Here is a 55,999-nt window from a genome sequence, read left to right as displayed (position 1 = left end):
CTACATCCTGATCCAGACCGAAGTCGGCAAGGCCGCCAGCGTGGCGGAGCAGATTGCGGGGATCTCCGGGGTGACCCTCGCCGAGGACGTCACCGGCCCCTACGACGTCATCGCGCGCGTCGAGGCCTCCAACGTCGACGACCTCGGCCGCCTGGTCATCGCCAAGCTGCAGGACGTCCCCGGCATCACGCGCACCCTGACCTGCACGGTCGTCCACGTCTGAGGTCGACCTGAACCCACGCTCGTTCCCCACGACGGCGGCGCTCCTCTGCGCCGCCGTCGTGCTGTCCGCCTGCAACCGCGCGCCCGAGGTCGCGCTGGCCCCCGAGTCGACCGCGACTGTGTGCCGGTCGGTGGCGTGGCCCGCGACGGTGAGCGGTCACGCGCGGGTCACCACCCAACCGGAGGACGCCTCGGTGGCCGCCTGGGGCGACCCGGCGATGTTCGCCCGGTGCGGGCTCGAGGCCCTCGGGCCCACGACCGACAGCTGCGTCACGGTGGACGGCGTGGACTGGGTCGTGCGCCCGCTCAGCGACGGCTCGAAGGCGACGACGTTCGGGCGCAACCCGGCCATCGAGGTCCTGGCGCCCGGCGCCTACGGCCCGGTCCCGCTGCTGCTGCCGGCCTTCACCGCCGCGGCGAAGGCGCTGCCGACGAACGGTCGGCACTGCTCCTGACGTCTGCGGCGCCGGGTGCCCGGGCTCAGCGCAGCCCGGTGCGTCGCTCGAGCGCCAGGGAGATCAGGTCGTCGATGAGGTCGGCGTAGCCGAGCCCGGAGGCCGCCCACATCCGCGGGTACATCGAGTGCGGGGTGAAACCGGGCATCGTGTTGATCTCGTTGATGACGACGTCGCCCGAGGGCGTGTAGAAGAAGTCGACGCGTGCCAGGCCCTCGCACCCCGCCGCCTCGAAGGCGAGCACCGACATCTCGCGGATCCGGTCCGCCACCGCCGTCGGCACGTCGGCCGGGCAGTCGAGGCGGACGTCGTTCTCCGCGAGGTACTTGGCCTCGAAGTCGTAGAACGTGTGGTTGGCCACCACGACGGCCTCACCGAGCTCGCTCGTGCGCGGCGCGTCCGTGCCGTGCCCGTCGAGGACGCCGCACTCGATCTCCCGGCCGACCACCGCGGCCTCGACGACCACCTTGGGGTCGTGCTCGCGGGCCGCCTCGACGGCGGCGCGCAGCCCGGACGCGTCCTCGACCCTGGAGATCCCCATGCTCGAGCCTGCACGGGCGGGCTTGACGAACACCGGCCAACCGAGCGGCTCGACCCGGGCCAGGGCGGCCGCCGGGTCGCGGTTCCAGTCGCGGTCGGTGATGACGACGTAGGGACCGACCTTGAGGCCGGCGGACTCGAAGACGACCTTCATCATCGCCTTGTCCATCATGACGGCCGAGGCGGTGACGCCGGAGCCGACGTAGCGCACGTCCGCCAGGTCGAGCAGGCCCTGGATCGTGCCGTCCTCGCCGAACGGGCCGTGCAGGAGCGGGAAGACGACGTCGACGTCACCGAGCGCACGGGGCGGCTGCCCCGGCTCGAGGACCGTCAGCGACCGGTCCCCGGTGCTGAGCGGGACGACGACGGACGCACCGCCACCGTCGACCTCGGGGGTCTGTCCGGGCAGGAGCCGCAGCGGCTCGGGGTCGTCGGCGACGAGCACCCAGTGACCGTCGCGGGCGATGCCCACGGGCACGACGTCGTACTTGTCGCGGTCGATGGAGCGCAGGACGCTCGCGGCCGTCGAGCAGGAGACGGCGTGCTCCGAGGAGCGTCCTCCGAAGACGATGGCGACGCGCGGGCGGCGGCTCGGCTGGTCGGGCTGGGGCTGGTCCGTGGTCATCAGACGAGACTCTATCGAAGGCCGTCAGCAGCCCCTCGTACGCTGACGGCGTGGTCAGGGACAAGGATTCGCAGCAGCTGCACGTCGAGACGTTCCTCGTGGCGTCCGGGCGGCCGGAGCGTTCGCCCGGTGCGTCGGTGAACGTCCCGGTCGAGCTCACGTCGACGTACGCCGCCGACGGCGCCGTCAACTACGCCCGGTCGGGCAACCCGACGTGGAACGCGTTCGAGGAGGCCCTCGGCGGGCTGGAGGGCGGCGTCGCCCTCGTGCACGCGTCGGGCATGGGCGCCATCTCGGCGGCCCTGTCGCTCCTCCCGGCCGGCGGGACGGTCGTCGCCCCCGACACCACCTACAACGGCACCGCCGACCTGCTGGCGGCGCACGAGGAGGCCGGCGGCGCCGTCGTACGCGTGCACGCCACCGACACGGCCGGCTTCCTCGCCGCCCTGGACTCGGCCGACCTGCTCTGGCTCGAGTCGCCCACCAACCCGCTGATGGATGTCACGGAGCTCGACGTCGTCCTGACCCGCTCGCGCGAGCTCGGCGTGACGAGCGTCGTCGACAACACCCTCTCGACGCCGCTGCTGTGCCGCCCGCTCTCGCTGGGTGCCGATGTCGTCGTGCACTCGGTCACCAAGTACCTCTCCGGCCACAGCGACGTCGTGCTCGGCGCGACGGTCGTCGCCGACACCGACCGCGGCCGGGGCCTGGGCGAGCGGCTGCGTCGCCACCGCACCCTGCACGGGGCCATCGCGGGGCCGCTCGAGGTCTACCTGGCCCTGCGCGGGCTTCGGACGCTCTCGGTGCGGTTCGAGCGGGCGAGCGCGAGCGCCGCCGAGCTCGCCCGCCGTCTCGCGGAGCACCCGTCGGTCGAGCGCGTCCGCTACGCCGGCGCCGGCGCCATCCTGTCCGTCGACGTCGCGGGTGACGAGGCTGCGGCGGAGCGCGTCTGCGCGGCGACCCGGGTGTGGCTGCACTCGACGAGCCTGGGCGGGGTGGAGTCCCAGGTCGAGCGCCGCCGCCGCCACCCGTCCGAGTCGCGGGAGGTGCCGGTCAACCTGCTGCGGCTCTCGGTCGGCATCGAGCACGTCGAGGACCTCTGGGCCGACCTCGACCAGGCACTGCGCGCGGCCTGAGCCCGCTCTCTGAGATTTCCCTCAGATCCGTCCGGGATGCTGGCCCGACCGCAGGCGAGCTGCGGTCGTCGCCGTCTGCTGCCTAAGGACTCCGCCCGTGAGCAACCTGCTCGACCTCAGCACCACGCTGTTCCTGCGCGTCAACGACTTCGCGCGCGCGACCCCCTGGCTGCACGCCCCCGCCGTCGCGTACGCCAAGTACGGCCTCGTGGTGTTCGCGGCGCTCCTGCTCGTGGGCGTGTGGCAGCGCCGCAGCTCCGGCGACCGCGAGCTCGCTGCCGCCGTCTGGGCCGGGCTCGGGACCCTGCTGGCCGTCGCAGTGAACCAGCCGGTCGCCTCCCTCGTGGCCGAACGTCGACCGTATGCCGCCCATCCCGGGATCCTCGTGCTCGTCGACCGGTCGACCGACTGGTCCTTCCCCTCCGACCACTCCGTGATGGCCGGGGCCGCCGCCGTGGGACTCCTCCTCGTGTCACGACGGCTCGGCGCCGTCGCGGCGGTGGCGGCCCTGCTCATGGCGGCCGTACGCGTGTACGTCGGCGCCCACTACCCCGACGACGTCGTCGCCGGGCTCGCGCTCGGTGCGTTCGTCGCAGGCGTGGGCTGGCTGCTCGTGGCACGACCCCTCACCTGGCTGGTGCACCGAGGCCGGGCGCTCCCCGTCGTCGACCGGGTGCTCGCCCCCGCGGCGTAGCAGGCCGCCCTCGGCGCCGGCCCCGGGGCGGTCACCGGACCGACACCGGGATGGCTTAGCATCTGCGCATGCACGCAGACATGCAGGGAGGAGATCTCGCCCTCCCGCACGAGCAGGTCGAGCTGGCCGTCGAGACCTTCCGCATGCTGGCCGACGGCACCCGTGTCCGGCTGCTGTGGGCCCTGCACGACGGCGAGCTGTCCGTCAACGAGCTCGCCGACGCGGTGGGCAAACCGGCCCCCTCCGTCTCCCAGCACCTGGCCAAGCTGCGGATGGCCCGCATCGTGCGCACCCGCCGCGAGGGGACGCACGTCTACTACCGCATCGAGAACGACCACATCGCGAGCCTCGTGCGCGATGCGGTCCACAACGCCGAGCACGCATACGACGGCATGCCTGCCCACCACCGGCCCACCAGCCCGGCACACGCCGTCGTGACTCCCGTCCGGCCGAGCCACAGGGGCGCGGCGCGATGAGCGCGCGCCTCCACGGCCACGAGCAGGGCCACGACCACCCCAAAGACCACGACCACGCGCACGACCACGCGCACGACCACGCGCATGACCACGCGAACGGACTCTGGGGCAGGCTCCGTCACGCCGTGACCCCGCACTCGCACGACACCGCCGACTCCATCGACTCGGCGCTCGAGACGAGCGCCCGCGGCATCCGCGCGGTCAAGATCAGCCTCCTCGTGCTGGGCATCACCGCGATCGCCCAGCTCGCGGTTGTCTCCGTCTCCGGCTCGGTGGCCCTGCTCGCCGACACCATCCACAACTTCTCGGACGCCCTGACGGCCGTCCCGCTGTGGATCGCCTTCGCGCTGGGCCGGCGCGCAGCAACCCGCCGCTACACCTACGGCTACGGGCGGGCCGAGGACCTGGCCGGGCTCTTCGTCATCGCCATGATCGCCCTGTCCGCGGTGCTGGCCGGGTGGGAGGCCGTCGACCGGCTCCTGCACCCGGCTCCCGTGGCCGACCTCGGGTGGGTGGCGCTGGCCGGGCTGGTGGGGTTCATCGGCAACGAGACCGTGGCGGTGTTCCGCATCCGCGAGGGCCGGGCCATCGGGTCCGCCGCCCTCGTGGCCGACGGGCACCACGCGCGCACCGACGGCTTCACGTCGCTCGCGGTCCTGGTGGGCGCCGGCGGTGTCGCGCTCGGCTGGGGCTGGGCCGACCCGGTGGTGGGCCTCGCCATCACCGTCGCGATCGCCCTGGTCCTGCGCACCGCGGCCCGCGACGTGCTGCGCCGTCTCATGGACGGCGTCGACCCCGGCCTCGTCGAGGCGGCCGAGTCCACGCTCGCCGAGGTCCCCGGCGTCACGGGGGTGCGCAGCGTGCGGATGCGCTGGATCGGTCACGAGATCCACGCCGAGGCGGAGCTCGACGTCCACGCCGCCACGTCGCTGGTCGACGCCCACGCCGTGGCGCACCGGGCCGAGGCCGACCTCGTGCGCACGACGCCCCGGCTCACGAGGGCCGTCGTGCACGCCTACCCGTCACACCCCTAGGGGAGCGGACGGCATACGCCCTCAGCGCTTCTCCGCCTTGAGGTCACGGGACATCAGGCGCGGACCGACCTCGCGGGCCGGGTGCCCGTCGCGGATGACGGCCACGACCTGCTCGCAGATCGGCATGTCGACGTCGTGCTGCTGGGCGAGGGTGAAGATCGACTCGCACGACTTGACCCCCTCCGTCGTCGTGCGCAGCTCGGCAGTCGCCTCCGCGACCGTGAGGCCGCGGCCGAGGCGCACGCCGAAGCTGTGGTTGCGCGACAGCGGCGACATGCACGTGGCGATGAGGTCGCCGACGCCGGCGAGCCCCATGAAGGTCTGCGGGTCGGCGCCGAGGGCCAGGCCCAGGCGGGTCGTCTCGGCCAGCCCACGCGTGATGATCGTGGCCTTGGTGTTGTCGCCGAAACCCAGGCCCTCGGCCATGCCCGAGGCGAGGGCGACGACGTTCTTCGTCGCGCCGCACACCTCGGCGCCGATGACGTCGGTGTCGGTGTAGGGGCGGAACCACGGCGTCGCGCAGGCGGCCGCCACGAGCTCCGCGGTGGCCATGTCACGGCATGCAACCACTCCACCGGCCGGCTGCCGCAGTGCGATCTCGTGGGCCAGGTTGGGGCCCGACACCACGACGATGCGCTCGGCCTCGACGCCGGCCGCCTGCGCGATGACCTGGCTCATCCGCATCGTCGTGCCGAGCTCGACGCCCTTGAGCAGCGAGACGACCGGCGCCCCGCCGGGGATCGAGCCGCCCCACCGGACCAGGTTGTCGCGCAGCGTCTGGGACGGCACGGCCAGCACGACGATGTCGGCGCCCTGCAGCGCCTCCGCCGCGTCGACGGTCGCCCGCACGGCCGGCGGGAGACGCAGCTCGGGGAGGTACGCCTCGTTGCAGCCCGCGTTGACCGCGTCGGCCACCTCCGGGCGCCGGGCCCACATCGTCACCGTGCAGCCGGCGTCGGCGAGGATCATCGAGAAGGCGGTCCCCCAGTTGCCGCTGCCCATGACGGCCACACGCGTCGTCACGAGGCGTCCTGGTCGCCGGGCTCGACGGGGCGCCGGGCGCGGCCGATGTCGTCGTGGCGCACGGGGTTCCCGATCTCGGGGACCCCGTGGCGGCGCGGGTCGAACCGTTCGGCGGGGTGCTTCTCCTCGCGGAGGACCTCGAGCAGCTCGGTGATGCGGTCCATCAGCCGGTCGGTGGCCTCGCGCAGCACCTTGGTGTCGATGGGGCGGTCGTAGAGGTCGGACAGGTCGACCGGCGGACCGGCGTACATCCTCATCGTCTTGCGCGGGAAGAGCGAGGGCCGGTGGCCGTACGGCGAGAGGATCTCCTGGGCACCCCACTGCGCCACCGGGATGAGCGGGCAGCGGGTCTCGAGGGCGACGCGGGCGGCGCCGGTCTTGCCGCGCATCGGCCACAGGTCCGGGTCGCGGGTGATGGTGCCCTCCGGGAAGATTCCGACGGCCTTGCCCTGCCGGACACCCTCGACGGCAGCACGGTACGCGTCGGCCGCGGCGAGCGAGTTGCGGTAGACCGGGATCTGGCCGCACTTGCGCAGCACCCAGCCGACACCCGGGATCGTGAAGAGGCTCTCCTTGCCCAGGAAGTAGGCCTCCCGCCCGGTGTCGAACATGAAGTGCGCGAAGACGAGCGGATCGACGTAGGAGATGTGGTTGGGCGAGACGACGAAACCGCCCTCGGCGGGGATGTTCTCGAGCCCGCGCCAGTCGCGCCTGGTGATCCGCATCAGCACGGGACGCAGGACCAGCGCCACCAACCGGTAGGCCAGGGGCAGCTGCCTCTTGCGTGCGCCGACAGTCACGTGTTGCGTCCTCCTCGTCGTGCGCACACCGGTCGGCGTGGCTGGCCTTCATCTTGTCCACCCCATGGCGCGGTGTCGAGCAGCGGGGCGGCGAGTGCGACGATATCGCCAGCATGTCGACCTCCTCCCCCGCCCGACCGGACCCCGCCTGGCACGTCGTCGTCCCCGTCAAGGACACGGCCCACGGCAAGTCCCGGCTCACGCGCGCGGTCGGCTCGGACCGGGCCCGGCTCAGCGCCGCCATCGCCACCGACACGCTGACGGCGGCGGCCGAGGCCGTCGGGCCGGAGCGGCTGGTGCTCGTCACCGCGGACGTGGGACTCGGGTCCACCTGGCGCGCGCGCGGCGTGCACGTCGTCCCGGACCCGGGCAGCGGGCTCAACGACGCCGTCTGCGCGGGTATGCGGCATGCCGGCGCAGGTGCCCAGGTGGCGGCCCTGCTCGGCGACCTGCCGGCACTCGACGCCTCCTCGCTGCGCACCGCGCTGGAGGCGGCGGCCGTGCTCCGTCAGTCCTTCGTGCCCGACGCGGACGGCACCGGGACCGTGCTGCGTTGCGGGCGGGACTTCCACCCGCGCTTCGGGCCCGACAGTGCAGCACGTCACGCGGCGGACGGGGCGGTGCGTCTCGACCTGCCGCTCCCCCGGCTGCGCACCGACGTCGATGACGCCCGAAGCCTCTCGCAGGCGCGGCGCGTGGGCCTGGGCCCCGCCACGCGAGCCGTGCTCGAGCACCGGGCGTCTGGTTGGATCAGGAGCATGCAGGCGACGGTCCACCGCTTCGATCCCGAGACGCGCACGGGCAGCGTGCTGCGCGACGACGGCGTGGAGCTGCGCTTCGAGGCGCCGGCTCTCGACGGCAGCGGCCTGCGCCTGCTGCGGGTCGGGCAGCGGCTCACGGTCGACGTCGTGGACGACCTCGTCATTGCCCTGCGCATCGTCGGGATCGGTCCCGGGCAGACGATCGGCTGACCGCGCAGCGAGACGGGCCCGGCCGCTTCGGCCGGGCCCGTCTGGCAGCTGGTTCGTCGCCCCAGGCGGAGGGCGTGCGGGTCAGCGAGCGGCGCTCTTCCTCGCCGTCTTCCTGGCGGTGGTCTTCTTGGCGGCCGTCGTGCCCGCGGACGCCGTCTTGGCGGCGGACTTGCTCGCCGGCGCCGCCTTGGCGGTGGTCGCGCGCTTGGTCGGGGCGGTCTTGCTCGTCGCCTTGCTGGTTGCCTTGCTCGCTGCCTTGGTCGTGGCCGCCTTCGCGGTGGTGGCCTTCGTGGTGGTGGCCTTGGTGGCTGCCGACCTCGTGGTGGCCTTAGTCGTGGCCGCCTTGGTCGTGCTCGCGCGCTTGGCCGGGGTGGCCTTGGTCGCCGTCGTCCTGGCGGCGGCGGTCCTGCCGGTCGCCCGCGACGCCGGGGCGGCCTTGGTGGCAGCCGGCTTCGCGGTCGTCTTCCTGGCCGCCGACTTGGTGGCAGTCGTGCCGGCGCCCCGTGCGGCCGTCTTGGCCGCGCTGCTCCTGGCGGCGGTCTTGGAGGTCGCCGTCTTCGCCGTGCCCCTCGATGCCGTCTTCGTGGCGCCCGACCTGGTCCCGGCGGCTGCCGAGGACCCTGCGGAGGCGCGGGAGGCGGCCGACTCCGTCTTCGAGAGCTTCTTGGCGCCGGAGACGATCTCCTTGAAGTTGGTGCCCGAGCGGAACTTGGGGACCCTGGTCTTCTTGATCCTGACGGTGTCGCCCGTCTTCGGGTTGCGGCCGGTGCGCGCCGCACGGTCGGCCCGCTCGAAGGTGCCGAAGCCCGTGATGCCCACCTTGCCGCCCTTGGCGACCTCGCGGATGACGACGTCGAGGAATGCCTCCAGGGCATCGGAGGCGACCTTCTTGCTGCCGAGCCTGGTCTCGAGCGCGTCGATCAGTTCTGCCTTGTTCACGTCTTCCCCTCCAGAGGACTGTCGGCGTCAGGCGACCCGACGGTGGGTCCGGATCAGGTCCGGCTACCTCCTGACGGTAGGCCGACTCTCGAGGCGCGTCCATCACCGGTTTCGGGGTCTTTCGTTGTGTCGCAAGGTGTTTGACGGCTCCGAGCCGGGCCCGGAGAGGCTGGTCGGGCATCAGTCAGAACCCCGTCATCGGACACGTATACGAGCGGATCCCGTTGCAGTGCAACGGGATCCGCTCGTATGAATCCTGCTCGCGCCGAGGAGCAGCCGCCGGGTCAGGCCAGCGTGGTCACCGGCTTGTGGGCCGGCCGACGCCCCTCGAAATCGGCGACGAGGTCCTCGTGTCGGAGGGTCAGTCCGATGTCGTCGAGACCCTCGAGGAGCCGCCAGCGCGTGTAGTCGTCGATCTCGAAGGGCGCGACGATCTCCCCGGCACGGACCGTCCGGCCGACGAGGTCGACCGTGATCTCGGCCCCGGGGTTGTTCTCGAGGTGCTTCCAGATCAGCTCGACGTCGTCCTGGGCGACGATCGCGGTGAGCAGGCCCTGCTTGCCGCTGTTGCCGCGGAAGATGTCGGCGAAGCGCGAGCTGATGACGACCCGGAAGCCGTAGTTCATCAGGGCCCAGACGGCGTGCTCGCGGCTCGAGCCGGTCCCGAAGTCCGGCCCTGCGACGAGGACCGAGCCATGGGCGTACACCGGGTTGTTGAGGACGAACGACTCGTCCTTGCGCCAGGCGGCGAAGAGCCCGTCCTCGAAGCCGGTACGCGTGACGCGCTTGAGGTACTCGGCCGGGATGATCTGGTCGGTGTCGACGTTGCTGCGGCGCAGCGGCACGCCCACGCCGGTGTGCGTCTCGAACTTCTCCATGGCTCAGGCCTCTCCGGTGGTGGCGGACGCGAGCTCGCCCGGCTGGTCGGCGGTGTCGAGGTCGGCAGGGCTCGACAGCGTGCCGCGCACGGCGGTCGCCGCCGCCACGAGCGGGCTGACGAGGTGGGTGCGCCCGCCCTTGCCCTGGCGGCCCTCGAAGTTGCGGTTGGAGGTCGACGCGCTGCGCTCGCCGGGGGCGAGGGTGTCGGGGTTCATCCCCAGGCACATGGAGCAGCCGGGCAGGCGCCACTCGGCGCCGGCCTCGGTGAACACCTTGTCGAGGCCCTCGGACTCGGCCTGCAGGCGGACCTTGGCCGAGCCGGGCACGACGAGCATGCGCACGCCGTCCGCGACGCGGTGGCCCTGCACCACGGCCGCGGCCGCGCGGAGGTCCTCGATGCGGCCGTTGGTGCACGAGCCGACGAAGACCGTGTCGACCCTGATGTCGCGCAGCCGCGTTCCGGGCTCGAGGCCCATGTAGGCCAGGGCGTTGGCGGCGGCGAGGCGCTCGCTCTCGTCGGCGAACTCCTCGGGGTCCGGCACGGAGGCGGAGAGCGGCAGGCCCTGCCCGGGGTTGGTGCCCCACGTGACGAACGGCGTCAGCGACGAGGCGTCGATGTCGACCTCCGCGTCGAAGACTGCGTCGTCGTCGGTGCGCAGCGCGGTCCACTCGGCGACGGCCGCGTCCCAGTCGGCGCCGGTCGGGGCGTGCGGGCGGCCCTGAAGGTAGTCGAAGGTCGTCTGGTCCGGGGCGATCATGCCGGCGCGGGCGCCGGCCTCGATCGACATGTTGCACACCGTCATCCGGGCCTCCATCGACAGGGCCTCGATGGCCTCGCCGCGGTACTCGATGACGTAGCCCTGGCCGCCGCCGGTGCCGATCTTGGCGATGACGGCCAGGACGACGTCCTTGGCCGTGACACCGTCGGGCAGCGCCCCGCGGACGTTGACCGCGAGGGTGCGGAAGGGCTTGAGCGGCAGGGTCTGCGTGGCCAGCACGTGCTCGACCTCGGAGGTGCCGATGCCGAAGGCCAGAGCCCCGAAGGCCCCGTGCGTCGAGGTGTGGCTGTCGCCGCAGACCACCGTCATGCCCGGCTGCGTGAGGCCGAGCTGGGGACCGACGACGTGCACGATGCCCTGGTCCGCGTCGCCCATGGGATAGAGCCGCACGCCGAACTCCTCGCAGTTGCGGCGCAGCGTCTCGACCTGGACCCTGGAGACCGGGTCGGTGATGGGCCCCGGCGTGGTGGGGACGTTGTGGTCCTCCGTGGCGAGCGTGAGGTCGGGTCGGCGCACGCCGCGGCCGGCGAGCCGAAGGCCGTCGAAGGCCTGCGGGCTCGTCACCTCGTGCAGGAGGTGGAGGTCGATGTAGAGCAGGTCCGGCTCTCCCTCGGCGCGACGGACGACGTGTGCGTCCCAGACCTTCTCGGCCAGTGTCCCTGCCATGACTTCCTCTGACTTCCCTCCGCGGCGGCGATCCCTGAGTCGAGCGCGTGCGCCATCGAGGACCCGGTGGCGACAGCGCTCTTCGGCCAGCGTGGACCTTTCGGCAGCGCGGTGGCTTGACGTCTCAGACCCTGAGACGTCAATATCAGTGCATGGACAACTCTTCTGGGGTCGGGGTTCTCGACAAGGCCGCCACGGTGCTCGGCGCCCTCGAGGCCGGTCCGGCCACCCTCGCGCAGCTCGTTGGGGCGACCGGCCTCGCGCGTCCGACGGCCCACCGCCTGGCGGTGGCTCTCGAGCACCACCGCCTCGTCTCCCGCGACATGCAGGGACGCTTCGTGCTGGGTCCGCGCCTCGGTGAGCTCGCATCGGCTGCGGGCGAGGACCGACTGCTCGCGGCAGCCGGTCCCGTGCTCGGAGCCCTGCGCGACCACACCAACGAGAGCGCGCAGCTCTTCCGCCGCCAGGGCGACCAGCGCATCTGCGTCGCGGCCGCCGAGCGGCCCGTCGGCCTTCGCGACTCGATCCCGGTCGGCGCCACCCTCTCGATGCTCGCCGGATCGGCGGCCCAGGTCCTGCTCGCCTGGGAGGAGCCCGACCGCCTCCACCGCGGGCTGCAGGGTGCGGCCTTCACCGCCACGGCCCTGTCGGGCGTCCGCCGTCGCGGCTGGGCCCAGAGCGTGGCCGAGCGCGAGCCCGGCGTCGCCTCGGTGTCGGCCCCCGTACGCGGACCGTCCGGTCGCGTCGTCGCCGCCGTGTCCATCTCCGGACCCATCGAGCGCCTCTCGCGCCAGCCGGGCCGCCTGCACGCGGCGACGGTCGTCGCCGGCGCCAACAAGCTCACCGAGGTGCTCCGCCGGCACCACGCGATGCAGCAGCAGCAACAGCAGCAGCAGAACGCCTGACCCCTCTCCCCTGGTCCGCCGCCTTCCGACAACGGCGTCGGGAGGTGGTGTCAGACGGGCGAAGCACAACGGATCGGTCACGATCGGCCGGTCCTGGCTCGCTCTGACAACCACCGGGGCCCTCGCCGCGTCACCCTCTGTGCAGTGCACCGACGCACGGCACGTCTCGTCTCAGACAAGGGGTCACGATGCAGGCAGCCACCTCACCGCTCCGGACGGCAGGGGGACGGCGCCGCGCGCTGCTCCTCGGGACCCTCCTCACCACCTCGGTCGCCCTCGTGGCCACGACCACGGCCTGCGGCCCCGACCAGGGCCTGGGAGCAGCGGCGACCCGGGTGGGCGCGACGCCCAGCGCCTCGAGCGCCAGCCCGAGCGCGACCTCGACTGCCACGGACCCCGCGACCACGCCTGCGACCGACACGACGCCCGAGGCGAGCCCGACCGCCCCTCCCAGCACCACGCATACGTCATCCGCAGCGCCCACGGCCACGGCCACGGCGACGCCCCCGAAGCCCGCGCCGGTCGTCCTCCTGCGGGCCGGCGACACCGGCCCCCGAGTGCGTGCCCTGCAGGCGCGGCTGCGCCAGATCGGCTGGTTCTCCGGTGATGTCGACGACCGCTACCGCTCGCCGACGACCACAGCGGTCCGGGGCTTCCAGGCCAAGCGCGGCTTCGAGGCCACCGGCACCCTCGACGAGGTCACCTGGGACCGGCTCGTCTCGATGACGCACCTGCCCACCGCCGACGAGCTGGCCAACGTCAAGCCGAAGCCGGTGGAGGCCAAGCCGCAGAACGCCGCCTGGGACGTCGACCCGCGGTGTCTCACCGGGCGGGTGATGTGCGTCAGCAAGACGACCCGGATGCTCACCTGGGTGGTCGACGGGGTGCCGCAGTACGGCTTCGACGTGCGCTTCGGCAGCGACGAGCTGCCCACGCGTGAGGGGGTCTTCCCGGTCTACAAGAAGCAGGTCGACGTCATCTCGAACCTCTACCACACGCCCATGCCGTACTCCATGTTCTTCTCCGGCGGCCAGGCGGTGCACTACTCGTCGAACTTCGCCCGCCTCGGCTACGCCGGCGCGTCCCACGGCTGCATCAACGTGCGCGACAAGTCGCTGCTGGTCCGGCTCTACGACGAGGTGCGGATCGGCGACAAGGTGGTCGTCCACTGGTGACGCACCGCTGACGCTCGGCCGACGCACGGCTGATCGGGCTCCCGGCGCCCGGACGTAGGCTGGCGGGGTTCACTCCCCACGGCCCGAAGGAGTCGGTGTGCTCAAGGTTGGTTGGAAGGCGTCCGCAGAGCAGTTCGGTCCGCGCGACCTCGTCACGTATGCCGCACAGGCCGAGGAGGTCGGGCTCGACTCCGCCTTCATCTCCGACCACTTCCAGCCGTGGCGCCACCAGCAGGGGCACGCCCCGTTCGCGATGAGCTGGCTTGCCGCGGTCGGCGAGCGCACCGAGCGCATCCAGCTCGGCACGTCGGTCATGACGCCGACCTTCCGCTACAACCCCGCGGTCGTGGCGCAGGCCTTCGGCACCCTCGGGGCCCTCAACCCCGGACGCATCGTCCTCGGCATCGGCACGGGCGAGGCGCTCAACGAGGTCGCCGTCGGTGCCGCGGGGTCGCCGTGGCCCGAGTTCAAGGAGCGGTTCGCGCGGCTGCGCGAGGCGGTGACGCTGATGCGCAGGCTGTGGACCGAGGAGCGGGTCGACTTCGAGGGTGACTACTACCGCACCCACGCCGCGACCGTCTACGACCGCCCCGACCAGCCCATCCCCGTCTACGTCGCTGCGGGTGGCCCGCTCGTGGCGCGGTATGCCGGCAGGTCGGGTGACGGGTTCATCTGCACCTCGGGGAAGGGCCGGGAGCTCTACGAGGACAAGCTGCTCCCGGCGGTCGACGAGGGGCTCGAGAAGTCCGGCCGCCCCCGCGACGACATCGACCGGATGGTCGAGATCAAGCTCTCCTACGACCGTGACCCGGAGCAGGCGCTGCACAACGTGCGGTTCTGGGCTCCCCTGTCCCTCACGGCGGAGCAGAAGCACGGAGTCGACGACCCGGTCGAGATGGAGCGCCTCGCCGACGAGCTGTCCGACGAGGAGATCGCCAAGCGCTGGATCGTCACGAGCGACCCGGCCGAGGCCGTGGACGCGGTGCGCCAGTACGTCGACTGGGGTTTCGACCACGTGGTGTTCCACGCGCCGGGCCACGACCAGGCGCGGTTCCTCGACCAGTTCTCGGCCGACGTGCTACCGGGGCTGCGCGAGCTGGGCTGACCTCCGGACGGGACGCGCCGGCGCCCGTTAGCATCCCTCCAGAGGAGGCAGGGGTCCACCGAGAGGTAGGGGCGGGCGCATGTCGACGTCGGTGCGCGTTCCTCCGGGCCCGGGCGCGGTGCTGCCACCGCCGCTGGCCCGGGCGGGCCGCCTGCTCGGACGCATCCCGTTCACGCTGGCCGTGGTCGGGGCCATGGTCGTCGTCGGTGCCGCCACGCAGTCGCTCTGGTCCCCGCTGCGCGACCGTGAGCTGCTCGACAGCGTGGCCTACGGCCTGCCGGCGCTGCAGGAGGGCCGCTGGTGGACCTTGTTCACCGGTGCCTTCTTCGCGCTGGTCCCCGCCCAGTACGTCCCCGTGGCCGGCGGCGCGTTGCTCCTCATCGGCTGGTCGGAGCTGCGCCTCGGCACCGGGCGGGTCGCCGTGGCGTCCGTGGGCGGCCACCTCGTCGGTGTGCTGGCCGCGGCGCTGGTGCTGCTCGGCCTCACCAGCACCTCGTGGGACTGGGCCGGCCGCACCGCAGCCGTGCTCGACGTCGGGTTCAGCGCCGGCGCGCTGTGCGCCTGCGCCGCGGCCACCGCGACGCTCCGACCGCCGTGGCGTGGGCGTCTGCGCCTGGTCCTGGTGCTCTACGCCGTTCTGGCCCTGCTCTACGTCGGGCTCCTCTGGGACCTCGAGCACCTCTTCGCCGTCGTGACCGGCCTCGTGATCGGGCCTCTGCTCGTGGGGCGCCGGCCCCGTCCCGCCCTGCCGACCTTCACCCGACACGAGTGGCGCATCGTCGCCTCGACGCTCTTCGTGGTGCTCGCCGCGGTCCGGGTGCTGCTCTACGTCACGCCCTCCGACGGCCCCCTCGGGGCCACCACCAGGGACGCCGACGCGTTCGGCGTGCTCGTCGGCGCGGCGATCTCGTTGGCCCTGGCGTGGGGCCTCAGCAAGGGCTCGCACCGGACCTGGGGCATCGCCGTCGCGCTGTCGGTGGCGGCGGTCGCCTCCGCCGCCGTGCTGCTCACCCTGCAGCTCCTGGCGCCCGACGAGCTGGGCGCCGACGGCCAGGTGGTCTCGTCCGTGCCGCAGCTCGCCGTGGACCTGCTCCTGTGGCTGCTGCAGCTGTCGGTGCTGGTGGTCGGCCGGTCCGCGTTCCGGGCGGGGTCGCGGGCGCAGGCCCGCGCCCACGCGACCGACTCGGACCGGGACACCGCCGTGACCCTGCTCGAGACGCACGGCGGCACCACCATGTCGTGGATGGGCACGTGGCCCGGCAACCGCTGGTTCATCCACCGGGGGCCAGGCAGTGAGCCGCTCGGCTACGTCGCCTACCAGGTTCACCGCGGGGCGGCCATCGCCCTGGGCGACCCCGTGGGGGCCGACGCGACCGCTCGTGCGGCGGTGCTGCAGGCCTTCGCCGACGAGCAGGACGCACGCGGGCTGCAGGTCTGCTTCTTCTCCGTGACGCAGGAGGTCGCCGACTGGGGCACCCGGCACCACCGGCGGGCGCTTCTCGTGGCCCAGGAGGCGGTGATCGACCTGGCGCAGCTCGACTTCAAGGGCAAGTCGTGGCAGAGCGTGCGCACCGCCCTCAACCGGGCGGCCAAGGAGGGCGTCACGTACCGCGAGGGTCGTCTCGCACAGATGCCGAGGCACCTCGTCTCCCAGGTGCGGGCCCTGTCCGAGCTGTGGGTGTCCGACAAGGGGCTGCCGGAGATGGGCTTCACCCTCGGTGGCGTCGACGAGGCGCTCGACCCCGAGACGGTGGTCGGGCTCGCCGTCGACGAGGCCGGGAAGGTCCACGGGGTCACGTCCTGGCTCCCGGTCCACTCCCCCGGCGGCGAGGTCCGGGGGTGGACGCTCGACCTGATGCGCCGGCTTCCCGACGGGTTCCGCCCGGTGACCGAGTTCCTCATTGCGAGCGCCTGCCTGTCGTTCCGCGACCAGGGCGCGTCGCTGGCCTCCCTCTCCGGCGCCCCGCTCGCGCACGCGGGCGACTCGACCGCGGAGGGCGCCACCCTCGAGCGCCTGCTGGACCAGCTCGGGCAGGCGATGGAGCCCCTGTACGGCTTCCGCTCGCTCGAGATCTTCAAGCAGAAGTTCCGTCCCCGCCACGAGCCGGTCTACCTCGTCTTCACGGACGAGGCGGCCCTGCCGCGCATCGGCCTGGCCCTGACGTCCGCCTACCTTCCCGACGCGTCGTTGCGCGACGTGGCCCGGGCCGGCCTGCGCACCCGTCGGGATGCCGCTCAGTCGTCCCGGTAGGGCCGCTTCTCGAGCACGGTCGCCAGGTGCGCCGTCCTGGCCGCCGTCCACCCGGGCGGGTTCGTGACGCCCACCCACGACTCGAGGTTGGCGCTGACGGTGTAGAGGTGCCCGTATCCCCACGGGATGCTGCCGGCGCCGGGCAGGTCGAGGAGGACCTGCCACATGGTCACGAGCGGGAACCAGCCCATCCGCGGCGACACGTCGGGCCCCCGCTCCCCGTTGGCGAGCCACTCCGGGGAGGTGAAGGCGAGGGTGGGCGAGAAGAAGACGATGGGGTCGCTGGCGTGCTGGAGGTAGACGAGGCGGGTCGGGCCCCAGGGCGCCGCGCCGCGGTAGAGCCCGTTCTCCTCGGCGGTGAAGCGCACCGTGCGCCCCTCCTCGTAGATCGGCAGGTATGCCGGACTGCCCGGTTCGCGCTGCGCCGTGATCCGGGAGTGCAGCTCGTTGACGAACGGCGGCCCCACCATCAGGGCCCCGTCGATCGGCTCGTTGATGACGTTCACCGAGCTGAGGATGCTCTCGACGCCCAAGGACCCCAAGGACAGGCCGTAGAGGTAGAGCCGGGGCCGGCTCGCCGCCGGGAGCGTGGACCAGTACTGGTGCACGGTGTCGAAGACGACGCGCGAGGTCTCGCGCACGGCGTCCTGGTCGGCGAGCAGCGAGATCCACGAGGGGAGGTAGGAGTACTGCACGCCCGCGATGGCGGTGTCGCCGTTCCAGAGGAACTCGAGGGGGTCGGTGCCGTTCTGGTCGAGGAAGCCGGTGCCCGTCGTCGTGGCGACGACGAGGACCTTGCGCTGGAAGGCCCCGGTGCGCTTGAGCTCCTCGAGCACGAGGTCGGCGCGGCCCTGCACGGTGTCGGCGGACTTCAGGCCCGCATAGACCCGGATGGGTTCCTTGGCCCCGCCCCCGTTGACGGCGTCGAGCTCGGCCACCGACGGCCCACCCCCGACGAAGTAGCGTCCCTGCCGGCCGAGCAGCCCCCAGGGGGAGAGCGACTGAGGGGAGCCGGACCGCTCCGCCGCGACGGGTCGGTGCATGTCGGCCGCGACCACGCTGTCGCGCGGTGCGAAGATGTTGTTGGCCACCGTGAAGAAGCCGTTGACGAGCACGCCCGTCAGCAGGGACCACAGCAGCGTCAGGAGCAGCGCGAGGCCGACGACGACGGCGATGCGCCGGGGAAGCAGCCGCCCGAGCCACCGGAAGACCGTGTCGAAGAGCAGCCGGAGACCACGGGCCACGACGAGGATGAGGACCGCCAGCGCCGCCGTCACCGCGATGATGACCGGCCAGACGCTCGGTGACGCGGGCTCCATGCCGTAGAGGGTGCGGATCTCGTTCTGCCAGCCGACCTGTCGCCACCCGGTGAAGACGGCGGCCCACAGGCCCAGCCCGACGAAGATCGCGACGAGGATGCGGTGGGCGCGCCCGGGGACGGAGGGGATGCCGAGGTAGCGCCAGATGGCCTGGGCGGCGGCGCCGAGGCCGTAGCCGATCATCACGGTGACCCCGGAGACGATGCCTTGGACGAGAGGAGCCCGGGGCAGCAGCGACGGCAGCAGCGACAGCGCGAAGAACCAGGCCGCCATCGTCAGGCCGACGCCGGAGAACGTCGTGTCGAGGACGCGGTGCGGAGCCCCGAGACCGACGTGCCAGGACACGTGGCGTCGGCTGGCGGTGACAGCGGCGGCGGCGCCCGGTGCGGTCATGCCGACGGCTCCTCGGTCAGTGACCCCTGATGACCGTCAGGATAGGTCGCCGCCGGTGTGCCCGACCCCGAGATGCACGAAGACCCCGGTCCGTGAGGGACCGGGGCCTTCGTCTGCTCCTGCGAGCATCACGTAGCCCCGACGGGATTCGAACCCGCGCTACCGCCTTGAGAGGGCGGCGTGCTAGGCCGCTACACAACGGGGCCGTGAGCGGTACCGAGCGGACTCGGCACGAGAAGAAACCTTACCGTGAAGGCGGGATTTCTCCGAATCGGACCACGTTGCCGTGGACCAGAGCTGGGGTACCAGGACTCGAACCTAGAATGACGGAACCAGAAACCGTAGTGTTGCCAATTACACCATACCCCAAGGGGTTTCACTCCGAGCGGCGCCTTGCGGCCCCTACGGGGTGAACCGAATGGGAATACTACCGGTGACTGGGCGGTGACCCAAATCGGCCATCGAGTGCCGCGGTCACCTCGTGGAGGTCGCGCACGGACGCCACCTCCTCGGTCGCCCCGCGACCTCCTCGGTCGAGCCACACGGCCCGCAGCCCGGCTGCCTCGGCGCCGAGGACGTCCCACGCGAGGCTGTCGCCGATGCAGACCACGGCGTGCGGCTCGCCCCCGAGCAGCCGGCAGGCCTCGAGGTAGACGCGCGGGTCGGGCTTGCCGAAGCCGAGGGTGTCGGTCGTCACGACGACGTCGAAGCGGTCGACGAGACCGAGCGCCTCGAGCTTGACCATGGTCGGCGCGTGCGCGGAGTTGGTGAGCAGGCCGACGGGGAGCTCCTCCCGCGCTGCCGCGGACAGCAGCTGCGGCAGGCGGGCGCGTACGCCTCCTCGAAGGCCACATGGCCCTCGGCGGGGAGGCCGAGCCCGAACGCCGTGGCCACCTCCTCGAGGCGGCCGGCACGCATCCGCTCGAACGGGACCTCGCCCGAGGCGTAGCGGGGGAACCAGCGTTGCGGGTCGTCGTAGTAGCGCTGCGCCATGGCGTGGTGCTCCCCCGGCCGGTCGGGCCACAGGGCCGCGGCCGCCCGGGCGCCGGCTGCCACCATGGCACCCCGGGTGTCCACGATGGTGTCGTCGACGTCGAGGAGCAGCGCGCGGGCGCCCGCGAACACGCGCTCCAGGGACACGAGGCTCACTCCCCCGCCTCGTGCGCCTCGAGGCCGAAGTAGGGCAACGCGGGCCCCACGCCTTCGACCGCGATCCCCTGCGCCCGGCCGGAGGCGTCCCACGCCGCCCGCTCCAGGCGGACGTGCTGCAGCGTCTCCCCCGAGTGCTCGAGGACGGAGCGGTGGGTGTCGCGGTAGCCCAGGGCGCGCGACACCCCGAGGGAGGCGCCGTTGTCGACGACTGCCGAGCTGATGGCCGCCTCGGCGCCGAGCGGGCCGAAGGCGAGGGCCAGCACCGCCGCGCGCATCTGCGTGCCCAGGCCCCGTCCGCGCGCACCGGGCACGAGCCAGGACGACGAGTCGACGGTCCGGTCGGCGCGCCAGTCGGGACCCTCGAGCCACTGGACGCCGAGGACCGTCCCCGGCGAGCCGAGTCGGCTCGGCGAAGCGCCGGAGTCGTCCCCGCCTTCCGGTGCGGCCGTCCTGACGACGAACGGCAGGGCCCAGTCGTCCGGCGACCACATGCCGAGGGCGCGCCAGTAGCCCTGCGCCAGGACGGCGCGCCGGTTGGCGCGGTCGTCCAGGCCGGCATACCTCGTGGCGTGCGGGTTCATCTGCAGGTCGTCGGGCAGCAGCGTCAGGAGCGTCGAGAGGTCCCCCTCGGTCATCACGCGGAGGTCGAGGTCGACCGTGCGCAGCCGTATGCCGTGCAGTGGCCAGAGAGCGCCCTCCACGCAGGCGTCCTCAGAGCGAGTCGCGCAGCGAGCGCAGGCGGGCGAGCGTGGAGGTCTTGCCCAGGATCTCCATCGACTCGAAGAGCGGCGGGGAGATGCGAGCGCCCGACACCGCCGTGCGCAGCGGACCGAAGGCGAAGCGCGGCTTGATCCCGAGCCCCTCGACGATCGCGAAGCGCAGTGACTCCTCGATGCGGGCGGCGTTCCAGTCGCCGCCGCTGCCGAGCAGGCCGGTCCCCTGGTCGTCGATGTCGCCGAGCACCTTCAGGGCGGCGTCGAGCACCGCCGGGGCGTCGTCCTTGAGCTGGGCCCGGGCGTCGTCGTCGATGACGAGCTCGTCGTCGGCGACGAAGAAGGGCCGCACGAGGGCCGGCGCCTCGGTGAGCAGCGCGATCCGGGTCTGGATGAGCTCGGCGATGGCCTTGAGCCGGGCCAGCTCCCCGAGGGACTGCGTCTCGCCGAGGACGCCCTCGGCGACGAGGTAGGGCAGCAGGCGGGCGGCGAACTCGCCGGGCTCGAGCGAGCGGATGTAGACGCCGTTGAGCCAGTCGAGCTTCTTCAGGTCGAAGATCGGGCCGATCGGGTTGACCTTGGCCCAGTCGAACGTCCGGCTGAAGTCCTCGAAGGTGAAGACCTCCACGTCGGCTCCCTCGGCGTCCTGCTGCGGCGGGTAGGCAAGCAGCGCAAGGAAGTTCACGAGCGCCTCGGGCAGGTAGCCCTGCTCGCGGAACCAGGTGAGGCGGGCAGCCGGGTTCTTGCGCTTGGAGATCTTGGACTTGTCGGTGTTGCGCAGCAGCGGCATGTGCGCGAACTTCGGCGGCTCGAGGCCGAGCCAGCGGTAGAGCAGGACGTGCTTCGGTGTGGAGCTGATCCACTCCTCGCCGCGCACGACGTGGGTGATGCCCATGAGGTGGTCGTCGACGACGACGGCCAGGTGGTAGGTCGGGAAGCCGTCGGCCTTGAGGATCACCTGGTCGTCGGGGCGCGGGGCCGAGATCTTGCCGCGGATGACGTCGTCGAAGACGAGCGGCACGTCGTCGGGGATGAGCATCCGCACCACGGGCGTCTCGGTGAAGCCGGGCAGCGCAGCCCGCTCCTCGCGCGTCTTGCCGACGCAGAGGCGGTCGTAGCCGGTCGGCTGCTTCGTCTTCTGCTGCACCTCGCGCATGTGGTCGAGGCGCTCTCGCGAGCACCAGCAGTAGTACGCGTGGCCGGCCTCGATGAGCTGCTCGACGTACGGGCGGTAGGTGTCGAGCCGCTCGGACTGGCGGTAGGGGGCGAAGGGGCCGCCGATGTCCGGGCCCTCGTCCCAATGCAGGCCGAGCCACGCGAGGGTGTCGTAGAGCTGCGCCTCGGAGTCCTCGCGGAAGCGCACCCGGTCGGTGTCCTCGACGCGCAGGACGAACTGGCCACCCTGCTGGCGGGTGAAGGCGAGGTTGAAGAGCGACATGTAGGCCGTGCCCACGTGCGGGTCGCCCGTCGGCGACGGGGCCACGCGGGTGCGCACGGGGCCGGAGCCGTCGGAGGTGGAGACGCGCCGCTCGTGCTCGGTGCTCACCCCGGTGCGGACCTCGACCTGTGTCGGGTCGAGCGTGTCGGGTGATGCGGAGCTCGCGGGGGAAGACGGCATACCGGTGCTGGTGCTGTTGTCGCTCATGGTGCGCCCCAGCCTAGTGGGCGCCTTCGTGGGCGCTCCGCGGCGGCCGGGACGCGACGACGCCGCCCGGCCGCGTGGCGGGGCGACGTCGTCGGCAGGCGGGGCGCGCCGAGGGTCAGCGCTGCACTGAGCCGGGAGGGCCCTCGATGTCGTCGTGCTTGGCGTCGTAGGAGGTGTCCTCGTCGGGGCCCTGGTCGGGCGCGCCGGGCCGCGCGTGGCGACCGACGTAGCCCGTCTCCTGCGTCGTGTCAGGGGCTTCGGCGGCGGTGTTCGTGTCGTCGTTGCTCATGACTCGACCCTAGCGGCGGCCGGGCTCAGCGGCGGACGAAGGTGTTGGTGAGCGAGCCGATGCCGGAGATGTCGACGGTGACCTGCTGCCCCGCCTCCACGAGGCCGACGCCCGCGGGTGTGCCGGTGAGGATGACGTCGCCGGGCAGGAGCGTGAAGGCCGCCGACGCGTACTCGATGATCGCGGAGATGCCGTGGACCATGTCGGCGGTCGTGCCGTCCTGCTTGACCTCGCCGTCGAGCGTCGTGACGATCGCGAGGTCTGCCGGGTCGAGCTCGGTCTCGACCCAGGGGCCCAGCGGGCAGCTAGTGTCGAAGCCCTTGGCCCGGGCCCACTGGCCGTCGCTGCGCTGCCAGTCGCGCGCCGTGACGTCGTTGGCGATCGTGTAGCCGTAGATGCACTCGGCGGCGTTCTCGGCCTTGACGCCCTTGGTGATGGTCTTGATGACGACCGCCAGCTCGCCCTCGTAGGAGACCTCGCTGCTCCCCGCGGGCAGCACCACCGGGTCGAACGGGCCGACGACGGAGGTGTTGGGCTTGAAGAACATCATCGGCTCGGCCGGCGCCTCACCGCCCATCTCCTTGGCGTGGTCGGCGTAGTTCTTGCCGATCGCCACGATCTTCGAGCGCGGGATGACCGGCGCCAGCAGGCGCACGTCCTCGAGCATGACGGGCGGCTGCCCGCTGGGCTGGAGCCCGACGTAGAGGGGGTCTCCGGCGAGCGGCGTGATGACCTCGCTGCCGGGGTCGCCCTGGACGATGCCGTATGCCTGGTCGTCCCCGGTCGTGTACCTCGCGATGCGCACGCGCCCCACCCTACGACGGAGGCCTGCTGCAGGGTCAGAAGGTCCGGCGCAGGCGCAGGTCCAGCGGACGCCCGTCGGGGTCGTAGACGAAACGGTAGAGCGGGTCCGCCCACAGCCGGGTGAGCCGGCTCTGCTCGGGCCGGTCGACGGGGCGCAGCCGACCCGCGGGCCGAGGTGAACCGGCCGGGGCGCGGTGCCAGCGGGCCAGGGCCTCGGCGCCCGCGGCATACGCGTCGAAGTGGTCCTCGAGCGCGAGATCCGTGTCGGTGCCGAGGTGCTCCCGCGCGAGCTCCTGGCGCAGGTCCCGCGCGAAGGCCGGGTGGGCGACGGCGGCCGACAGCTCCGAGTCGTGGGTCCACGACCGCCGGTTGAAGTTGTCCGAGCCCACGGTCACCCACTGGTCGTCGACGACGCAGACCTTGGCGTGGACGTAGACCGGTGTGCCGTCGGCGTTCTCGATGCCGTAGGCCGCGACACGGCCCGGCGCCGCGGCGTGCAGCCGCTCGAGCAGCCTGGCCCGGCTCACGAGGTTCGGGGCGTGGCTGAGGGTGCCGTCCTGGTCGGGCTGGTGCGGCAGGACGGCGACGAAGCGCAGGTCCGGCGCGCGGCGGAGGGCCGCGAGGATCAGTGCCGTCACCTCGGAGGACCAGAGGTACTGGTCCTCCAGGTAGATCAGGTGCCGGGCGTTGGCGAAGGCCTTGGCGTAGGCGCGCGCGACGCTCCGCTCGCCCCGGGGTGCGAACGGGTAGCCGCCGAGGCGGTGGCCGTAGGTGCGGAGCAGCTGGACCGGGTGCGGGCCGGTCGGCGCCGGATCCGGCTGCTGCGGGGGCAGCGGGCGACGGGGCGGGCGGTCGCCCCGCACCTTGTCGAGAGTGCGGCGGATCGGTGACCGGCTCAGGGCCTGGGGGTCGTCCCACCGCTCCCGGAAGACTGTCTCGACATCGCCCACCACGGGCCCGGTCAGCGCGAGCTGGACGTCGTGCCAGGGCGGCCGGGGACCGTAGACCTTGGCCATGCTCTGTGGCTGCGGGTCCCCGGCGTGGGTCGAGTCGTCACGGCGGCTGTGGCACAGGTCGATCCCGCCGAGGAAGGCGATGTCGCGCTCGGGCCGGCCGGGGTGGCGCAGCACGACGAACTTCTGGTGGTGCGAGCCGCCGAGGCGCACCCGCATGTCGAGGACGCACTCGCCGCCGGCGGCGTTGATGTCCTCGCCGAGGTGCCGGTTCTCGTCGGCGGAGAAGGCGAGCTTGTCCCAGTGCGAGCGCCAGACCAGGCCACGGACGTCGACGCCTCGACGGGCGGCCTCGGCGAAGAGCGAGGCGACCTCGCTGCCGGGCTCGCCGGTCAACCGCTCGTCGGGGTCACCGCGCCAGTCGACGAAGAGCAGCAGGTCGCCTCGGCCCATCTGCGGGACGCGTTCGGCCAGGGCGGAGAAGTAGGCCTTGCCGTGGATCAGCGGCGTGACGAGGTTGCCCTCGGTCCAGGCCCGCCCGTCGGCGTGACGGCGGTCGAGCCGCGTCGACGGGTTGCCCCTCTCGTGGGCGCTGAGGTACCACTCGGCGGGGAGCACGGGACCGAGCGTATGCCGTGCGGCCCCGCCGTGGTCGTCTCGCGGGCCGGCGTTCGTGGTGGCGGCGCTCGTGGCGGCGTTCGCGGCGGCGTTGGCGGCGTTGGCGGCGGCGGCGTTGGCGGCGGCGGCGTTGGCGGCGGCGGCGTTCGCGCCAGCGGAAGATTGCGGGACGGCTGCGCTCCTCGCCTACCCTCGTCGGGTGCACGTGATGGGTGAGGCCGAGTGGCGGGAGCGGACGGCGACGCACGAGGCGCGGGTCGACTCCGCGACTGCCGCCCATCTGGCCCGACGACGTGACCATCGCAAGCAGCCGGTGGAGGACTTCCTCTTCACCTACTACTCCTTCAAGCCGGCGCAGCTGCGTCGCTGGCACCCGGGGGCCGGGACGGCGCTGAGCGGCGCTGACACGGCGCCGCACTCCGGCTGGCGGTTCTACGCGGTCGCCGGCGGCCGGGTCTTCGTCGACGTGGACGCGTTCCTGTCCGCGCGCGGCGACACGCTCCGGTTCGTCCGCGAGCTGCTGGTGCGCACGGCCGGGCGGCCGGCGCGCTTCGGCTGCTTCGGCCTGCACGAGTGGGCGATGGTCTACCGGCTCGATGCCTCGGACGTGCGGCACTCCGGCTGGCCGCTACGGCTCGGCGCCTCGGGCACCGACGCGGTGGTCGAGAGCCACCAGGTGGCGTGCTCGCACTTCGACGCCTTCCGGTTCTTCACGCCGGACGCGGCGCCTCGCAACGCGCTGAGGCCGACGCGCGAGAGCCAGCCGGACCTCGAGCAGCCTGGCTGCCTGCACGCCGGGATGGACCTCTACAAGTGGGCGCACAAGCTCGTGCCGGTGGTTCCGAGCGAGCTCGTCATGGACTGCTTCGAGCTGGCCCGCGACATCCGGTCCCTCGACATGCGAGCCGCGCCCTACGACCTGCGCGAGCTCGGCTACGAACCGGTGCGGATCGAGACGCCCGAAGGGAAGGCGCAGTATGCCGCCGAGCAGCGCGCCTTCGCCCGACGCGGTCAGGTGCTGCGAGAACGCTTGATCACTGCCTGCGACGAGATCATGCAATCGGCTCGAGAATCGACCTGATCGCGCAACGCGGCACGTCCGGACGTTTGGGGCCAGCGCTTCGGGCCGACGAGGGGCTGACAGAAGTCTCAGGCGGGACATGCTGTGCCCGCAGTTGCGTCGCGCCGGGCCACACCGTCCCGACGCTCGTGGCGCGTGCGACGCTAGGAGAGCTGACTCAACCCGTCCAGAGCCGTCTGCAGGTACCTCTTGGACTCCTCGACGCGAGCCTGCAGGTCGTCCCCGGAGCGCGCAGCGGCGTCCAGAAGCATCGCTGCCGCAAAGAGCTCCTGGAGGACGGACGCGTGAAGGCGGTCCTCGATGGCCTGCCGCTCCTGCAGGGCTGCGTATGCCGACCGGGCCGCGATGAGCTCCTCGCCGGCCTTCATGGCGTCGGTGATGTCGCAGGCGTACGCGAAGGCGCCGATCACCTCGCCGTCGTCGATTCGTGGCACGTAGCGAACCTGGAAGTGGTGCTCCTGCCCGTCCGGGCTCTTCTGACACCGGTGGAACGACTGGGTCCTGCCGCGCAGGACGCCCGCGGCGTACGCCTCGTGCACCAGGAGGAAGTCCTCGCTGACGATCTGCTCCAGGCGCCGGCCTGTCGCTCTCGTGATGCCCCACTTGGCCAGGACCGCCTTCGCGGCCCGGTTGGCGTAGCGAAGCGATCGTGTCCGGTCCCATACCGTGACGACGACCGGCAGCTGGTCCAGCAGCGCGAAGACCTCGGCCTCGAGACCCGCTGCCCGGTCACCCGCCCCCGGACGGGGGTACGCCTGCGCGGACGAGGCGGACAACAGCCGCCCGTCCGAGTCTTGCCGGTCGACGGACAAGGGAGAGGTCGAGACCGTGCTCGGCGCCGTGGTCGACACCGTGGTCGACACCGTGGTCGAGGCCATGCCGTCCTCCGAGGCCGGGGGCGGCGCCCGGGTGCCCTCGCGGAGCCGGCGGGTGCAGCTGCGCAGCTCCTCAGCCAGCCGGTGGAGGTGGGCTTCCGGATCGTCACCAGGGCTCGGCGCCTGCAGCTGGTCCAAGGCCCGGCGGAGCCGGCACATCACTTCGCTGCCGGCGGCCACCATGAGCCGGTGCCGCTCGGTGAGCCGGGCGGCACGCAGGCTGTCGCGGGCGACCTCCGCTTGCGCGTTCAGCTCCTCGGTGATGTCGACCAGCACGACCGCGACGCCGATGACCCCCGCGTCGACGCGGACCGGGACGCAGATGGTGCGGTAGTGCCGCAGCGCACCCTCGCCGTCAAACATCGCCCGTTCCCGCTCAGAGCCGACGCCCTCCAGGGCGTTCAAGAACCGGGAGCGCACGAGCCTCGCGGTATGGGTCCCGAGAACGTCCACGAGCGGAACTCCCCGCAGCCCCTCGGCCGAACGCCCGAGCGCCGCCGCAGCAGCCGCGTTCGCGAAGAGGCACCGTTCGTCGCGATCCCAGAACGCGACCAGCTCGGGGAGGCTGTCCAGAACCGCTACCAAGCTCGCGCCGTCCATCCCCTCGAACGAACCGACCGGTTCCACCATGACGCCTCCACTGCTTGCTTTCAGCGTCCGTCGTGCCGGACCACGTCCGACCTTCGAGTCGCAACCCGATCGTTGCATGACCGGGACCGGGAGGGTGGCCCTTCACGTGTGACCGGCGCTGAGCGTGCGCGAGGGGCGGAACGCCCTCACTCGCTGCGCCAGCCTGTCGCGCGGCCGCGGGACATCGGCACGAACGCTCGGCGGCAGGTCCGGTGAACGTCCTTGGCGGTGCCCAGCAGTGGTCGGAGTGGCGTACCGAGGACAGGAGCTGAAGTGACGTCCCGCGCCACTGCGCCGAACAACGGGCTCGCCATGTTCGGGAGCGGAGGACGGGCTGGGGGGAGCCCTGCTTCATAGCCGCAGTGTCGACAGCTTGGCGGCACGGTGGGATTGGCCCTGGCGATGGCCTACGACCGGCGCCAACGCCACCCTGGACGCGCCTCTGACCTCGACGAGCGGCGCGCCCGGGAGGCGCGAGCTCGTAGCGACGGCAACACCGGCCATGGTCACTCGCCCGGCGATAGCGGACCCTTCATCCAGGTCCGACGCGCCTTTGGCCGCCCACTGCAAGCAGGAACGCAGGGTCAGTAGCGGAGACGCTCGAGCGAGACGAACCGCGTGACGTGCACATCGGGGCATGGTCGGACGTTCGTCCCGCGAGCGGCATGGTCTGGACGTCCGCGTCCCCGGTACGGCCACAGCTGAAGCCCCGCGCGTTCCGAGTGGTGATCGGGTTCGGCAGACGATTCCGGCGACGCGTGCCAGCATCCGCAAGAAGTGACCGCCGACGTCGAGGGGGCGGTGTCGGATTCGGGACCGAGCCCTTCGCGGCATGGGGGCGCCCTCGACCCCGGATGTGCGTCCGTCCGGTTTGTGCCCCTGTACGCAAGACTCGCTCCATGACATCAGGGCACGCACTGGTCGTCGGAGCCACCAGCGAGATCGGCGCGGCGATCTCGCGCAGACTGGTCGACAACGGCTACTTCGTCACCGGCTGGGGAAGATCTCGGACCCGACTGGCCGGCTTGGCTGGGCGGAATGCGCACCGTGTCAGCACAGACGTCGTTGACGTGCGTGACGACGCTGCCGTCGTCAGGGCCCTGCAGCCGCTCGACGAAACATCCGTCGGACCATTGCGGGTCGTTGTCTACGCCGTGGGTCTCTTCGACTGGGCGCCCGCCGACGAGGCTGACCCGGAAACGTGGGGCGACCTCATCGACACCAACCTGACTGCTGCCGCGCGGCTCACTCCTCGCGTCCTCACGCGCCTGCGCCGGTCCACCCCGAGCACGTTGGTCTACGTCGGCTCGGGAGCGGCGCACCGAGTCTTCCCGAACAACGCGGCATACGTGGCAAGCAAGCACGGGTTGGCCGCCCTGGCCGCGGCGACATTCCTGGACGTCAAGCGACACGGAGTGCGGGTGAGCCTGGTGTCACCCGGTCTGGTCGCCGCCGGAGGCGGCCTGGCCTCCCGGGAAGGGCAGGAACGGCCCGAAGAGCTCCTCCAGCCCGAAGACGTCGCCGACTGCGTCGACTTCGTCGTGCGGTTCCCCGGCCACGGATGTCCGGTCGTGATCGATCTGCAGCCCCTGATCTGAACCTGGGTCGAAGCCGACCAACCCTGATGCGCCCGGTCCGCGGTCAGACCCGGCAGATGCGGGCCGACGCGGCACTTTCGTGCGTTTGCACCGGTGATCCGCCTCCCAGCCTTGCAGCGAGCTGGCCAGGACGCCGCCGTCTATGCGAGCTCATCGGCTGCGGTGTCGAGGCGGGTGATCTGTGAGTCGTCCAGTGTGATGGCCGGCGCTGCCAGGAGGTCGTGGAGCTGCGCGCCGGAGGTGGCAGAGGTCAACGGTGCCGTGACGGTCGGTTGGTGCATCAGCCACGCCAGGGCGATGGTGGCGGCCTGGACGTGATGCTCGTGAGCGATCGCGTCGATGGTGTCGAGCAGGCGGAGTCCCTCGGGGGTGAGCAGAGGTCGGACCCCGGCTCCCCTGGCTCGGTCCTCGGTATCGGCCTCGGTGCGGTACTTGCCCGACAGGAATCCGCCGCCGAGTGCACGGTAGGGAAGCACCGCGAGACCGGCCTCGCTCGCAAGCGGCGCGAACTCCGTCTCGAACGGTTGCCGATGGACCAGGCTGTAGTGCGGTTGGAGCGCCACTGGTGCGGCGAGGCCGTTGCGGCTAGCCGTGTCGATCCACTCGAGGACCGCATCGGCGGTGAAGTTCGACAGTCCGATGGCCCGGATCTTGCCGGCGCGGACCAAGGCGTCGAACGCTGCCGCACTCTCCTCGATCGGCGTCCGGTCGTCCTGGTAGTGCGCGAAGTACAGGTCGATGTAGTCGGTGCCCAGTCGACGCAGCGACTCGTCGGCTGCGGCGGTCACGGTGGTCGCGGACAGTCCCTCGAAAGCGGTGGTTGCCGCCCTTTGTCGACACGACTACCTGGTCGCGGTTCTTCCGTTGCCGCATCCAGTCGCCAAGGATCGCCTCTGATGCTCCGTCGGAGTAGGTGTCGGCGGTGTCGATCAGTACGCCTCCGGCTTCGGCGAAAGCGTCGAGGACCCGGTGGGATGCGGCGGCGTCGGTCGTGCGGCCGAACGTGTTGCCCCCCAGCCCCACCGGCACTGCGAGGTCCTCACCCCACCGGTGTGCCGGTGTGAGGTCGATGGGGCGGGTCAGGGCTCCGGGTCCGGTCACGAGTGTCCTCCTTGACGAGTTCATGGAGATCAAACCAAGCAGAGGGCGCCGACAGCAGACGATCGTCGGAGCGGCGGGCCCAGATGGCGCCATGAGCGGACCTCGATCCGTCGCCACCGAAATGGTCGGCAAGGTTTCAGCCACAGCTACACGTCCGGGACAGCTCGTGTCGGGCTGACGTGTGGATCGGCGCGGTGGCCTTGGGCTTGAGCATCCTCGCGTGGCTCCCCATTCTCGGCCCAACGTCACGGAGTCGGCAGCTGGAGGCCTGAACGTCATCACGCCAGGCTTGCCCAGCGCGATGACGAAGGACGAGTGTGAGCACTACGTCGACGACGTGGGAGGCAAGGTGCTGGGGATGAGCCAGGCCTACGCGCCGGCGATGAAGCCGGGGCACGGGTGCGAGGTGTTCTCGCTCTTTCGTCGCAGCGGGCTTCTGCCCGGCGAGTACCTCGATCGGCAGTTCGACAACGGGCGCGAGCATCAGTCGAGTCAGTCCGACTGACGGCCACTCCCACGCCTTGAGGAAGGCCCTTGGGAACTGTCCCACCGGTTTCTACCCGTGCTCGGTGTGGGTGTTTCGAGGCCCACATATCTCGTTGCGGGGCGCCGAGCTTCACTCCACCCTGTGGGGGTGACGTCCAGCGACCTGTACGACGAGACCGATGCCCAGCGATACGACGAAGACAACGTCAGCGTCTCGACGCCCGAGGTGCTGAATCCGATGCTCGATGTGCTGGCGGAACTGGCGCACGCGGGCAAAGTGCTCGAGTTCGCTTCGGGCACAGGACGCATCACGGTCCCGCTCGTGAATCGTGGCCTTGACGTCGCCGGCATCGAGTTGTCCCCGCACATGACGGCAAAGCTTCGCGAGAAGATGCCACCTGGGCGCCTGCCAGTGGTGGTCGGTGACATGGCAACGGCCACCGCACCGGACGTGGGCAACTACTCGTTGGTCTTCCTCGTCTTCAACACCATCTCAAATCTGCGGACCCAGGCCGAACAGGTCGCCTGCTTCCGCAACGCGGCACGCCACCTTCGCCCGGGTGGCCGCTTCCTCATCGAGCTGTGGGTTCCCCAGCTACAGCGCATGGCACCTGACCTGCACCTGGCCCCCGTTCAGTTCGAAACCAACGGGCACCTCGTGTTCGACACCTACGACCTGGCCTCCCAGGAGTGCATGTCGCACCACTACCGTCCGCAACCTGACGGGTCCGTGCGCTACGGCAGCGGCAGGTTCCGCTACCTCTGGGCGCCAGAGTGTGACCTGATGGCGCAACTGGCCGGGCTTGAGCTTGAGTCACGGTGGGCCGACTGGAGCCGGTCGCCCTTCACCTCGGCCAGCCCGAGCCACGTGTCGATCTGGCGCAAGCCCGAGCACTGAACCGGACCCGCTCAGCCCGGTACGGCAGCCCGGGCAGGTCGGACTTCCCGGGCGAATCAAACCCACGACAAGCGTGCGCGGTGCGCTGATCCGAACAATGAACGGTCAAGTGGCACGTAGGCCCAGAGAGGCCTTCTTGTTCATCGTTGCGGCGGCGGTGGCGGCGGCCGAGCCCGCCGTCCTCAGCCGGGCGCGGGCTCTGCGCCGGCGGCGCGGCTGACCTCGGCCAGGCGCTGCTCCAGGAAGGCGCGCTCCGCGGCGTTCGCCGTGAGCTCCATCGCGCGCCGGTACGACTGAGCTGCGCCGGCGGCGTCGCCGAGACGGCGCAGCAGGTCGGCGCGGGTGGCGGGAAGGTAGGGGTACTCGGCGAGCCGGGGATCGGTCGCCAGCTCGTCGAGGAGCGGCAGGGCGGCGGCCGGACCGTCGGCGAACGCCACGGCGGCGGCCCGGTTGAGCGCGACCACCGGGGTGTTCCACACCGCCAGCAGCCGGTCGTAGAGGTGCACGACGCGCGGCCAGTCGGTCTGCTCCAAGGACGGCGCCACCGCGTGCACGCCGGCGATCGCCGCCTGCAGGGTGAACCGCCCCGGTGGGCCGGACGCCAGCGCCCCGGCCGTCACCGTGAGCCCCTCCAGAATCGCGCGCTGGTCCCAGCGCGTCCGGTCCTGGTCGGCGAGCAGGAGCAGCCGGCCGTGCTCGTCGGTCCGGGTGGCCCGGCGCGCGTCGGTCAGGAGCAGCAGGCCCAGCAGGCCGCGGGTCTCGGCCTGCTCGGGGAGCAGCGCGGCGAGGGTGCGCGCGAGGTGCAGGGCCCGGTCGCAGAGCTCCTCACGGACGAGCGAGTTCCCCTCGACGGCCGTGTGGCCGGTGCTGAAGAGCAGGTGGACGGCGGTGAGCACGCTGTCCAGGCGCTCGGGCAGCTCCGCCCGGCCCGGAACCCGGTAGGGGATCCGCGCTTCGGAGATCTTCTTCTTGGCCCGGGTGATCCGTGCCGCCATCGTCGGCTCGGACACCAGGAAGGCCCGGGCGACGTCGGGCGTGGGAACGCCGCAGACCAGGCGCAGGGTGAGGGCGACGCGGGCCTCTGGGGCGAGGGTGGGGTGGCAGCAGGTGAACACCAGTCGGAGCCGGTCGTCCGGCACCGCGGCGTCGGGCGAGTCCAGATCGGCCGGGTCGTGCGGATCGACGGTCGCCGGCTCCACGAGCAGCGGCAGCTTGCGCCGGAGCGTGACCTCGCGACGCAACCGGTCCAGCGCCTTGTTCCGAGCCGCCGTGGTCAGCCACGCGCCGGGCCGCTCGGGGACGCCGTCCCGGGTCCAGGCCTGCAGCGCGCTGACGTACGCCTCCTGCGCGCACTCCTCCGCGACGTCCAGGTCGCCCGCGACGCGCACCGTGGCGGACAGCACGAAGGCCCACTCGGAGCGGTGGGCCTGCGCCAGCGCGGCAGCGACCGCGTCCGCCTGCATGGCGGACACGGTCGGCTCGTCGCTGGGAGCGATCAGAACGGGTTCGTCGTCGGGTCCACGACCGGGCGAACCTCGACGCCGCCGCCGGGGGCCGGGCACAGCTTGGCGATCTCGACGGCGTGGTCGAGATCGCGCGCTTCGACGACGTAGAAGCCGCCGAGGGCCTCCTTGGTCTCGACGAACGGGCCGTCCGTCACCGTGCCTCCACCCTTGACCGTGGTGGCCGTCGTCGTGGGCGCGAGCGCCTCACCGCCCGCGAGGGACCCACCGAGTTCGAAGACCTGCTTGGTGAACGTGCTGTGCGCGTCGACCAGCGCGCCCCACGCCTCGGGCGACATGTTCGCGTAGACGGTCGGGTCGTCGTAGATGAGGATCGCGTACTTGGCCATGGGACTGCCTCCTGCACTGGGTCGCGGGCCGGCCTGTCCGGCTCCGTCACTAGCGACGACGAACACTCTGCCGCCGGATCGACAGCCATCCCTGGATCTTCAGCAAGATTCTTCCGGCGCTGCCGCAGCCGTGCGTGCCAGAGTCCGCTTTGTGTGCTGAAGTGCACTTCAGCGGCCCCACCTGACCCTCCGTCTCGCGGCGGAGCGGCGCGACGGGATGCCGCCCGCCGACGCCTACATGCCGTCCTAGCCGGTCGTGCAGAGACGCTGTTGAGCGACCCGCGTTGACCGCTCGCTCATCGGCAGTCCGGTCCCTCGACACGCGAGCTGCGCCCGACGACCTGCGCGGGCTCGGCTGCGAACCGGTGCGGATCGACACGCCCGAAGGAAGGGCGCAGTACGCCGCCGAGCAGCGCGCCTTCTCCGTCCGCGGCCAGGAGCTGCGTGCCCGCCTGATCAGGGCGATCGACCAGGTCCCATCGCGCAGCTACGGGCCGACGAGGTGTAGGTGTGGCCCGTCGGTGTCCGCGTCACGACGGCCGTCGCCGCACCGGTTCTCCGGCGTGAGCAGGGCTCGTGCCCACCGCGCCGGGACGGTGCCGTATGCGGGTGGCTGCGCCGGCGTGTCCTAGCGCGAGCCGCACGTGCGCGGCGCCCTGCACCGGCGACTCCCGACGGGGCAACGCCACCTGTGCCGCGACCCCCGCCATCCCGGAGGGCGCCACAGCCCTCTGCCGCACTTCCGCAAGCCTCAGCGAGAGCGCACCAGGCCTCGCAGGATCACGGCCAGGCCGACCTCGAAGGCCTTGGCCTCGGCAGCGGCGTCCGGAGGGGGCAGGTCGGGGTCTGCAAGCGCGGCCAAGCGCCGGTTGTGCTGTCCTGCAACCGATCCCAGAATCTGGTGCACGACCAGCGCCGCCACCTCGTCGCGCTCCGACGCCGGGACCCCGACGTCGTGGACGAGACCGGCGAGGTCACGCAGCGCGCGGGTGGCGCCGGGCCGGACGGCATACGCCAGGCCGACGACGTCGGCCGCGTCGGGCACCTGCACGAGGGCGTCGCGAACCCCGACGGACAGGCCGGCGAGCGCCTCGGCGGGCGGCTGCCCGACAGGGGGCGGCGGGATCTCGGACAGCAGGGCGTCGGCCACGTGCACGAGGAGCTCCTGCTTGTTGGCCACGTGCCAGTAGAGGGCCCCCGGCGCCACACCGAGCTCGCGCGCGAGCCGCCGCATCGTCAGGTCGCCGAGGCCGTAGCGGCGCAGCAGGTCGACCGCGGTCGCGACGACCTGGTCCCGGCTGAGTGCCACTCCCGCTCCCACCCCTAGGGGCCCTTGTGGACCTCGTGTTGACAGCCGAGCGTATCGGCTCGGCATACTGAACGCTGTTCAGTTGAACACCGTTCAACACCTCTGCGCAAGGAGATGGCATGACGAGCCGGTTCGACGACCTCGCCGACGCGGTGCAGGCCGGGACGCCGGTCGGCGTGGAGGACGCGCTCGACGTCCTGCGCGCGAGCGACGACGAGCTGCTCGACGTCGTGGCGGCCGCAGCACGCCTGCGGCGCAAGCACTTCGGCAACACGGTGAAGGTCAACTACCTCGTCAACCTCAAGTCCGGGCTCTGTCCCGAGGACTGCCACTACTGCTCGCAGCGGCTGGGGTCGCAGGCGGACATCCTCACGTACACGTGGCTCAAGCCGGACGAGGCCATCGAGCAGGCGGCCGCCGGCCTGCGCGGCGGCGCGACCCGGATCTGCATGGTCTCCAGCGGCCGCGGACCGACCGACCGCGACGTCGAACGCGTCGCCGGGATGGTGGGCGCGCTCAAGGACGAGCACCCCGGCGTCGAGGTGTGCGCCTGCCTGGGCCTGCTCAAGGACGGCCAGGCCGAGCGCCTGCGCGCTGCGGGCGTCGACGCCTACAACCACAACGTCAACACGGCGGAGTCGCACCACGACGAGATCGTCACGAGCCACACGTACGCCGACCGCGTCGACACCGTGGAACGCGCGAAGGCAGCCGGGCTGTCGCCGTGCTCGGGACTCATCGCCGGGCTCGGCGAGAGCGACGAGCAGCTCGTCGAGGCGCTGTTCGCGCTGCGCGACCTGGGCTCCGACTCCATCCCCGTCAACTTCCTCATGCCCTTCGACGGGACGCCTCTCGAGGGCACGTGGGACCTCTCCCCCGGGCGCTGCCTGCGCATCCTCGCCATGGCCCGCTTCGTCTGCCCCGACAAGGAGATCCGCATCGCGGGAGGCCGGGAGATGCACCTGCGCTCGCTGCAGGGCCTCGCCCTCCACGTCGCCAACTCGATCTTCCTCGGCGACTACCTCACGTCCGAGGGCCAGGCGGCCGAGGCGGACCTCGAGCTCATCCGGGACAACGGCTTCGTCGTCCTCGGCGCCGCGGAGGGCCTGGGAGCCCCGGAAGAGGCGACGCGTCCCGTGACGACGCGTGACCCGGCCAAGCGCCGCCGCGGGGCCGGCACGGACCTTCCCGCCAATGCCTGACCCGGTCGGGTCGCCGCTCGCGGCCCGCGACCGCGGGCTCGTCTGGCACCCGTACGCGCCGCTCGACGGACCGCAGCCGTATGCCGTCGAGGGTGCCTCGGGCGTCCACCTGACCGTGACGGCCCCCGACGGTTCCCAGCACGAGGCCGTCGACGCGATGGCCTCGTGGTGGTGCGCCGTCCACGGCTACCGCAACCCCGTCCTCGACGCCGCCGCCCACGACCAGCTGGACCGCTTCAGCCACGTCATGTTCGGCGGCCTGACGCACGAGCCGGCCGTCAGCCTCGCCGAGCGCCTCACCGCGATCGCCCCCGGGCCCATGTCGCACGTCTTCTTCGCGGACTCCGGCTCGGTGTCGGTGGAGGTGGCCCTCAAGCTGTCGCTGCAGTACCAGGCGGCGCGCGGCCGGCCGCGCCGGCAACGCTTCCTGACGGTGCGTGGCGGCTACCACGGTGACACCTTCGCCGCCATGAGCGTGTGCGACCCGGTGGACGGCATGCACTCGGCCTTCCCCGGGGCGCTGGCACGCCAGGTCTTCGCCCCCCGGCCGCCGGGCGCACGCTTGCGCATGACGGTGCACGGCGAGCACCGTTGGGAGACGGACGAGCTCGCGCTCGAGGCCTGGGCCGACGAGGTGCGGACCCTCGCCGGAGCCCACACCGACGAGCTGGCCGCCGTCGTCGTGGAGCCGGTCCTCCAGGGTGCGGGCGGCATGCACGTCTACCACCCCGCCTGCCTGCGCGTGCTGCGCGAGGTCGCCGACGACCACGGGCTGCTCCTCGTCGTCGACGAGATCGCCACCGGCTTCGGGCGCACCGGTCGCCTCTTCGCCTCCGAGTGGGCTGACGTGGCCCCCGACGTCATGTGCGTGGGCAAGGCCCTCACGGGCGGATACCTCTCCCTCGCAGCGGTCCTCATGACGCGCCAGGTCGGGGAGGCGATCACCCGGTCCCAGTTCCGGGCCCTGCTCCACGGGCCCACGTTCATGGCCAACCCGCTGGCGTGTGCGGTCGCGAACGCCTCCGTGGAGCTCGTCGAGAGCAGCTGGAAGGAGGACGTCCCGCGCGTCGGGCGCGTCCTTGCCGAGCAGCTGGCCCCCGCTGCGGGCCTCTCCTGCGTGGCCGACGTCCGCACCCTCGGTGCGGTGGGCGTCGTCCAGCTCACCTCGGCCGTCGACGTCGGCCGCGTCACGGCGGCCGCCCTGCGCCGCGGGGTGTGGGTCCGCCCGTTCCGTGACCTCGTCTACACGATGCCGCCGTACGTCTGCGGTGACGACGACGTGCGAGTCATCGGGGAGGGCATCGTCGGGGCCGTCGCGGAGGTGCACGGGTGAGCGGCTGGGACGCCTGGCTCAGGGAGCGGGACGAGCTGCGCAGACAGCGGGGCATCGACCGCTTCGACGCGGTGCTGCGCCTCGGTGGGCCGGACGCCCGGAACCGGGATCCGATCGACCTCGCCTCCAACGACTACCTCGGCCTCTCGCGTGACCCGCGGATCGTGGTCGCGGCCCACGAGGCGCTCGCGCGCTACGGCGCCTCGGCCACCGCCAGCCGCCTCGTCACCGGCACGCTGCTGGTCCACCGCGACCTCGAGGCCTCGCTGTGCCGGCTCACCGGCCAGCCGGCCGCCCTGGCCTTCTCCACCGGGTATGCCGCCAACCTCGGCGCCCTGACGGCGCTCAGTGGGCGCGGCTCCCAGATCCTCCTCGACGCCCACGCCCACGCCTCGCTGCACGACGCGGCCCGCATGTCCCGCGTGCCCTATGCGACGTTCCCCCACAACGACGCCGCCGCGCTCGACCGTGAGCTCACCACCAGAGCCGGCCACCGGGTCGTCGTCGCGGTCGAGTCGATCTACTCGGTCCTCGGCGACGCCGCGCCCCTGCGCGAGCTGCTCGAGGTGTGCCACCGCCACGACGCCCTGCTCGTCGTCGACGAGGCCCACGGCATCGGTGTGGCAGGCCAGGGACGCGGGCTGGTCCACGAGCTGGGCCTGGCCGGCGCCCGGGACCTCGTCATCACGCTCACGCTCTCGAAGGCGCTCGGCTCGCAGGGCGGCGCCGTGCTCGGCTCGACCGCGATCCGGCACCACCTGGTCAACACCGCGCGCAGCTTCATCTTCGACACCGGCCTCGCTCCCGCCTCGGCCGCCGCCGCCTGCGCCGCCGCCGACCTCGTGGCCGACGACCCGTCGCTGGCCGCCGCCGTGAACTCCAACGCCAGGACCATCGCCGCCATCTGCGGGATCGAGCAGGCAGCCGGCGCGGTCCAGTCGCTCCCGATGCCCTCGCCCGAGGCGGCGCTCTCCGCGGCCCTCGACCTGCGCGCCGAGGGCGTGCTCGTCGGCTGCTTCCGGCCGCCGAGCGTGCCCGACGGCATCTCTCGTCTGCGCGTCACCGCGCGCGCCGACTTCTCGGGTCCTGCGCTCCATGAGGCAGCGCAGCTGGTGGCCCGCCGGGCCGGGGTGTTCGAGCCCGCGCGCGCGGCGGGTACCGTCGGGAGGCCGCGGGCAGGGGACGCTCCCTCCTCTGCCCGCGGCCTTGCGCCGACCGCGGTCTCCGAGAGCATTCCGAGCCCGCGGCCGCAGGCACCCCTGGCCGTCGTGCGACGCGTGGCCGATGACTAGCCGCCCCCTGCCCCACGTGGTCGTCGTCACCGGCACGGACACCGAGGTGGGCAAGACGGTCGTCACGGCGGCGGTCGTCGCGACGGTACGTGCCGCGGGACTGCGCGTGACGGCATACAAGCCCACCCAGACCGGGGTGGCGCCCGGGGAGCCGGGCGACATGGCCGAGGTCGCACGGTTGACCGGCGTGGCGACGTCGGAGGGCGTGCGGCTGCGTGCCCCGATGGCCCCACGGCCGGCGGCGGCCCTCGAGGACACGACTCTCCCGACCCTGGCCGATCACGTGGGAGCTGTCACCGACCTCGCGGCACACCACGACGTCGTCGTCGTCGAAGGCGCGGGCGGGCTGCTCGTGGAGCTGACCGAGGCTGCGGAGACCCTCGCCGACCTGGCGACGGCCCTGCCCGACGCGGGCGTCCTCGTGGTGGCGCGCAGCGCACTGGGCACCCTCAACCACACCATGCTGACGCGAGAAGCCTTGCGACACCGCGGTATTCGTCAACTCGGCGTGGTCGTCGGCGCGTGGCCGGACGAGCCGGGGATCATTGAGACGACGAACCGCGACTACCTCGGCGGGCTGCCGGAGGGTCTGCTCGGCGCGGTCCCCCTCGGGGCGCCGAGCCTGGACCCGGAGGCGTTCCGGGCGGCCGGGCCGACGTGGCTGCCGGGGGTGGCTCAGCGCCTCGGCACACCCTGACGGAGCAGCCCGTGGACGATGCCGTCGGTCAGCGCCCGCCATGACGCGGCGAGGATCGAGCCGGCGACCCCGATGGTGTCCCACGACGTCTCGCCGTCGGAGGTCTCGATGAGGACGCGGGTCACGGCGTCGGTGCCGTGGGAGGCGTCGAGGATGCGGACCTTGAAGTCGATGAGCTCGAGCTTCTCGATCTCGGGGTAGGCGCGGGCGAGCGCCTCGCGCAGGGCGTGGTCGAGGGCGTTGACCGGCCCGTTGCCCTCGCCGGTGGCGATGAGGCGCGCGCCCGCGGCGCGCAGCTTGACGGTCGCCTCGGAGGTGGCATCGCCCTCCCCCGACGAGTCGGTGATGACCCGCCAGGACTCGACCTCGAAGTAGTCGGTGCAGCCGGGGTCGAGCGCCTCGCGGAGCATCAGCTCGACCGTGGCGTCGGCGGCGTCGAAGGTCCAGCCGCGCAGCTCGAGCTCCTTGACCTCGGCAAGGACGGAGGCGACGAGGTCGGGGCGGTCGGAGACGTCGAGGCCCGCCTCCCGCGCCTTGAGCTCGATGCTCGCGCGGCCCGCCATGTCGGAGACCAGGGTGCGCATCCCGTTGCCCACGAGCGCGGGGTCGAGGTGCTGGTAGAGGTCCGGGTCGACCTTGAGGGCGCTCGCGTGGAGCCCCGCCTTGTGGGCGAAGGCGCTGGCCCCGACGTAGGGCTGCCGGCTGTAGGCGGGGACGTTGGTCACCTCGCTGATGGCGTGCGCGATGTGGGTGGCCAGGCGCAGAGCCTCTGGGTCGAGCGCGTCCAGGCCCAGCTTGAGCTGCAGGTTGGCCGCGACGGTGACGAGGTCGGCGTTGCCGGTGCGCTCGCCGTAGCCGTTGACCGTGCCCTGCACGTGGGTGGCTCCGGCGCGCACCGCGGCGACGGAGTTGGCTGCGGCGCACCCGGTGTCGTTGTGGCAGTGGGCCCCGATGCGAGCGCCGGTGGAGGCGATGACGTCGGCGACGACCTCCTCGACCTGGTGCGGGAGCATGCCGCCGTTCGTGTCGCAGAGCACCACGACCTCGGCGCCGGCGTCGTGCGCGGTGCGCACGACGGACAGGGCGTAGTCGCGGTCGAGGCGCCACCCGTCGAAGAAGTGCTCGCAGTCGACGAAGACCCGACGGCCCTGCCCCACGAGGTGGGTCACCGTGTCGTGCACCATCTCGAGGTTCTCGTCGAGCGTCGTGCGCAGGGCCCGCTCGACGTGTCCGGTGTGGGACTTGGCGACGAGGCACACGACCGAGGCGCCGGAGTCGACGAGGGCCTGCACGAGGGGGTCGCGCGCCGCGACGCCCCCCGCCCGCCGGGTGGCCCCGAAGGCGGCGAGCGTCGCGTGGCGCAGGTGCAGCTCGGCCCTGGCGCGCTCGAAGAACTCGGTGTCCTTCGGGTTGGCCCCGGGCCAGCCTCCCTCGATGAAGTCGACCCCGAGGTCGTCGAGCAGGCCGGCGATGGCGAGCTTGTCAGACACCGACAGGTTGAGGCCCTCCTGCTGGGCGCCGTCGCGCAGGGTGGTGTCGTAGACGTGCAGCGCTTCCATGACCTTCATTGTCCTCGATCTCGGGGATGGCTCCGGGTGCGTCGTCTCGGTGCTCGTCATCGGGCCGGTGGGCCGGGGTGCCGCCTGCGCCGGGGTGTGGCGTCGGCCGCGTCTCCGTCACGGTGGTTCGGGAAACAAAAAGACCCCCCGGGGTGCGGGAGGTCTGCGCGACGAGGGTCTCTCGTCGCGCTAGTCGATAATGAGCGTGCGGGTGGGCACGAGGTACGGCGTCACGCTCGTCAATGTAGGGCCGGCGAAACCTCACCGAAACACCTGGTCCGGATGCTGGGACCGTCGTCCCGCGGGCCGGCTCACCCGCCGACCTGCACCTCGGCCGTCGAGTAGGAGCAGGAGCACGGGCCGTCCGCACCGTCGTGGAACACCAGGGCGCCGACTCCGGTCAGCTCGACGCCCGATCCGCGGACGGTCACCCGGACGACGCGGCCGTCGAGGTCCGAGGGCCGGACGTCGCGTGGCGGGTGGAGGTAGACCGTGTCGCCCTCGTCCCACTCCTTCTCCTCGCACGGCAGCCCGGCGACGCAGACGCGTACGGACGCCGGAGCCGCGCCCGAAGAAGCGCTCGAGGATGCGCTCATGCCCGCCGTCGGGCCGCTCCCGACACCCGAGGCCGGGGGCCCGGGGACGGTGGACGGTGCGCGTCGCACGGTGAGCCACAGCGGGCCCGGACACGCTCCGCAGCTGACGGTGGTGCCGCCGCACGCAGCGAGCACCACGACGGCCGCTGCAGCGGCTGCCGCACGCACGACGGTTTCTCCCATGCCCTCAGGACACCGCCCGCGCCCGATCCGTTGCGGCTGCCGCGACGAGCGCGGCGAAGAGGCGGTCGTCGGGCACCGTCTCGGGGTGCGACTGGATGCCGATCGCGAAGGGGCTCCGACCGCCAGCCAGCTCGATCACCTCGCAGACACCGTCGGCCGACCAGGCCGAGGCCACGAACGGGCCGAGCCGGCCGACGCCCTGGTGGTGGTGGCACCGCGCCGTGAACGAGGGCCCCAGCAGTCCCCGGGCCCGGCTCCCGACGACCGTGGCCACGTCGTGCCGGTGCAGGCCGTCCGGCGCCGCGCCGCCGCGGTGGTCGTCCTGCCCGAGCCGGTCCGGCAGGTGCTGCTCGACCGAGCCCCCGGCGGCCACGGCCAGCACCTGCATGCCGCGGCAGACACCGAGCACCGGCACGCCGTCCGCGAGGGCGGCCTCGGCCAGGCCCAGCTCCGTCACGTCACGAGCGGCGTCGACCGGCCCGATGGCGGGGTGGTCCGGCTCGCCGAACCACCGGCCGGCCACGTCTCCGCCGCCGGTCAGCACCAGCGCGTCGACCGAGCCGACGATCCGCCGCGCCGTCCGCTCGTCGAGGTCCTGCACGGCCGGGACGAGCACGGCCACGGCCCCGACCCGGGAGAGCGCGTCGACGTAGCGACTGCCGGCGAGCCGGACGGAGGAGGCGCCCCGCTCCCCCGGGCGCACCACCTGCTCCTCGTGGGCCGACACCGCGACGACCGGGCGCGAGGGAGCGTCGCGCGCGACCGCCGTAGCGGCCTGAGGGGGCCGGGGCCGATCCAGCTCACCCACGCGGGGACCGCCGCTCGGCGCGTACGCGTGCGGCTGCGACCAGGGCCACGAACAGACGCGGGTCGGTGCCCACCTCGGGGTGCCACTGGACCGCGAGCCGGAAGAACGCGTCCGGGTCCTCCATCGCCTCGAGCGTGCCGTCGTCGGCCCACGCGCTGGCCGCGTAGCCGGGGTGGGTGAGCACCGACTGGTGGTGGTAGCTCGGCACGTCGACCTCCTCACCGAGGATGCCCGCGAGGCGGGTCCCGGCCACCGTCCGCACGGGGTGGCTGCCGTACGTCGCGGGCGCCGGCGAATGCTCGTCGTGGCCGACGCGGTCGGGCAGATGCTGCTCGAGCCGGCCACCGGCCGCGACGGCCATGACCTGCATCCCGCGGCAGATCCCGAGCACCGGCAGGTCGGTCCCCGCCGTCGCACGGGCGAACGCCAGCTCGGTCGAGTCACGGTCGGGGCGGGAGGCCTGCACGGAGGCGTGGCGCTCGTCGGCGTACAGCTCCGGGGCCACGTCGACGCCTCCCGCCAGGACGATGCCGTCGAGCCGCTCGAGGATCTCGCGGGCGGTCTCCTCGTCGGCGTCCTCCCGCGGGGGGATGACGACGGCGAGCGCGCCGGCGTCCTCGACGTGACGCACGTAGCGGTGCGGTATCAGCGCCCCGGGCACGTCGACCCAGTGGCCCCACGACGCGCGCTCGACGTAGGCGGTGATGCCGATGACGGGACGGCCCATGCAGGTGCCCTACCCGACTCTCAGAGCGGTGTGACGTAGGCGCCGGAGATGCCGCCGTCGACGAGGAACGTCGACGCGGTGATGAAGCTCGACTCGTCGGAGGCGAGGAACAGCACCGCGTTGGCCATCTCCTCCGGCTCGCCGAACCGGCCCATCGGCACGTGGACGAGCCGACGGGCGGCCCGCTCCTCGTCCTTGGCGAAGAGCTCCTGCAGCAGCGGCGTGTTGACCGGACCCGGGCAGAGGGCGTTGACCCGCACGCCCTGCCGGGCGAACTGCACGCCGAGCTCACGCGACATCGACAGCACACCACCCTTGCTGGCGCTGTAGGAGATCTGCGAGGTCGCGGCTCCCATGACGGCCACGAACGAGGCGGTGTTGATGATCGAGCCCCTGCCCTGCTCGAGCATGTAGGGCAGGACGGCCTTGCAGCAGAGGTAGACCGACGTGAGGTTGACCTCCTGCACCCGGCGCCAGGCGTCGAGGTCGGTGTCGAGGATCGAGTCGTCCTCGGGCGGGCTGATGCCGGCGTTGTTGAAGGCGATGTCGACCGAGCCGTAGGTCTCCTTGGCCGTCCGGAAGAGCGCGTCGACGTCCTCCTTGCTGACGACGTCGACCCGCACGAAGGTGCCGCCGACCTCGGCGGCGATGCGCGGCCCGTTCGCCTCGTCGAGGTCACCGATCACGACCCTGGCACCTTCCTCGGCGAACCGTCGCACGGTCGCCAGGCCGATGCCCGAGCACCCGCCGGTGACGACCGCGACCTTGCCGTCGAGCCTGCCTGCCATGTGAATGTCCTTCCAGCCCGGTGCTTCTGAGTGAATGCGGATGTGGGAGCGTCAGTCGGTGGAGATGAAGACGTTCTTGACCTCGGTGAAGGCCTCGAGCGCGTCGGGCCCGAGCTCGCGCCCGATCCCGCTCTGCTTGAAGCCCCCGAACGGCGTGGAGTAGCGCACGCTGCTGTGCGAGTTGACCGAGAGGTTGCCGGCCTCCACGGCGCGGGCGACGCGCAGGCCACGGGCGATGTCCCGCGTCCAGATGGACCCCGAGAGGCCGTATGCCGTGTCGTTGGCCTTGGCGACCGCGTCGGCCTCGTCGTCGAAGGGCATGACCGCCACGACGGGGCCGAAGACCTCCTCCTGCCAGACCCGGTCGTTCGTCGACCTCGGCAGGACCACGGTGGCGGGGTACCAGAAGCCGGGGCCGTCGGGAGCCTCACCGCGGAAGGCGACCTCCACCTCCTCAGTGGCGTCCTCGACGTAGGAGCGCACCCGGTCGCGCTGGCCGGCGCTGATGAGCGGTCCCATCTCGGCCGTCTCGTCGCGGGGGTCGGTGACGACGACCCCGCGCACGGCCGTCTCGAAGCGCTCCATGAAGGTGTCGAAGACGCTGCGCTCGACGAGGATGCGGCTGCGGGCGCAGCAGTCCTGGCCGGCGTTGTCGAAGACGCCGTAGGGGGCGCGCGCCGCGGCGAGCTCGAGGTCGGAGTCGGCGAAGACGAGATTGGCGCTCTTCCCGCCCAGCTCGAGCGTGACCCGCTTGACCTGGTCGGCGGCGCCGCGCATGATCCGCCGGCCGACCGCCGTCGACCCGGTGAAACAGACCTTGCGCACGTCGGGATGCGTGACGAAGCGCTCCCCCACGACTGAGCCCTTGCCGGGAACGACGGTGAACACCCCCTCGGGGATGCCGGCCTCGAGCGCCAGCTCCCCGAGGCGCACCGCCGTCAGCGGGGTCAGCTCGGCCGGCTTGAGGACGACCGTGTTGCCGGCAGCGAGGGCCGGCGCGAGGCCCCAGCCCGCGATCGGCATGGGGAAGTTCCACGGCACGATGACGCCCACGACCCCGAGCGGCTCGCGGAAGGTCACGTCGATGCCGCCCGCGACGGGGATCTGCCGGCCGAAGTTCCGCTCGGGCGCCCCGGCGTAGTAGGCGAGGACGTCGCGGACGTTGCCCGCCTCCCACCGCGCGTTTCCGATGGTGTGGCCGGCGTTCTGCACCTCGAGGAGGGCCAGCTCCTCCTGGTGCTCGCCCACGAGGTCCGAGAAACGGCGCAGCAGCATCGCACGGTCGGCCGGGCTGACGGCGCGCCAGGCGGGAGCCGCCTGCGCCGCACGGCCGATCGCGGCGTCTGCCTGCTCGAGCGAGGCGAGCTCGACCGTGCGGACGACCTCCTCGGTCGCCGGGTTGACGACGTCGTGGCTCTGGCTGGCGGTGCCGGTGGTGGTCACAGTCGCTCGAATCCTCTCCTGCGCTCCCAGTCGGTGACGGCGGCGTTGAAGGCCGTGATCTCGACGTCGGCGGCGTTGACGTAGTGGTCGACGACCTCGTCGCCGAGGGCGCCCCGGGCGATGCTGGAGGCTGCGAGCAGGTCGCGCGCCTCCTGCAGCGTCGAGGGCACGCGCGGCTTGTCGCAGGTGTAGGCGTTGCCCTCGAGTGCCGGCTCGAGGGGCAGCTCGTTCTCGATGCCGTGCAGCCCGCCGGCGAGCATCGCCGCCACGGCCAGGTAGGGGTTGAGGTCGCCGCCGCCGACCCGGTTCTCGACCCGCAGCGCGGGGCCGTGGCCGACGACGCGCAACGCGCAGGTGCGGTTGTCCCGCCCCCAGGCGACCGTCGTCGGGGCGAAGCTGGCGGAGGCGAAACGCTTGTAGGAGTTGATGTTCGGCGCGTAGAAGTAGGTCAGGTCGCGCTGCGTCGCCAGGATGCCGGCGAGGAAGTGCTCGAAGAGGACGCTGTGCCCGTTCGGGCGGGCCTCGTCGGCGAAGACGGCTTCGCCGTCGACCCCGCGCAGCGAGAGGTGGATGTGGCACGAGCTGCCCTCGCGCTCGTCGAACTTCGCCATGAAGGTCAGGGACCGGCCGTGGTGCGAGGCGATCTCCTTGGCCGCGTTGCGGTAGACGACGTGGTTGTCGCAGGTGCGCACCGCCGTGTCGAAGAGGAACCCGATCTCGTGCTGGCCCCGGTTGCACTCCCCCTTCGCGCTCTCGACGACGGCGCCGGCGGCATACATCTCGTTGCGGATCTCGCGCAGCAGCGGCTCGACGCGGTCGCCGCCGAGGATGGAGTAGTCGACGTTGTAGCGGTTGGCAGGCGTCAGGCCCGTGTAGCCCGCGTCCCACGCCTGCTCGTACGACTCCTGGAACACCATGAACTCGAGCTCGGTGCCGCAGTGCGCACTCATCCCCATCGACGCTGCACGGTCCACCTGCTTCTTGAGCACCGACCGAGGTGACTGGACGACAGGACCGCTGCCGTCGAGCCAGGTGAGGTCGCACTGGACCGTCGCGGAGTGGCGGCTGCCTGGTGTGCGCCGCAGTGTCGTCAGGTCGAGGTCGAAGAACACGTCGCCGTAGCCGCGCTCCCACGAGGAGATCGCGTAGCCGTCGACGGTGTTCATGTCGACGTCGACCGCGAGCAGGTAGTTGCACCCCTCCGTGCCGTCGGTGAGCACGTGGTCGAGGAAGTAGTGGCCGTGCAGGCGCTTGCCCTGCAGGCGGCCCTGCATGTCGGTGAAGGCGACGACCACCGTGTCGATGTCGCCCGCCTCGATCTCGGCGCGGAGCCGCTCGAGCGTGAGGGTCGGTGCTGGTGCCATGTGCAGTGTCCTATCCGAGAGTCCATGCAGGAGCGCGGAGGTGGCGTCGCAGCGCTCCTCCGTGGCGGCCCGCGCACGCTGCGGACCAACCTTTTCACCTCCGCGCGCCGAGGAGCGCCTCCAGCACCTGGGCCACTCCGTCGTCGTCGTTTGCCGGGCACTCCCTGTCGGCGGCGCGGCGCACCGACTCGTGCCCGCTTGCGACGGCCCAGCCGACCCCGGCCCAGGAGAGCATCGGCAGGTCGTTGGGCATGTCGCCGAACGCCCAGACCTCGGTCGGTGCCACGCCCAGCCGGGTCGCCCAGCGCTCGAGGCCGGCGGCCTTGGTCACGCCCGGGGCGTTGATCTCGGCGAGCCCGTGCGCGCCGGAGAAGTGCAGGTGCCCGCGGTCCCCGAGCACCTCCTCGACCGTCACGAGGAACTCCTCCACCGGCACGTCGGGGGCGAGCGCGAGCAGCTTCCCGACCGGCTCGGTCCCGACCTCGCGCCACGAGCCCCGCACCGAGCGGTCGGCACCCCGGTCGCGGTGCGGGTCGGGATAGTCGTCGGCGACGAACGGCCCCGTGGCACGCTCGGCGGCGAAGGCCACCGACGGCACCGCGCGGCGCAGGTCGGCCACGAGCTCCTCGACGGCGCCTGGCTCGAAGCAGTGGGTCTCGACGAGGCGGCGCGTCGCCACCTCGTAGACGAACGCGCCGTTGCCGCAGATCGCGATCCCCCGCGGCCCGACGACGTCCTGGAGGTCGTGCAGCCACCGCGGCGGTCGGGCCGTGACGAGCACGGTCTCGATCCCTGCCTGCGCGGCGGCCGTCCAGGCCGCGACGGTGCGCTGCGAGACGGAGCCGTCGGTGCGCAGCAGGGTCCCGTCGAGGTCCGAGGCGACCAGACGGGGGCGCGGACCATCGGCGGGACCCCACCGGACCCCGTGAGCCAGGGGGCCGACGCCCACCGGGACGCCCCTCAGACGAGCCGGGTCAGCCAGCCGTGCGAGTCCTCGACGCGGCCGTACTGGATGTCGAGCAGCCGCTTGCGGATGGCCTCGGCGTAGCGGTCCTCGTGCCCGTCGCGGCGGTGGTCGACCGAGCCGCCGGCCCAGCGCAGCTCGCCGACGGGGGTCACGACGGCAGCGGTGCCGCAGGCGAAGATCTCGACGATGTCGCCGTTGGCGGCGCCCTGCTTCCACTCCTCGATCGGGATGCGGCGCTCCTCGGGCTCGAGGTCGAGCTCCTTGGCGATCTCGAGGATCGAGCTGCGGGTGACGCCCTCGAGGATGGTGCCGGTGAGCTCGGGGGTGATGATGCGCCCGTCCTTGGTGACGAGGAAGAGGTTCATGCCGCCCAGCTCCTCGATGTACGTGTGCGTCGAGGAGTCGAGGAACACCGCCTGGTCGCAGCCGTGCTCGATGCCCTCGAGCTGGCCGGCGAGCGAGCTGGCGTAGTTGCCGCCGCACTTGGCCGCGCCGGTGCCGCCCTCCCCCGCCCGGGCGTAGTCGGTGGAGATCCAGAGGGTGACCGGCTTGAGGCCGCCGGAGAAGTACGAACCGGCCGGGGACGCGATGACCGAGTAGGTCACCTCCTGGGCGGGCCGCACCCCGAGGAAGGCCTCGGACGCGAACATGAACGGGCGCAGGTAGAGGCTCTTCTCCCCCGCGTCGCCGGCGGGCACCCAGTCCTGGTCGACGGACACGAGCTGCCGCAGCGACTCGACGAAGTCGTCCTCGGGCAGCACCGGCAGCGCGAGACGCCGGGCGGACCGGGCGAAGCGGGCGGCGTTGGCCTCCGGGCGGAAGGTCCAGATCGAGCCGTCCGCGTGGCGGTAGGCCTTCATGCCCTCGAAGATCTCCTGCGCGTAGTGCAGGACGGCGGCGGCAGGGTCGAGCTGGAAGGGGCCGTAGGGCTTGACCTTGGCGTCCCCCCAGCCACCGTCGGCCGTCCACGTTGCGACGACCATGTGGTCGGTGAAGGTCTTGCCGAAGCCGGGGTTCTCGAGGATCTCGGCGATCCGCTCGGGCGGGGTGAGGTCGTCGCGGCGGGTGACCTCGAAGGACAGCTGGGTCATGACAAACCTCCAGAGCGAAAATCAGCGGTGATCCGGTGTCAGGCTATCGCCCACATGGTGAGACGACGTAGCCGGGCACCGTTCGCGGACGAGGGCGGCGTACGCGTGGTGCGCCGCGCGTACGAACGCCTCGCCCGCGCCGGTGGGAGGGCCGGGCGTATGCCGTGTGGCGCGGTGTCAGAGCCGGTCGGCGATCGCGTCGCCGACGGCGGTGGTGCTCCGGGCGGCGGTCCCGCGTTCGGCCAGGTCGGCCGCCACGGCGGCGTCGACCCGCTCGGCCTCGGCGTCGAGGCCGAGGTGTGCCAGCAGCATGCCGACCGAGAGGATCGCGGCCGTCGGGTCGGCCTTGGACTGTCCCGCGATGTCGGGGGCCGAGCCGTGGACGGGCTCGAACATGCTCGGGGTGGTGCGGGCGGGGTTGATGTTGCCCGAGGCTGCGAGGCCGATGCCGCCGGCGATGGCAGCGGCGATGTCGGTGATGATGTCGCCGAAGAGGTTGTCGGTGACGATGACGTCGAAGCGGCCGGGGTCGGTGGCCAGGAAGATCGTCGCGGCGTCGACGTGCTGGTAGGCGGTCTCCACCTCCGGGAACTCGACGCCGACCTCCTCGACGGTGCGCCGCCACAGGTGGCCGGCATAGGTCAGGACGTTGTGCTTGTGCACGAGCGTGAGGTGCTTGCGCGGGCGGGCAGCCGCTCGGGCGAAGGCGTCGCGCACGACGCGCTCGACCCCGAAGCGGGTGTTGACGCTGACCTCGGTGGCGATCTCGGCAGGGGTGCCGACCCGCAGTGCGCCGCCGTTACCGGTGTAGGGGCCCTCGGTGCCCTCGCGGACGACGACGAAGTCGATGCCGTCCGGGGCGACGCGTGCGACGTCGAGCGGGCTGGCGACACCGGGGAAGAGCTTGGCCGGTCGCAGGTTGACGTAGTGGTCGAGGGCGAAGCGCAGCGGCAGCAGCACGCCCCGCTCGAGCACGCCGCTCGGCACGCTGGGGTCACCGATGGCGCCGAGCAGGATCGCGTCGTGGCCGCGTAGCTCCTCGAGGACCGAGTCGGGCAGCGTCTCACCGGTGGCGTGCCAGCGACGGGCACCGAGGTCGTAGTCCGTGGTCGCGAACTTCGGACCACCCTGGCCGGTGACCGCGTCGAGGACCTTGAGGCCCTCCGCCACCACCTCCGGACCGATGCCGTCACCGCCGATGACGGCGATCGAGTAGGCGTCCCTGGGCTGCGTCTCTGCCATGCCGTCAGCCTAGGACCCGTCTTGTGATGTGGGATCAGCGTCTCAGGAAATGGAAGACACGAGAGCCCCCGCCGGGACGGCGGGGGCTCTCGTGGTCGTCGGGCTCAGCCCTCGGCGTGGCCCTGGTCGCGCAGGTCCATCGACTCCTGCAGTGCCTGCCGGGCGGCCTTTGCGTCTTCGCTCATGGGAATCACGTCTTTCGCTTGCGAACGTTCGGGTGGTCTCAGGTGGCTCGAGCCCGGGTGGGCGAGCCGGTCAGCACGAGGGGTGCGCGGGATCTCCGCGGCGAGGGTGCTGACTACCTGGACTCGCCGCGGCGGAGAATGAGTACGACCTGCAGCGTCATGCGTTTCACGCTACGCCGGGCTACCTGCGGGTACAGGGGGGTTTCCACAAGATGAGACGCCGTGTCCACGAAAACACCGCAGATCTTGTTGCGCGCAGAGGCAGCCCGCGCCGCGTCTGTCGCATCCCGCGATGCGGGGGTCCGGGCTCGTAGGCTCGAACCGTGAGCGCCGAGCACGTCGACGAGAACGTCGACCCACCGACCGATCCGGCGCACCCCCGGACCGGTCACCCCAGCCACGCCGTGCCAGGGGTGCCGTTCGACGAGCAGGCCCGATGGATCGCCATCACCCCGGGCAACGCCCGCCGGGTCACCGCCACGGTCATCGGCGGGATCATCCTGCTCGCCGTGGCGACGTGGGCCTTCGACGCGATGGGCAGCTTCCTGTTCCTGCTGCTGCTCGCGTGGCTGCTGTCCATCGCCCTCGAACCGGTCGTGCTCTGGCTCAGCAAGAGAGGCATGCGGCGCGGCCTCGCCACCGGCCTCTCGATGCTCGCGATGGTGCTCGGCTTCGTGGGCCTGGCCGAGATGTTCGGCCAGGTGTTCGTCTCCCAGCTGTCCGAGCTCGGGGCCCAGCTGCCTGCGGCCATCACCTCCGCCATCAACTGGGTCAACTCCAGCTTCGGCACCAGCTTCGACCTGTCGCAGATCCAGCGGGCGCTGGTCCTGACGCCGGACAAGCTCGGCGAGCTCGCCGGCAAGTACGGCGGAGGCATCATCGGGATCTTCGGCTCGGTCCTGACCTTCCTCTTCGACGCCCTGACGATCCTCGTCTTCACGTACTACTTCTCGGCCGACAGCCCCCGGCTGCGCCAGACCATCGGCTCGTGGCTGCCTCAGCGCTACCAGCGCGTGTTCATCACCGTCTGGACCATCTCGGTGGAGAAGACCGGCGGCTACGTCGTCTCCAAGGTCGTGCTCGCCACGCTGTCGTCCATCTTCCACGCAGCCTTCTTCTGGTTCATCGACGTGCCGTTCTGGCTCCCGCTCGGTGTCTTCGCCGGCATCGTGGGCCAGTTCATCCCGACGATCGGCACCTACATCGGCGTCGCGCTGCCGGCGCTCTTCGCGCTGCTCGACCGGCCGGTCAACGCGCTGTGGATCGCGGCCTTCGCCACCGTCTACCAGCAGCTCGAGAACTACGTCTTCACGCCTCGCATCAGCCGCCGCACCATGGACGTCCACCCGGCGGTGGCCCTCGGTTCCGTCATCGCCGGGGCAGCCCTCTTCGGTCCCATCGGCGCGCTGATCGGCATCCCGATCGCCGCCGTCGCGCTGGCGATCGTCGACACCTTCAGCAAGCGCCACGAGCTCGTGCCGGAGCTCGCGGACCTGGAGGTTCCCGAAAACCAGGGCCCCGAGAACCAGGGACCCGAGAACGAGGGCCCCGAGAACCAGGGACCCGAGAACCAGGGACCCGAGAACCAGGGACCCGAGGAGCTGGAGCCCGAGGATCGGGCTGCCGACAGCCAGTCCCCCGGACCCCGGGTTCCGGACAGGCAGACGCCCGCCCGCCAGGAGCAGGTCGTCGCGGGGTCCGAGGACCTCGAGCACCTCGATGAGCGGACCGACGAGAGACCTGCCGGCGAGCGCCCCGTCGGCTGACGCCGCTCCCGGTCACGCGGTCACGAGGCGACGTCGCGGCGGTCGAAGCCGACGACGGCCACCGCCACGAGCACCACCACCGTCGCGACGGCGACGCCGACCGCGGGCCACGAGACGCCGTTGCGCAGCGGGTCGTGGGCGCCGTACTGGTAGAAGGGCGAGACCTTCTGGAACGGGGAGAGCCAGTCGACCAGGCCGCCGAGGCCGTTGACGACGTAGGCCAGCACGGCCACGCCGACCGGCACGCCGCGGCTGGCGCCAAGGCGCCCGGTGGCGGCGCCGATGGCGAGCGACAGGGAGCCGAAGACCAGTCCCAGGAGGGCCAGGTGCAGCATGGCGGCGGCGACGTTGCCGGCGGGCAGGTCCATCCCGGCCAGCCTCCCCTCGGCGACGAGGGCGACACCGAGCAGTGCCGTGAGCCCCAACGTCCCGACCACCATGGCGAGCGCCTTGTCGACGACGACGCGCGAGCGGGTGACGGGGGTGGTGAGGAGCAGGTCGAGGGTGCGCCGGTCCTCCTCCCCCGCCACGGCGGCGGAACCGGCGCTGACGGCATACAGCAGGACGAGGACGGGTCCCATGAAGGAGAGCAGCTCGATCTGGATGTAGCCCACCGGGGTCGACATGTCGGCACCCGCCATGGCGAAGAGGTTGCGGAACGCCTCGGGCATCTGCGCCAGGAAGTCCTGCATCGACGGCTGTCCCTTGATGCTGGGCCACAGCGCGACGTACATGGCGACGAGGAGCAGGATCGCCACGCACCAGGCCGGGTAGGAGCGCCGCTGGTCGTGCAGCGTCTTGCGCAGGACGTCATGCAGCATCGGAGCCTCCTTCGCTCGACGCGGCGTAGTACGCCATGAAGGTCTCCTCGAGCTCGGCCTCCGTGCACGAGAGGTCGACCACCGGGTACCTCGCGATCCGCTTGAGGAGCGGGTCGAGCGAGGCCTGGGGCGCGTCGCAGTGCAGCACGTGGTCCTCGAGGCGGACGTCGCGGACACCGGGCACCGTCGAGAACGCCGCAGCCTGCACCTCCCCGTCGAACTGCACCTCGACGTGGTGGAGCGACTTGGCTCGCAGGGCGTCGAGCTCCTCGACCGCGACCACCCGGCCGGCGCTCAGGACGCCGATCCGGGTCGCCACGCGCTGTACCTCGCTGAGGACGTGGGAGCTGAGCAGCACCGAGCCGCCCTGAGTGACGTGGTCGGCGAGAAGGGCGTGGAACTCCCGCTGCACGAGCGGGTCGAGCCCGCTCGACGGCTCGTCGAGCACGAGCAGCTCGGGGCGGGTCATGAGCGCGAGGACGAGGGCGAGCTTCTGGCGGTTGCCCCGGGACAGCTGGCGGGTGGGCCTGGCGAGGTCGAGCTCCAGCCGCTTCGCCAGCTCGACGGCGTCGGCAGGGCGTCCCAGCCCGTGGAGGTGACCGAGGTAGTCGACGTGGTCCTGCCCGGTGAGCCGCGGGTAGAGCGAGACGTCGCCCGGCACGTAGCCGACCCTCCGGTGCAGCTCGTCGCGCCGGCGCCACGCGTCGAGCCCGAACAGCTCGACGCGACCGGTCGTGGCCCGGGTCAGGCCCATGAGGATGCGCAGGGTCGTGGTCTTGCCGGCCCCGTTGGGACCGAGGTAGCCGAAGACCTCACCCTGCTCGACCACGAGGTCGACCCCGTGCAGGGCCTCGGTCGCGCCGAACCGCTTCGTGACGCCTTCGCACCGGATGACAGGGGTGCTCACCCTTCGACCGTGCCACCGACGCGCGCGTGACGGCAGGGTCCAAAGACCCGGACACCGACCAGGGTGCGTATGCCGCGTGTCCGGCTGCTGCGCCTCGCGTCAGTCCTGCAGGTCGACCACCGAGAAGGTCTTGGCGTCGATCGTCTCGGACAGCTGGGCGGCCAGGGCGGCCGGGACGTCGCTGTCGACGCTCAGCACGCCGATGGCGCGGTCCTCGTGCCGGGAGACCTGCATGCCGCCGATGTTGATGCCGGCATCGCCGAGGATGCGGCCGACGGCGCCGATGATGCCGGGCCGGTCGGTGTACTCGAAGACGAGCATGTGCTCCGAGATCGGGACCTCGAGGTCGTGGTCGCCCACGCCGACGAGCTTCTCGACGAGGTTGCGGCCGGTCAGGGTGCCCGAGACCGACACGATCGTGCCGTCGGCGAGCGTTCCGCGCAGCGTCGTGACGTTGCGGAAGTCGCCGGGGTCCGGGTCGGTGAGGAGCCGCACGACGCAACCGCGCTGCTCCGCGAACACCGGGGCGTTGACGTAGGTCACGGGGTCCTCGACGACGTCGGTGAACAATCCCTTGAGCGCGACCACCTTCCACACGCTGACGTCATGGGCCGTGATCTCGCCGCGGACCTCGACGTCGAGCTGGGCCGGGACCCCGCCGGCCACGGCCGTGAAGATGCGGCCGAGCTTCTCGACGAGCGGGATGCCCGGCCGGACCTCCTCGGCGATGAAGCCGCTGGAGACGTTGACGGCGTCGGGGACCAGCTCGCCCCTAAGGGCCTGGCGCACCGACCGCGCCACGGCGATGCCCGCCTTCTCCTGCGCCTCGAGGGTGGAGGCGCCGAGGTGGGGCGTCACGACGACCGACTCGAAGGCGAAGAGTGGCGACTCGGTGGTGGGCTCCCTGGCGAAGACGTCGATGCCGGCACCGGCGACCCGTCCCTCGGCGAGCGCCCGGGCGAGCGCGGCCTCGTCGACGATGCCACCGCGGGCGGCGTTGACGATGCGCACCGACGGCTTGACCTTCGACAGGGCCTCCTCGTCGAGAAGTCCCAGGGTCTCCGGCGTCTTCGGCAGGTGGATGGTGATGAAGTCCGACTGGGTCAGCAGCTCGTCGAGGGTGACGAGCTGGGCCCCGAGCTGGCCGGCCTTGGCGGGCGAGGCGTACGGGTCGTGGGCGAGGATCCGCACGCCGAAGCCCTTGAGTCGCTCGGCGACGAGGGCGCCGATGCGGCCGAGCCCGATGATGCCGACGGTCTTGTCGAGCAGCTCCACCCCGGAGTACTGGCTGCGCTCCCACGCCCCACCCTTGAGCGCCTGGTTGGCGGGCGCGATGTTGCGGGCCGTCGCGAGGAGCAGGCCCACGGCCAGCTCCGCGGCGGAGGTGATGTTGGAGGTGGGCGCGTTGACGACCATGACGCCCGCCTGCGTGGCCGCCTGGACGTCGACGTTGTCGAGGCCGACGCCGGCGCGCGCGATGACCTTGAGCCGCCGGCCGGCGGCGATCGCCTCTGCATCCATCCTCGTCGCCGAACGGATGAGCACCGCGTCGACGTCCGCGAGGGCGGGGAGCAGCTCGTCGCGGGCGGCGCCGTCGACGGCACGCACCTCGAAGTCCGGCCCCAGCGCCTCGATCGTGGCCGGCGAGAGCTCTTCGGCGATGAGGACGACGGGCTTGCTCACTGCGACTCCTTCCGGACGGGTGCCGGCCGCACGCACCCCGGGCGCCGGCCGTCTGGGCACCGCGCTGTGCCGTCGGCGAGTCTAGGCGCTGGCCATGGCCGCGGCAGGTCGTTGCGCGGGGGGAAGGCAGCAGCCAGTCTTGGGGCATGCGAATCGTGGTGACCGGCGGCGCGGGCGACCTCGGGTCGCGCGTCGTGCGCCGACTGGAGGCGGGCGGTCACCAGGCGGTCTCGGCCAGCCGCCGCTCCGGGGTCGACCTGGCGACCGGTGCGGGCCTCGACGCAGCACTCGTCGGCGCCGACGCGGTCGTGCACTGCGCCGACGACCCGTCTCAGCAGGACACCGTCACCGTCTACGGCACCAGGCGCCTGGCCGACGCGGCGGCCGCCCGGGGCGTGCATCTCGTGCACATCTCCATCGTCGGCATCGACGACCACCCCATGGCGTACTACCGTCGCAAGCTGCGCGCCGAGCAGGGCATCGCGGATGCCGGCGGCCCGGCCAGCGTCCTGCGAGCCACCCAGTTCCACTCCCTCGCAGCCTTCTTCGCGCGAAGCCTGACGAAGGGGCCGGTGACCTTCACCGTCGGCGACATGGCCTTCCAGCCGGTCGACACCGACTTCGTGGCCGCGCGGCTGGCCGAGCTGGCGACGGGCCCACGCCCTGCGGCATACCAGCGCGCTCGGGACCTCGCCGGCCCCGAGGTCCTCCCGCTCGTCGAGCTGGCGCGGCTCGTGCGCGCCCACCGGGGTGCCTCGGCCCCGAGGGCCCTGCACGTCCCGCCGGTGGGCCGTCTGCTGCGCGCCTTCGCCGAGAGCCGCAACGTCCCGGCACCGGGCACTGCCGACCTCGGCGGCCACACGTTCGCGGAGTGGCTGGCCACCCAGCCGCCACGGCTCACCGGCCGCTGAGCGGTGGAGGACGCCTACGGCTCCGACGGCACCGACCTACGCG

The 55,999-nt window shown here is 72.2% G+C and carries 53 protein-coding genes, 2 tRNA genes and 1 pseudogene (1 of these 56 cut by a window edge); 21 read left to right on the top strand and 35 right to left on the bottom strand.

All coding sequences use genetic code 11. The annotated features are described in order from the left end of the window. Together ABD241_RS03070 and ABD241_RS03065 are read left to right on the top strand one after the other, a co-directional pair. On the top strand, positions 1–223 hold the 3' portion of the coding sequence (locus ABD241_RS03070) for an Lrp/AsnC family transcriptional regulator (RefSeq protein ID WP_030146698.1). 11 nt of this gene lie to the left of the window's left edge; 223 of the gene's 234 nt are visible here — the last part of the coding sequence; the start codon falls outside the window, past its left edge; the stop codon is at positions 221–223. A 58-nt stretch (positions 224–281) separates the two neighbouring features. Then, positions 282–677 carry a hypothetical protein gene (locus tag ABD241_RS03065; protein ID WP_344058304.1) on the top strand — a complete coding sequence of 132 codons (396 nt, stop codon included), beginning with the start codon at positions 282–284 and terminating at the stop codon, positions 675–677. 25 nt (positions 678–702) lie between these two features. Here ABD241_RS03065 and ABD241_RS03060 read toward each other — a convergent pair whose 3' ends face one another. Beyond that, the gene (locus ABD241_RS03060) at positions 703–1,842 is read right to left on the bottom strand and encodes a D-alanine--D-alanine ligase family protein (RefSeq protein WP_344058302.1); all 1,140 of its coding nucleotides are present in this window, start codon (positions 1,840–1,842) and stop codon (positions 703–705) included. Between the two features lie 50 nt (positions 1,843–1,892). On the opposite strand from ABD241_RS03060, the gene ABD241_RS03055 reads away from it, so the two are divergent. The 4 genes from ABD241_RS03055 (at position 1,893) to ABD241_RS03040 (ending at position 5,182) form a co-directional block, all read left to right on the top strand. Next, positions 1,893–2,978 carry a trans-sulfuration enzyme family protein gene (locus tag ABD241_RS03055; protein WP_344058300.1) on the top strand — a complete coding sequence of 362 codons (1,086 nt, stop codon included), beginning with the start codon at positions 1,893–1,895 and terminating at the stop codon, positions 2,976–2,978. Between the two features lie 97 nt (positions 2,979–3,075). Continuing rightward, a complete protein-coding gene (locus ABD241_RS03050) occupies positions 3,076–3,672 on the top strand; it encodes a phosphatase PAP2 family protein (protein WP_344058298.1) in 597 nt (198 codons plus the stop codon). Positions 3,673–3,740: 68 nt separating this feature from the next. Beyond that, entirely contained in the window at positions 3,741–4,148 is a 408-nt protein-coding gene (locus ABD241_RS03045; protein ID WP_344058296.1) for an ArsR/SmtB family transcription factor, read from the top strand. After that, positions 4,145–5,182: a cation diffusion facilitator family transporter gene (locus ABD241_RS03040; protein WP_344058294.1), complete on the top strand. Its 1,038-nt coding sequence runs from the start codon at positions 4,145–4,147 to the stop codon at positions 5,180–5,182. The genes ABD241_RS03045 and ABD241_RS03040 overlap by 4 nt, the downstream gene beginning before the upstream one ends. A 21-nt stretch (positions 5,183–5,203) precedes the next feature. On the opposite strand, the gene ABD241_RS03035 is transcribed toward ABD241_RS03040, so the two are convergent. Both ABD241_RS03035 and ABD241_RS03030 read right to left on the bottom strand, forming a co-directional pair. Next, positions 5,204–6,205 carry an NAD(P)H-dependent glycerol-3-phosphate dehydrogenase gene (locus ABD241_RS03035; RefSeq protein WP_344058292.1) on the bottom strand — a complete coding sequence of 334 codons (1,002 nt, stop codon included), beginning with the start codon at positions 6,203–6,205 and terminating at the stop codon, positions 5,204–5,206. After that, complete coding sequence (locus ABD241_RS03030; protein WP_344058290.1) at positions 6,202–7,005, bottom strand: lysophospholipid acyltransferase family protein; 804 nt, start codon at positions 7,003–7,005, stop codon at positions 6,202–6,204. The genes ABD241_RS03035 and ABD241_RS03030 overlap by 4 nt, the downstream gene beginning before the upstream one ends. A gap of 113 nt (positions 7,006–7,118) precedes the next feature. Between ABD241_RS03030 and cofC the strand changes: the two genes are divergently transcribed. Further along, entirely contained in the window at positions 7,119–7,976 is an 858-nt protein-coding gene (cofC, locus tag ABD241_RS03025) for a 2-phospho-L-lactate guanylyltransferase (protein WP_344058288.1), read from the top strand. Between the two features lie 81 nt (positions 7,977–8,057). Here the strand turns inward: cofC and ABD241_RS03020 are convergent, their stop codons facing one another. The 3 genes from ABD241_RS03020 to leuC form a co-directional block, all read right to left on the bottom strand. Further along, entirely contained in the window at positions 8,058–8,915 is an 858-nt protein-coding gene (locus ABD241_RS03020; protein ID WP_344058286.1) for an HU family DNA-binding protein, read from the bottom strand. A gap of 284 nt (positions 8,916–9,199) precedes the next feature. After that, on the bottom strand, positions 9,200–9,793 hold the full coding sequence (leuD, locus tag ABD241_RS03015; protein WP_344058284.1) for a 3-isopropylmalate dehydratase small subunit: 594 nt from the start codon (positions 9,791–9,793) through the stop codon (positions 9,200–9,202). Positions 9,794–9,796: 3 nt separating this feature from the next. Continuing rightward, positions 9,797–11,239 carry a 3-isopropylmalate dehydratase large subunit gene (gene leuC / locus ABD241_RS03010; protein ID WP_344058282.1) on the bottom strand — a complete coding sequence of 481 codons (1,443 nt, stop codon included), beginning with the start codon at positions 11,237–11,239 and terminating at the stop codon, positions 9,797–9,799. 152 nt (positions 11,240–11,391) lie between these two features. Here leuC and ABD241_RS03005 point away from each other — a divergent pair, with 152 nt between their 5' ends. The 4 genes from ABD241_RS03005 (at position 11,392) to ABD241_RS02990 (ending at position 16,675) form a co-directional block, all read left to right on the top strand. Next, complete coding sequence (locus tag ABD241_RS03005) at positions 11,392–12,144, top strand: IclR family transcriptional regulator domain-containing protein (protein WP_142184312.1); 753 nt, start codon at positions 11,392–11,394, stop codon at positions 12,142–12,144. A 188-nt stretch (positions 12,145–12,332) separates the two neighbouring features. Then, positions 12,333–13,319, top strand: coding sequence for a L,D-transpeptidase family protein (locus ABD241_RS03000; protein ID WP_344058280.1), 987 nt, complete (start codon positions 12,333–12,335; stop codon positions 13,317–13,319). A gap of 97 nt (positions 13,320–13,416) precedes the next feature. Continuing rightward, positions 13,417–14,424, top strand: coding sequence for a glucose-6-phosphate dehydrogenase (coenzyme-F420) (gene fgd / locus ABD241_RS02995; RefSeq protein ID WP_344058278.1), 1,008 nt, complete (start codon positions 13,417–13,419; stop codon positions 14,422–14,424). A 79-nt stretch (positions 14,425–14,503) separates the two neighbouring features. Then, positions 14,504–16,675, top strand: a complete 2,172-nt coding sequence (locus ABD241_RS02990) for a bifunctional lysylphosphatidylglycerol flippase/synthetase MprF (RefSeq protein WP_344058276.1) — start codon at positions 14,504–14,506, stop codon at positions 16,673–16,675. Here ABD241_RS02990 and ABD241_RS02985 read toward each other — a convergent pair. The 10 genes from ABD241_RS02985 to ABD241_RS02940 form a co-directional block, all read right to left on the bottom strand. Then, on the bottom strand, positions 16,660–18,387 hold the full coding sequence (locus ABD241_RS02985; protein WP_344058274.1) for an alpha/beta hydrolase: 1,728 nt from the start codon (positions 18,385–18,387) through the stop codon (positions 16,660–16,662). The genes ABD241_RS02990 and ABD241_RS02985 overlap by 16 nt on opposite strands. Before the next feature lie 133 nt (positions 18,388–18,520). Then, positions 18,521–18,593: transfer RNA gene (locus ABD241_RS02980), tRNA-Glu, on the bottom strand. Between the two features lie 91 nt (positions 18,594–18,684). Continuing rightward, positions 18,685–18,756, bottom strand: a tRNA-Gln gene (locus ABD241_RS02975). A 58-nt stretch (positions 18,757–18,814) separates the two neighbouring features. Then, on the bottom strand, positions 18,815–19,162 hold the full coding sequence (locus ABD241_RS02970) for an HAD family hydrolase (protein WP_344059502.1): 348 nt from the start codon (positions 19,160–19,162) through the stop codon (positions 18,815–18,817). Further along, positions 19,081–19,527 carry an HAD family hydrolase gene (locus ABD241_RS02965; RefSeq protein ID WP_344059546.1) on the bottom strand — a complete coding sequence of 149 codons (447 nt, stop codon included), beginning with the start codon at positions 19,525–19,527 and terminating at the stop codon, positions 19,081–19,083. The genes ABD241_RS02970 and ABD241_RS02965 overlap by 82 nt, the downstream gene beginning before the upstream one ends. 5 nt (positions 19,528–19,532) lie before the next feature. Beyond that, entirely contained in the window at positions 19,533–20,240 is a 708-nt protein-coding gene (locus ABD241_RS02960; RefSeq protein WP_344058272.1) for a GNAT family N-acetyltransferase, read from the bottom strand. A 10-nt stretch (positions 20,241–20,250) separates the two neighbouring features. Continuing rightward, positions 20,251–21,690: a glutamate--tRNA ligase gene (gltX, locus tag ABD241_RS02955; RefSeq protein WP_425580701.1), complete on the bottom strand. Its 1,440-nt coding sequence runs from the start codon at positions 21,688–21,690 to the stop codon at positions 20,251–20,253. Between the two features lie 322 nt (positions 21,691–22,012). Next, the gene (locus tag ABD241_RS02950; protein WP_344058268.1) at positions 22,013–22,186 is read right to left on the bottom strand and encodes a hypothetical protein; all 174 of its coding nucleotides are present in this window, start codon (positions 22,184–22,186) and stop codon (positions 22,013–22,015) included. A 25-nt stretch (positions 22,187–22,211) separates the two neighbouring features. Beyond that, positions 22,212–22,991 (bottom strand): fumarylacetoacetate hydrolase family protein, encoded by a 780-nt coding sequence (locus ABD241_RS02945; RefSeq protein WP_344058266.1) that lies wholly within the window; start codon positions 22,989–22,991, stop codon positions 22,212–22,214. 34 nt (positions 22,992–23,025) lie between these two features. Further along, positions 23,026–24,561 (bottom strand): phospholipase D family protein, encoded by a 1,536-nt coding sequence (locus ABD241_RS02940; protein ID WP_344058264.1) that lies wholly within the window; start codon positions 24,559–24,561, stop codon positions 23,026–23,028. Positions 24,562–24,769: 208 nt separating this feature from the next. Here ABD241_RS02940 and ABD241_RS02935 point away from each other — a divergent pair, with 208 nt between their 5' ends. Next, positions 24,770–25,642, top strand: a complete 873-nt coding sequence (locus ABD241_RS02935) for a 3-methyladenine DNA glycosylase (RefSeq protein WP_344059500.1) — start codon at positions 24,770–24,772, stop codon at positions 25,640–25,642. 143 nt (positions 25,643–25,785) lie between these two features. Here ABD241_RS02935 and ABD241_RS02930 read toward each other — a convergent pair whose 3' ends face one another. Further along, positions 25,786–27,117, bottom strand: coding sequence for a PAS domain-containing protein (locus ABD241_RS02930; protein ID WP_344059498.1), 1,332 nt, complete (start codon positions 27,115–27,117; stop codon positions 25,786–25,788). 929 nt (positions 27,118–28,046) lie between these two features. Between ABD241_RS02930 and ABD241_RS02925 the strand changes: the two genes are divergently transcribed. Beyond that, the gene (locus ABD241_RS02925) at positions 28,047–28,745 is read left to right on the top strand and encodes an SDR family oxidoreductase (protein WP_344058262.1); all 699 of its coding nucleotides are present in this window, start codon (positions 28,047–28,049) and stop codon (positions 28,743–28,745) included. Positions 28,746–28,885: 140 nt separating this feature from the next. Here ABD241_RS02925 and ABD241_RS02920 read toward each other — a convergent pair whose 3' ends face one another. Both ABD241_RS02920 and ABD241_RS20730 read right to left on the bottom strand, forming a co-directional pair. After that, on the bottom strand, positions 28,886–29,533 hold the full coding sequence (locus ABD241_RS02920) for an aldo/keto reductase (RefSeq protein ID WP_486388855.1): 648 nt from the start codon (positions 29,531–29,533) through the stop codon (positions 28,886–28,888). An 82-nt stretch (positions 29,534–29,615) separates the two neighbouring features. Next, a pseudogene (locus ABD241_RS20730) lies at positions 29,616–29,870 on the bottom strand (aldo/keto reductase); the annotation flags it as partial. Between the two features lie 277 nt (positions 29,871–30,147). Between ABD241_RS20730 and ABD241_RS02915 the strand changes: the two are divergent. Together ABD241_RS02915 and ABD241_RS02910 are read left to right on the top strand one after the other, a co-directional pair. Further along, entirely contained in the window at positions 30,148–30,351 is a 204-nt protein-coding gene (locus ABD241_RS02915) for a hypothetical protein (RefSeq protein WP_344058260.1), read from the top strand. Positions 30,352–30,480: 129 nt separating this feature from the next. Next, positions 30,481–31,230: a class I SAM-dependent DNA methyltransferase gene (locus ABD241_RS02910; RefSeq protein WP_344058258.1), complete on the top strand. Its 750-nt coding sequence runs from the start codon at positions 30,481–30,483 to the stop codon at positions 31,228–31,230. Positions 31,231–31,412: 182 nt separating this feature from the next. On the opposite strand, the gene ABD241_RS02905 is transcribed toward ABD241_RS02910, so the two are convergent. From ABD241_RS02905 to ABD241_RS02895, 3 genes are all read right to left on the bottom strand, one after another. Beyond that, positions 31,413–32,693, bottom strand: coding sequence for an RNA polymerase sigma factor (locus ABD241_RS02905; RefSeq protein WP_344059496.1), 1,281 nt, complete (start codon positions 32,691–32,693; stop codon positions 31,413–31,415). A gap of 32 nt (positions 32,694–32,725) precedes the next feature. After that, positions 32,726–33,082: a YciI family protein gene (locus ABD241_RS02900; RefSeq protein WP_344058256.1), complete on the bottom strand. Its 357-nt coding sequence runs from the start codon at positions 33,080–33,082 to the stop codon at positions 32,726–32,728. Positions 33,083–33,833: 751 nt separating this feature from the next. Continuing rightward, a complete protein-coding gene (locus tag ABD241_RS02895) occupies positions 33,834–34,391 on the bottom strand; it encodes a TetR family transcriptional regulator (RefSeq protein ID WP_344058254.1) in 558 nt (185 codons plus the stop codon). 119 nt (positions 34,392–34,510) lie between these two features. Here ABD241_RS02895 and bioB point away from each other — a divergent pair, with 119 nt between their 5' ends. From bioB to bioD, 4 genes are read left to right on the top strand one after another with little or no spacing between them, the layout of a single operon-like run. After that, positions 34,511–35,593 carry a biotin synthase BioB gene (gene bioB / locus ABD241_RS02890; protein ID WP_344058252.1) on the top strand — a complete coding sequence of 361 codons (1,083 nt, stop codon included), beginning with the start codon at positions 34,511–34,513 and terminating at the stop codon, positions 35,591–35,593. Next, entirely contained in the window at positions 35,586–36,926 is a 1,341-nt protein-coding gene (bioA, locus tag ABD241_RS02885; RefSeq protein WP_344058250.1) for an adenosylmethionine--8-amino-7-oxononanoate transaminase, read from the top strand. The genes bioB and bioA overlap by 8 nt, the downstream gene beginning before the upstream one ends. Further along, positions 36,923–38,218 carry an 8-amino-7-oxononanoate synthase gene (locus tag ABD241_RS02880; RefSeq protein ID WP_344058248.1) on the top strand — a complete coding sequence of 432 codons (1,296 nt, stop codon included), beginning with the start codon at positions 36,923–36,925 and terminating at the stop codon, positions 38,216–38,218. Before bioA ends, ABD241_RS02880 begins: the two co-directional genes overlap by 4 nt. After that, a complete protein-coding gene (gene bioD, locus ABD241_RS02875) occupies positions 38,211–38,915 on the top strand; it encodes a dethiobiotin synthase (protein ID WP_344058246.1) in 705 nt (234 codons plus the stop codon). Before ABD241_RS02880 ends, bioD begins: the two co-directional genes overlap by 8 nt. On the opposite strand, the gene cimA is transcribed toward bioD, so the two are convergent. From cimA to ABD241_RS02825, 10 genes are all read right to left on the bottom strand, one after another. Next, entirely contained in the window at positions 38,894–40,474 is a 1,581-nt protein-coding gene (gene cimA / locus ABD241_RS02870; RefSeq protein ID WP_344058244.1) for a citramalate synthase, read from the bottom strand. The genes bioD and cimA overlap by 22 nt on opposite strands. 311 nt (positions 40,475–40,785) lie before the next feature. Next, positions 40,786–41,253, bottom strand: a complete 468-nt coding sequence (locus tag ABD241_RS02865; protein ID WP_344058242.1) for a hypothetical protein — start codon at positions 41,251–41,253, stop codon at positions 40,786–40,788. A gap of 4 nt (positions 41,254–41,257) precedes the next feature. Continuing rightward, positions 41,258–42,061 (bottom strand): gamma-glutamyl-gamma-aminobutyrate hydrolase family protein, encoded by an 804-nt coding sequence (locus ABD241_RS02860; RefSeq protein WP_344058240.1) that lies wholly within the window; start codon positions 42,059–42,061, stop codon positions 41,258–41,260. Beyond that, positions 42,054–42,788, bottom strand: a complete 735-nt coding sequence (locus tag ABD241_RS02855) for a gamma-glutamyl-gamma-aminobutyrate hydrolase family protein (RefSeq protein ID WP_344058238.1) — start codon at positions 42,786–42,788, stop codon at positions 42,054–42,056. The genes ABD241_RS02860 and ABD241_RS02855 overlap by 8 nt, the downstream gene beginning before the upstream one ends. A gap of 20 nt (positions 42,789–42,808) precedes the next feature. Beyond that, complete coding sequence (locus ABD241_RS02850) at positions 42,809–43,576, bottom strand: 3-oxoacyl-ACP reductase (protein ID WP_344058236.1); 768 nt, start codon at positions 43,574–43,576, stop codon at positions 42,809–42,811. Positions 43,577–43,627: 51 nt separating this feature from the next. After that, positions 43,628–45,019, bottom strand: a complete 1,392-nt coding sequence (locus ABD241_RS02845) for an aldehyde dehydrogenase family protein (protein WP_344058234.1) — start codon at positions 45,017–45,019, stop codon at positions 43,628–43,630. Then, on the bottom strand, positions 45,016–46,383 hold the full coding sequence (locus ABD241_RS02840) for a glutamine synthetase family protein (protein WP_344058232.1): 1,368 nt from the start codon (positions 46,381–46,383) through the stop codon (positions 45,016–45,018). Before ABD241_RS02840 ends, ABD241_RS02845 begins: the two co-directional genes overlap by 4 nt. 94 nt (positions 46,384–46,477) lie before the next feature. After that, on the bottom strand, positions 46,478–47,332 hold the full coding sequence (locus ABD241_RS02835) for an HAD family hydrolase (protein WP_344058230.1): 855 nt from the start codon (positions 47,330–47,332) through the stop codon (positions 46,478–46,480). An 11-nt stretch (positions 47,333–47,343) separates the two neighbouring features. Further along, positions 47,344–48,441 (bottom strand): branched-chain amino acid aminotransferase, encoded by a 1,098-nt coding sequence (locus tag ABD241_RS02830; RefSeq protein ID WP_344058228.1) that lies wholly within the window; start codon positions 48,439–48,441, stop codon positions 47,344–47,346. Positions 48,442–48,618: 177 nt separating this feature from the next. Continuing rightward, positions 48,619–49,683: a 3-isopropylmalate dehydrogenase gene (locus ABD241_RS02825; protein ID WP_344058226.1), complete on the bottom strand. Its 1,065-nt coding sequence runs from the start codon at positions 49,681–49,683 to the stop codon at positions 48,619–48,621. Between the two features lie 508 nt (positions 49,684–50,191). Between ABD241_RS02825 and ABD241_RS02820 the strand changes: the two genes are divergently transcribed. Next, the gene (locus ABD241_RS02820; RefSeq protein WP_344058224.1) at positions 50,192–51,634 is read left to right on the top strand and encodes an AI-2E family transporter; all 1,443 of its coding nucleotides are present in this window, start codon (positions 50,192–50,194) and stop codon (positions 51,632–51,634) included. 20 nt (positions 51,635–51,654) lie between these two features. On the opposite strand, the gene ABD241_RS02815 is transcribed toward ABD241_RS02820, so the two are convergent. From ABD241_RS02815 to serA, 3 genes are all read right to left on the bottom strand, one after another. Then, complete coding sequence (locus ABD241_RS02815; protein ID WP_344058222.1) at positions 51,655–52,455, bottom strand: ABC transporter permease subunit; 801 nt, start codon at positions 52,453–52,455, stop codon at positions 51,655–51,657. After that, entirely contained in the window at positions 52,445–53,362 is a 918-nt protein-coding gene (locus ABD241_RS02810; RefSeq protein ID WP_344058220.1) for an ABC transporter ATP-binding protein, read from the bottom strand. The genes ABD241_RS02815 and ABD241_RS02810 overlap by 11 nt, the downstream gene beginning before the upstream one ends. Before the next feature lie 99 nt (positions 53,363–53,461). Further along, on the bottom strand, positions 53,462–55,045 hold the full coding sequence (serA, locus tag ABD241_RS02805) for a phosphoglycerate dehydrogenase (protein WP_344058218.1): 1,584 nt from the start codon (positions 55,043–55,045) through the stop codon (positions 53,462–53,464). A gap of 146 nt (positions 55,046–55,191) precedes the next feature. Here serA and ABD241_RS02800 point away from each other — a divergent pair, with 146 nt between their 5' ends. After that, the gene (locus ABD241_RS02800) at positions 55,192–55,956 is read left to right on the top strand and encodes an SDR family oxidoreductase (protein WP_344058216.1); all 765 of its coding nucleotides are present in this window, start codon (positions 55,192–55,194) and stop codon (positions 55,954–55,956) included. Positions 55,957–55,999: the final 43 nt, after the last annotated feature.

Source organism: Terrabacter lapilli (assembly GCF_039531305.1).
Taxonomy (GTDB): Bacteria; Actinomycetota; Actinomycetes; order Actinomycetales; family Dermatophilaceae; genus Terrabacter; species Terrabacter lapilli.
The sequence above is the reverse complement of the archived record's forward strand: the minus strand, read 5'-3'. Positions and strand labels throughout refer to the sequence as shown.

What these genes read in the sequence shown, in the direction of transcription:
- ABD241_RS03060 (WP_344058302.1), bottom strand. Translation starts at nt 1,842, where the DNA reads ATGACCACGGACCAGCCCCAGCCCGACCAGCCGAGCCGCCGCCCGCGC.
- ABD241_RS03045 (WP_344058296.1), top strand. Translation starts at nt 3,741, where the DNA reads ATGCACGCAGACATGCAGGGAGGAGATCTCGCCCTCCCGCACGAGCAG.
- ABD241_RS03040 (WP_344058294.1), top strand. Translation starts at nt 4,145, where the DNA reads ATGAGCGCGCGCCTCCACGGCCACGAGCAGGGCCACGACCACCCCAAA.
- cofC (WP_344058288.1), top strand. Translation starts at nt 7,119, where the DNA reads ATGTCGACCTCCTCCCCCGCCCGACCGGACCCCGCCTGGCACGTCGTC.
- leuD (WP_344058284.1), bottom strand. Translation starts at nt 9,793, where the DNA reads ATGGAGAAGTTCGAGACGCACACCGGCGTGGGCGTGCCGCTGCGCCGC.
- leuC (WP_344058282.1), bottom strand. Translation starts at nt 11,239, where the DNA reads ATGGCAGGGACACTGGCCGAGAAGGTCTGGGACGCACACGTCGTCCGT.
- ABD241_RS03005 (WP_142184312.1), top strand. Translation starts at nt 11,392, where the DNA reads ATGGACAACTCTTCTGGGGTCGGGGTTCTCGACAAGGCCGCCACGGTG.
- ABD241_RS03000 (WP_344058280.1), top strand. Translation starts at nt 12,333, where the DNA reads ATGCAGGCAGCCACCTCACCGCTCCGGACGGCAGGGGGACGGCGCCGC.
- ABD241_RS02990 (WP_344058276.1), top strand. Translation starts at nt 14,504, where the DNA reads ATGTCGACGTCGGTGCGCGTTCCTCCGGGCCCGGGCGCGGTGCTGCCA.
- ABD241_RS02985 (WP_344058274.1), bottom strand. Translation starts at nt 18,387, where the DNA reads ATGACCGCACCGGGCGCCGCCGCCGCTGTCACCGCCAGCCGACGCCAC.
- gltX (WP_425580701.1), bottom strand. Translation starts at nt 21,690, where the DNA reads ATGTCGCTCTTCAACCTCGCCTTCACCCGCCAGCAGGGTGGCCAGTTC.
- ABD241_RS02950 (WP_344058268.1), bottom strand. Translation starts at nt 22,186, where the DNA reads ATGAGCAACGACGACACGAACACCGCCGCCGAAGCCCCTGACACGACG.
- ABD241_RS02935 (WP_344059500.1), top strand. Translation starts at nt 24,770, where the DNA reads ATGGGTGAGGCCGAGTGGCGGGAGCGGACGGCGACGCACGAGGCGCGG.
- ABD241_RS02930 (WP_344059498.1), bottom strand. Translation starts at nt 27,117, where the DNA reads ATGGACGGCGCGAGCTTGGTAGCGGTTCTGGACAGCCTCCCCGAGCTG.
- ABD241_RS02925 (WP_344058262.1), top strand. Translation starts at nt 28,047, where the DNA reads ATGACATCAGGGCACGCACTGGTCGTCGGAGCCACCAGCGAGATCGGC.
- ABD241_RS02915 (WP_344058260.1), top strand. Translation starts at nt 30,148, where the DNA reads ATGACGAAGGACGAGTGTGAGCACTACGTCGACGACGTGGGAGGCAAG.
- ABD241_RS02905 (WP_344059496.1), bottom strand. Translation starts at nt 32,693, where the DNA reads ATGCAGGCGGACGCGGTCGCTGCCGCGCTGGCGCAGGCCCACCGCTCC.
- ABD241_RS02900 (WP_344058256.1), bottom strand. Translation starts at nt 33,082, where the DNA reads ATGGCCAAGTACGCGATCCTCATCTACGACGACCCGACCGTCTACGCG.
- bioB (WP_344058252.1), top strand. Translation starts at nt 34,511, where the DNA reads ATGACGAGCCGGTTCGACGACCTCGCCGACGCGGTGCAGGCCGGGACG.
- bioA (WP_344058250.1), top strand. Translation starts at nt 35,586, where the DNA reads ATGCCTGACCCGGTCGGGTCGCCGCTCGCGGCCCGCGACCGCGGGCTC.
- bioD (WP_344058246.1), top strand. Translation starts at nt 38,211, where the DNA reads ATGACTAGCCGCCCCCTGCCCCACGTGGTCGTCGTCACCGGCACGGAC.
- cimA (WP_344058244.1), bottom strand. Translation starts at nt 40,474, where the DNA reads ATGGAAGCGCTGCACGTCTACGACACCACCCTGCGCGACGGCGCCCAG.
- ABD241_RS02865 (WP_344058242.1), bottom strand. Translation starts at nt 41,253, where the DNA reads ATGGGAGAAACCGTCGTGCGTGCGGCAGCCGCTGCAGCGGCCGTCGTG.
- ABD241_RS02855 (WP_344058238.1), bottom strand. Translation starts at nt 42,788, where the DNA reads ATGGGCCGTCCCGTCATCGGCATCACCGCCTACGTCGAGCGCGCGTCG.
- ABD241_RS02850 (WP_344058236.1), bottom strand. Translation starts at nt 43,576, where the DNA reads ATGGCAGGCAGGCTCGACGGCAAGGTCGCGGTCGTCACCGGCGGGTGC.
- ABD241_RS02840 (WP_344058232.1), bottom strand. Translation starts at nt 46,383, where the DNA reads ATGGCACCAGCACCGACCCTCACGCTCGAGCGGCTCCGCGCCGAGATC.
- ABD241_RS02830 (WP_344058228.1), bottom strand. Translation starts at nt 48,441, where the DNA reads ATGACCCAGCTGTCCTTCGAGGTCACCCGCCGCGACGACCTCACCCCG.
- ABD241_RS02825 (WP_344058226.1), bottom strand. Translation starts at nt 49,683, where the DNA reads ATGGCAGAGACGCAGCCCAGGGACGCCTACTCGATCGCCGTCATCGGC.
- ABD241_RS02815 (WP_344058222.1), bottom strand. Translation starts at nt 52,455, where the DNA reads ATGCTGCATGACGTCCTGCGCAAGACGCTGCACGACCAGCGGCGCTCC.
- ABD241_RS02800 (WP_344058216.1), top strand. Translation starts at nt 55,192, where the DNA reads ATGCGAATCGTGGTGACCGGCGGCGCGGGCGACCTCGGGTCGCGCGTC.